The organism is Ancylobacter terrae, from assembly GCF_045108345.1.
In the GTDB taxonomy this organism is placed as follows: Bacteria; Pseudomonadota; Alphaproteobacteria; order Rhizobiales; family Xanthobacteraceae; genus Ancylobacter.
This window is the reverse complement of the sequence record NZ_JBJGXH010000004.1, coordinates 276,716-331,753: the sequence shown is the minus strand read 5'-3', so window position 1 is coordinate 331,753 and position 55,038 is coordinate 276,716. Positions and strand designations below refer to the sequence as shown.

Annotated in this window: 55 protein-coding genes (2 of these 55 only partly in view); 22 read left to right on the top strand and 33 right to left on the bottom strand. The window is 69.0% G+C overall.

Annotation, left to right across the window (positions count from 1 at the left end; translation table 11 throughout):
- Positions 1-1,710, bottom strand: partial view of an extracellular solute-binding protein gene (locus ACEUEL_RS20100; RefSeq protein WP_405709304.1) — the 5' portion only. 177 nt of this gene lie to the left of the window's left edge; 1,710 of the gene's 1,887 nt are visible here — the first part of the coding sequence; its start codon is at positions 1,708-1,710; its stop codon lies off the left edge, out of view.
- A gap of 185 nt (positions 1,711-1,895) precedes the next feature.
- Complete coding sequence (locus tag ACEUEL_RS20095; protein WP_405709301.1) at positions 1,896-2,528, bottom strand: c-type cytochrome; 633 nt, start codon at positions 2,526-2,528, stop codon at positions 1,896-1,898.
- A 242-nt stretch (positions 2,529-2,770) separates the two neighbouring features.
- Here ACEUEL_RS20095 and ACEUEL_RS20090 point away from each other — a divergent pair, with 242 nt between their 5' ends.
- Both ACEUEL_RS20090 and ACEUEL_RS20085 read left to right on the top strand, forming a co-directional pair.
- Complete coding sequence (locus tag ACEUEL_RS20090; protein ID WP_405709299.1) at positions 2,771-3,514, top strand: 3-deoxy-manno-octulosonate cytidylyltransferase; 744 nt, start codon at positions 2,771-2,773, stop codon at positions 3,512-3,514.
- 26 nt (positions 3,515-3,540) lie between these two features.
- Positions 3,541-4,398 carry a prephenate dehydratase gene (locus tag ACEUEL_RS20085; protein WP_405709297.1) on the top strand — a complete coding sequence of 286 codons (858 nt, stop codon included), beginning with the start codon at positions 3,541-3,543 and terminating at the stop codon, positions 4,396-4,398.
- Positions 4,399-5,114: 716 nt separating this feature from the next.
- Here the strand turns inward: ACEUEL_RS20085 and fabI are convergent.
- The 3 genes from fabI to fabA form a co-directional block, all read right to left on the bottom strand.
- A complete protein-coding gene (gene fabI / locus ACEUEL_RS20080; protein ID WP_405709294.1) occupies positions 5,115-5,954 on the bottom strand; it encodes an enoyl-ACP reductase FabI in 840 nt (279 codons plus the stop codon).
- A gap of 44 nt (positions 5,955-5,998) precedes the next feature.
- On the bottom strand, positions 5,999-7,219 hold the full coding sequence (gene fabB, locus ACEUEL_RS20075) for a beta-ketoacyl-ACP synthase I (RefSeq protein ID WP_405709291.1): 1,221 nt from the start codon (positions 7,217-7,219) through the stop codon (positions 5,999-6,001).
- A gap of 65 nt (positions 7,220-7,284) precedes the next feature.
- Entirely contained in the window at positions 7,285-7,809 is a 525-nt protein-coding gene (gene fabA, locus ACEUEL_RS20070) for a 3-hydroxyacyl-[acyl-carrier-protein] dehydratase FabA (protein ID WP_405709288.1), read from the bottom strand.
- A gap of 358 nt (positions 7,810-8,167) precedes the next feature.
- Between fabA and irrA the strand changes: the two genes are divergently transcribed.
- A complete protein-coding gene (gene irrA, locus ACEUEL_RS20065) occupies positions 8,168-8,665 on the top strand; it encodes an iron response transcriptional regulator IrrA (RefSeq protein WP_405709553.1) in 498 nt (165 codons plus the stop codon).
- A gap of 112 nt (positions 8,666-8,777) precedes the next feature.
- On the opposite strand, the gene ACEUEL_RS20060 is transcribed toward irrA, so the two are convergent.
- On the bottom strand, positions 8,778-9,299 hold the full coding sequence (locus tag ACEUEL_RS20060; protein WP_405709285.1) for an SH3 domain-containing protein: 522 nt from the start codon (positions 9,297-9,299) through the stop codon (positions 8,778-8,780).
- A 216-nt stretch (positions 9,300-9,515) separates the two neighbouring features.
- On the opposite strand from ACEUEL_RS20060, the gene ACEUEL_RS20055 reads away from it, so the two are divergent.
- The gene (locus tag ACEUEL_RS20055; protein WP_405709282.1) at positions 9,516-10,517 is read left to right on the top strand and encodes a 2-hydroxyacid dehydrogenase; all 1,002 of its coding nucleotides are present in this window, start codon (positions 9,516-9,518) and stop codon (positions 10,515-10,517) included.
- Between the two features lie 175 nt (positions 10,518-10,692).
- Positions 10,693-11,883 carry a patatin-like phospholipase family protein gene (locus ACEUEL_RS20050; protein ID WP_405709279.1) on the top strand — a complete coding sequence of 397 codons (1,191 nt, stop codon included), beginning with the start codon at positions 10,693-10,695 and terminating at the stop codon, positions 11,881-11,883.
- 71 nt (positions 11,884-11,954) lie between these two features.
- Here ACEUEL_RS20050 and ACEUEL_RS20045 read toward each other — a convergent pair whose 3' ends face one another.
- From ACEUEL_RS20045 to ACEUEL_RS19980, 14 genes are all read right to left on the bottom strand, one after another.
- Complete coding sequence (locus ACEUEL_RS20045; protein WP_405709277.1) at positions 11,955-12,794, bottom strand: HesA/MoeB/ThiF family protein; 840 nt, start codon at positions 12,792-12,794, stop codon at positions 11,955-11,957.
- A gap of 103 nt (positions 12,795-12,897) precedes the next feature.
- Positions 12,898-14,727, bottom strand: coding sequence for a monovalent cation:proton antiporter-2 (CPA2) family protein (locus tag ACEUEL_RS20040; protein WP_405709274.1), 1,830 nt, complete (start codon positions 14,725-14,727; stop codon positions 12,898-12,900).
- A gap of 230 nt (positions 14,728-14,957) precedes the next feature.
- Positions 14,958-15,233, bottom strand: a complete 276-nt coding sequence (locus ACEUEL_RS20035) for a formate dehydrogenase subunit delta (RefSeq protein WP_405709271.1) — start codon at positions 15,231-15,233, stop codon at positions 14,958-14,960.
- Positions 15,223-16,074 (bottom strand): formate dehydrogenase accessory sulfurtransferase FdhD, encoded by an 852-nt coding sequence (gene fdhD / locus ACEUEL_RS20030; protein ID WP_405709268.1) that lies wholly within the window; start codon positions 16,072-16,074, stop codon positions 15,223-15,225. Before fdhD ends, ACEUEL_RS20035 begins: the two co-directional genes overlap by 11 nt.
- Positions 16,075-16,086: 12 nt before the next feature.
- Entirely contained in the window at positions 16,087-18,942 is a 2,856-nt protein-coding gene (gene fdhF, locus ACEUEL_RS20025) for a formate dehydrogenase subunit alpha (protein WP_405709265.1), read from the bottom strand.
- Between the two features lie 14 nt (positions 18,943-18,956).
- The gene (locus tag ACEUEL_RS20020; protein ID WP_405709262.1) at positions 18,957-20,516 is read right to left on the bottom strand and encodes a formate dehydrogenase beta subunit; all 1,560 of its coding nucleotides are present in this window, start codon (positions 20,514-20,516) and stop codon (positions 18,957-18,959) included.
- Positions 20,513-20,986: a formate dehydrogenase subunit gamma gene (locus ACEUEL_RS20015; RefSeq protein ID WP_405709260.1), complete on the bottom strand. Its 474-nt coding sequence runs from the start codon at positions 20,984-20,986 to the stop codon at positions 20,513-20,515. Before ACEUEL_RS20015 ends, ACEUEL_RS20020 begins: the two co-directional genes overlap by 4 nt.
- Positions 20,987-21,163: 177 nt before the next feature.
- Positions 21,164-21,748 (bottom strand): DUF924 family protein, encoded by a 585-nt coding sequence (locus ACEUEL_RS20010; RefSeq protein ID WP_405709257.1) that lies wholly within the window; start codon positions 21,746-21,748, stop codon positions 21,164-21,166.
- Between the two features lie 107 nt (positions 21,749-21,855).
- Positions 21,856-22,581: an ABC transporter ATP-binding protein gene (locus tag ACEUEL_RS20005; RefSeq protein WP_405709255.1), complete on the bottom strand. Its 726-nt coding sequence runs from the start codon at positions 22,579-22,581 to the stop codon at positions 21,856-21,858.
- Positions 22,578-23,333, bottom strand: a complete 756-nt coding sequence (locus ACEUEL_RS20000; RefSeq protein ID WP_405709252.1) for an ABC transporter ATP-binding protein — start codon at positions 23,331-23,333, stop codon at positions 22,578-22,580. The genes ACEUEL_RS20005 and ACEUEL_RS20000 overlap by 4 nt, the downstream gene beginning before the upstream one ends.
- Positions 23,330-25,204, bottom strand: coding sequence for an ABC transporter permease (locus ACEUEL_RS19995; RefSeq protein ID WP_405709249.1), 1,875 nt, complete (start codon positions 25,202-25,204; stop codon positions 23,330-23,332). The genes ACEUEL_RS20000 and ACEUEL_RS19995 overlap by 4 nt, the downstream gene beginning before the upstream one ends.
- A 3-nt stretch (positions 25,205-25,207) precedes the next feature.
- Complete coding sequence (locus ACEUEL_RS19990) at positions 25,208-26,413, bottom strand: ABC transporter substrate-binding protein (RefSeq protein ID WP_405709550.1); 1,206 nt, start codon at positions 26,411-26,413, stop codon at positions 25,208-25,210.
- 89 nt (positions 26,414-26,502) lie between these two features.
- Complete coding sequence (locus ACEUEL_RS19985) at positions 26,503-27,393, bottom strand: DMT family transporter (protein WP_405709246.1); 891 nt, start codon at positions 27,391-27,393, stop codon at positions 26,503-26,505.
- Positions 27,394-27,396: 3 nt separating this feature from the next.
- Entirely contained in the window at positions 27,397-27,891 is a 495-nt protein-coding gene (locus tag ACEUEL_RS19980; RefSeq protein WP_405709243.1) for a GNAT family N-acetyltransferase, read from the bottom strand.
- A gap of 183 nt (positions 27,892-28,074) precedes the next feature.
- On the opposite strand from ACEUEL_RS19980, the gene ACEUEL_RS19975 reads away from it, so the two are divergent.
- Together ACEUEL_RS19975 and ACEUEL_RS19970 are read left to right on the top strand one after the other, a co-directional pair.
- On the top strand, positions 28,075-28,572 hold the full coding sequence (locus tag ACEUEL_RS19975) for a hypothetical protein (protein WP_405709240.1): 498 nt from the start codon (positions 28,075-28,077) through the stop codon (positions 28,570-28,572).
- A 162-nt stretch (positions 28,573-28,734) separates the two neighbouring features.
- Positions 28,735-29,523, top strand: a complete 789-nt coding sequence (locus ACEUEL_RS19970) for a L,D-transpeptidase (RefSeq protein WP_405709237.1) — start codon at positions 28,735-28,737, stop codon at positions 29,521-29,523.
- Positions 29,524-29,533: 10 nt separating this feature from the next.
- Here ACEUEL_RS19970 and ACEUEL_RS19965 read toward each other — a convergent pair whose 3' ends face one another.
- Entirely contained in the window at positions 29,534-31,018 is a 1,485-nt protein-coding gene (locus ACEUEL_RS19965; RefSeq protein WP_405709234.1) for a GGDEF domain-containing protein, read from the bottom strand.
- A 269-nt stretch (positions 31,019-31,287) separates the two neighbouring features.
- Here ACEUEL_RS19965 and ACEUEL_RS19960 point away from each other — a divergent pair, with 269 nt between their 5' ends.
- From ACEUEL_RS19960 to ACEUEL_RS19950, 3 genes are read left to right on the top strand one after another with little or no spacing between them, the layout of a single operon-like run.
- The gene (locus ACEUEL_RS19960; RefSeq protein WP_405709232.1) at positions 31,288-31,923 is read left to right on the top strand and encodes a LemA family protein; all 636 of its coding nucleotides are present in this window, start codon (positions 31,288-31,290) and stop codon (positions 31,921-31,923) included.
- A 4-nt stretch (positions 31,924-31,927) separates the two neighbouring features.
- Positions 31,928-32,716, top strand: coding sequence for a TPM domain-containing protein (locus ACEUEL_RS19955; protein WP_405709230.1), 789 nt, complete (start codon positions 31,928-31,930; stop codon positions 32,714-32,716).
- A gap of 1 nt (position 32,717) precedes the next feature.
- Positions 32,718-33,350, top strand: coding sequence for a TPM domain-containing protein (locus ACEUEL_RS19950; RefSeq protein ID WP_405709227.1), 633 nt, complete (start codon positions 32,718-32,720; stop codon positions 33,348-33,350).
- 10 nt (positions 33,351-33,360) lie between these two features.
- Here the strand turns inward: ACEUEL_RS19950 and ACEUEL_RS19945 are convergent, their stop codons facing one another.
- On the bottom strand, positions 33,361-34,644 hold the full coding sequence (locus tag ACEUEL_RS19945) for an Hsp70 family protein (protein WP_405709224.1): 1,284 nt from the start codon (positions 34,642-34,644) through the stop codon (positions 33,361-33,363).
- Positions 34,645-35,031: 387 nt separating this feature from the next.
- Here ACEUEL_RS19945 and ACEUEL_RS19940 point away from each other — a divergent pair, with 387 nt between their 5' ends.
- Positions 35,032-35,274, top strand: coding sequence for a hypothetical protein (locus tag ACEUEL_RS19940; protein WP_405709221.1), 243 nt, complete (start codon positions 35,032-35,034; stop codon positions 35,272-35,274).
- Between the two features lie 7 nt (positions 35,275-35,281).
- Here ACEUEL_RS19940 and ACEUEL_RS19935 read toward each other — a convergent pair whose 3' ends face one another.
- A complete protein-coding gene (locus ACEUEL_RS19935; protein WP_405709218.1) occupies positions 35,282-35,701 on the bottom strand; it encodes a VOC family protein in 420 nt (139 codons plus the stop codon).
- A 350-nt stretch (positions 35,702-36,051) separates the two neighbouring features.
- Between ACEUEL_RS19935 and rpmH the strand changes: the two genes are divergently transcribed.
- The 5 genes from rpmH (at position 36,052) to ACEUEL_RS19910 (ending at position 40,318) form a co-directional block, all read left to right on the top strand.
- Positions 36,052-36,186, top strand: a complete 135-nt coding sequence (gene rpmH / locus ACEUEL_RS19930; RefSeq protein ID WP_405709216.1) for a 50S ribosomal protein L34 — start codon at positions 36,052-36,054, stop codon at positions 36,184-36,186.
- A gap of 53 nt (positions 36,187-36,239) precedes the next feature.
- Positions 36,240-36,650, top strand: a complete 411-nt coding sequence (gene rnpA / locus ACEUEL_RS19925; protein WP_405709213.1) for a ribonuclease P protein component — start codon at positions 36,240-36,242, stop codon at positions 36,648-36,650.
- The gene (gene yidC, locus ACEUEL_RS19920) at positions 36,640-38,457 is read left to right on the top strand and encodes a membrane protein insertase YidC (protein WP_405709210.1); all 1,818 of its coding nucleotides are present in this window, start codon (positions 36,640-36,642) and stop codon (positions 38,455-38,457) included. Before rnpA ends, yidC begins: the two co-directional genes overlap by 11 nt.
- Entirely contained in the window at positions 38,457-39,149 is a 693-nt protein-coding gene (gene yihA / locus ACEUEL_RS19915) for a ribosome biogenesis GTP-binding protein YihA/YsxC (RefSeq protein ID WP_405709547.1), read from the top strand. Before yidC ends, yihA begins: the two co-directional genes overlap by 1 nt.
- A gap of 95 nt (positions 39,150-39,244) precedes the next feature.
- Positions 39,245-40,318, top strand: a complete 1,074-nt coding sequence (locus ACEUEL_RS19910; protein ID WP_405709208.1) for an NAD(P)-dependent alcohol dehydrogenase — start codon at positions 39,245-39,247, stop codon at positions 40,316-40,318.
- Here the strand turns inward: ACEUEL_RS19910 and lpxK are convergent.
- The 5 genes from lpxK to ACEUEL_RS19885 all read right to left on the bottom strand — a co-directional run bounded on the left by lpxK (position 40,308) and on the right by ACEUEL_RS19885 (position 44,567).
- Positions 40,308-41,336 carry a tetraacyldisaccharide 4'-kinase gene (gene lpxK / locus ACEUEL_RS19905; protein WP_405709205.1) on the bottom strand — a complete coding sequence of 343 codons (1,029 nt, stop codon included), beginning with the start codon at positions 41,334-41,336 and terminating at the stop codon, positions 40,308-40,310. The two genes, ACEUEL_RS19910 and lpxK, sit on opposite strands and share 11 nt — an antisense overlap.
- 152 nt (positions 41,337-41,488) lie before the next feature.
- Positions 41,489-42,784 carry a 3-deoxy-D-manno-octulosonic acid transferase gene (locus ACEUEL_RS19900; protein ID WP_405709202.1) on the bottom strand — a complete coding sequence of 432 codons (1,296 nt, stop codon included), beginning with the start codon at positions 42,782-42,784 and terminating at the stop codon, positions 41,489-41,491.
- Positions 42,777-43,523 carry a lysophospholipid acyltransferase family protein gene (locus ACEUEL_RS19895; RefSeq protein WP_405709200.1) on the bottom strand — a complete coding sequence of 249 codons (747 nt, stop codon included), beginning with the start codon at positions 43,521-43,523 and terminating at the stop codon, positions 42,777-42,779. Before ACEUEL_RS19895 ends, ACEUEL_RS19900 begins: the two co-directional genes overlap by 8 nt.
- 11 nt (positions 43,524-43,534) lie before the next feature.
- Positions 43,535-43,780: a DUF4170 domain-containing protein gene (locus ACEUEL_RS19890; protein WP_405709197.1), complete on the bottom strand. Its 246-nt coding sequence runs from the start codon at positions 43,778-43,780 to the stop codon at positions 43,535-43,537.
- Between the two features lie 37 nt (positions 43,781-43,817).
- Positions 43,818-44,567 carry a 3'(2'),5'-bisphosphate nucleotidase CysQ gene (locus ACEUEL_RS19885; protein ID WP_405709544.1) on the bottom strand — a complete coding sequence of 250 codons (750 nt, stop codon included), beginning with the start codon at positions 44,565-44,567 and terminating at the stop codon, positions 43,818-43,820.
- Between the two features lie 276 nt (positions 44,568-44,843).
- Between ACEUEL_RS19885 and ACEUEL_RS19880 the strand changes: the two genes are divergently transcribed.
- On the top strand, positions 44,844-45,425 hold the full coding sequence (locus tag ACEUEL_RS19880; RefSeq protein WP_405709194.1) for a DUF6101 family protein: 582 nt from the start codon (positions 44,844-44,846) through the stop codon (positions 45,423-45,425).
- Here ACEUEL_RS19880 and ubiA read toward each other — a convergent pair.
- Positions 45,409-46,383 carry a 4-hydroxybenzoate octaprenyltransferase gene (ubiA, locus tag ACEUEL_RS19875; protein WP_405709192.1) on the bottom strand — a complete coding sequence of 325 codons (975 nt, stop codon included), beginning with the start codon at positions 46,381-46,383 and terminating at the stop codon, positions 45,409-45,411. The genes ACEUEL_RS19880 and ubiA overlap by 17 nt on opposite strands.
- 103 nt (positions 46,384-46,486) lie before the next feature.
- A complete protein-coding gene (locus tag ACEUEL_RS19870) occupies positions 46,487-47,065 on the bottom strand; it encodes a hypothetical protein (protein ID WP_405709189.1) in 579 nt (192 codons plus the stop codon).
- 197 nt (positions 47,066-47,262) lie between these two features.
- Between ACEUEL_RS19870 and ACEUEL_RS19865 the strand changes: the two genes are divergently transcribed.
- From ACEUEL_RS19865 to ACEUEL_RS19855, 3 genes are all read left to right on the top strand, one after another.
- Positions 47,263-47,997 (top strand): 16S rRNA (uracil(1498)-N(3))-methyltransferase, encoded by a 735-nt coding sequence (locus tag ACEUEL_RS19865; protein WP_405709186.1) that lies wholly within the window; start codon positions 47,263-47,265, stop codon positions 47,995-47,997.
- Positions 47,998-48,252: 255 nt separating this feature from the next.
- Positions 48,253-49,395: a carboxylate-amine ligase gene (locus ACEUEL_RS19860; protein WP_405709183.1), complete on the top strand. Its 1,143-nt coding sequence runs from the start codon at positions 48,253-48,255 to the stop codon at positions 49,393-49,395.
- Between the two features lie 86 nt (positions 49,396-49,481).
- The gene (locus tag ACEUEL_RS19855; RefSeq protein WP_405709180.1) at positions 49,482-50,852 is read left to right on the top strand and encodes a glutamate--cysteine ligase; all 1,371 of its coding nucleotides are present in this window, start codon (positions 49,482-49,484) and stop codon (positions 50,850-50,852) included.
- A 3-nt stretch (positions 50,853-50,855) separates the two neighbouring features.
- Here ACEUEL_RS19855 and ACEUEL_RS19850 read toward each other — a convergent pair whose 3' ends face one another.
- Both ACEUEL_RS19850 and ACEUEL_RS19845 read right to left on the bottom strand, forming a co-directional pair.
- Entirely contained in the window at positions 50,856-51,275 is a 420-nt protein-coding gene (locus tag ACEUEL_RS19850) for a VOC family protein (RefSeq protein WP_405709177.1), read from the bottom strand.
- A gap of 53 nt (positions 51,276-51,328) precedes the next feature.
- Positions 51,329-52,213, bottom strand: a complete 885-nt coding sequence (locus ACEUEL_RS19845) for a LysR substrate-binding domain-containing protein (protein ID WP_405709175.1) — start codon at positions 52,211-52,213, stop codon at positions 51,329-51,331.
- Positions 52,214-52,414: 201 nt separating this feature from the next.
- Between ACEUEL_RS19845 and ACEUEL_RS19840 the strand changes: the two genes are divergently transcribed.
- The gene (locus ACEUEL_RS19840) at positions 52,415-52,747 is read left to right on the top strand and encodes a DUF1127 domain-containing protein (protein WP_405709172.1); all 333 of its coding nucleotides are present in this window, start codon (positions 52,415-52,417) and stop codon (positions 52,745-52,747) included.
- Between the two features lie 127 nt (positions 52,748-52,874).
- On the opposite strand, the gene ACEUEL_RS19835 is transcribed toward ACEUEL_RS19840, so the two are convergent.
- Positions 52,875-54,278 carry a glutamine synthetase family protein gene (locus ACEUEL_RS19835; protein ID WP_405709169.1) on the bottom strand — a complete coding sequence of 468 codons (1,404 nt, stop codon included), beginning with the start codon at positions 54,276-54,278 and terminating at the stop codon, positions 52,875-52,877.
- A gap of 216 nt (positions 54,279-54,494) precedes the next feature.
- On the opposite strand from ACEUEL_RS19835, the gene ACEUEL_RS19830 reads away from it, so the two are divergent.
- On the top strand, positions 54,495-55,038 hold the beginning of the coding sequence (locus ACEUEL_RS19830; protein WP_405709166.1) for an ABC transporter ATP-binding protein. It continues 647 nt past the right edge of the window; 544 of the gene's 1,191 nt are visible here — the first part of the coding sequence; it begins with the start codon at positions 54,495-54,497; its stop codon lies beyond the right edge, outside the window.

Here is a 55,038-nt window from a genome sequence, read left to right as displayed (position 1 = left end):
GAGCGCGTGGGTGGCGGCGACGAGTTCGGCGCGGTCCTTCGCGTAGATCACCTTCTCGATCAGCGCGTCGATGCCGGGATCCTTGATGCCGGCGTAGTTGCCCGACCCCTCGCGGTCGGCCGCCTCCGTGCTCCAGAAGTCGCGCTGCTCGTTGCCCGGCGAGAGCGACTGGCCCCAGCCGGAGATGATCATGTCGAAATCGCGGGCGCGCAGGCGGTTGATGTATTGCGAGGTATCCACCACGCGGATGTTCACGGTCATGCCCAGCCGCTCCAGCGTCGGCTTGTAGAACAGCGCGACGCGTTCGAACGCCGGGTTCGCGAGCAGGATCTCGAAGGTGAAGGGCTCGCCCCTGGCGTTCAGCAGCTTGCCGTTCTTCACCTCGTAGCCGGCCTCCTTCAGCAGCTTCGCCGCCTCGCGCAGATTGGCGCGGCGCACGTCCTCGCCGCCCTCGGGCGGGTTGGCGTAAGGCGTGGTGAAGACGCTGTCCGGGATCTTGTCCTTCACGCTTTCGAGGATCGCGAGCTCGGCGCCCTGCGGCAGGCCGGAGGAGGCGAGTTCGGTGTTCTGGAAGTAGCTCGAGGTGCGCTTGTACTGGCCGAAGAACAGGGTTCGGTTCATGCCGTCGAAGTCGAGCGCATAGTTCAGCGCCCGGCGCACCCGCTGGTCCTGGAATTTCTCGCGACGCAGATTGGGAATGAAGGCCTGCATCGAGCCGGAGGCGCGGTTGGGGAATTCCTCGATGATGACCTTGCCGGCCTTCACGGCGGGAAAATCATACGCCGTCGCCCAGTTCTTGGCGGAGGTCTCGATGCGGAAATCGAACTGGTCGCCCTTGAAGGCCTCGAGCTCGACTGTGTCGTCGCGGAAATACTCGTAGCGCTGCTCGGCGAAATTATTGGTGCCGATGTTCACCGGCAGGTCCTTGCCCCAATAGTCCGGCACGCGCTCGAACGCGATCGAGCGGCCGGGCACCACCTTCGCCACCTTGTAGGGGCCGGAGCCGAGCGGCACTTCCAGCGTGGTCTGGCTCACGTCGCGCGGCTTGCCGCTGGCGTCGGTGCCGGTCCACCAGTGCTTCGGCATCACCTTGAGCTGGCCGACGATCTGCGGCAGCTCGCGATTGCCGGCCTGGTCGAAGGTGAAGGTCACCTCGCGCTCGCCGCTCGCCTCGGCCTTGGTGACATGGCTGTAATAGTAGCCGAGCCGGGGGTTGTTCTTGGTCTGCGTCTCGAAGGACCACACCACGTCCTCGGCGGTCACCGGCCGGCCGTCATGCCACTTCGCCTCGGGGCGCAGCCGGAAGGTGACGGAGGAGAAGTCGGCCGGATAGCGTACCGCTTCCGCGAGCAGCCCGTATTCGCTGGACGGCTCGTCGGACGAGGAGGCCATCAGGTTGTCGTAGATGAGCGACAGCCCGGCGGCGGGCGTGCCGCGGGTGATGGTGTCGTTCAGCGAATCGAAGGTGCCGTCGACCGAGAGCCGCACCAGCCCGCCCTTGGGCGCGTCCGGGTTCACATAGTCGAACCGCTTGAAGTCGGCCGGGTATTTCAAGTCGCCCAGCAGCGAGAGCCCGTGCCGCCAGTCGCCGGCAGCGGTCGTTGCGGCGGCGGGGGCCGGCGCCTCCTGTGCTCGCGCGGCGGCGCCCAGCAGCAGGAGGCCGGCTAGGACGAGCCCGGAGGCGGCGGAACGGGCGCGGAAACGGGTCATCAGGGGCAATCCTCCGGGCAGACACCAGGCATGCGGCTACCGGAGCCGCCATCGTGCAATATGCAGCGTGACCTTCGGGAAATAATAAGGCCGGGGCGCAGATGCGCCGCCGGCCTGACGTGATCGTGAAAAATAAAGCGCGCGGCCCGCACGGTGGCGGCGGGACGCGCGGGAGCCGGTGACGCTCAGGGCGTCGCGGGCGCCGGTGCCGGGGCGCTGCCGGCCGGCTCGCCGGAGGCGGGCGCCGGGGTGGCCGGAGCGGGCGCGGCGGCCGGCGCATCGGCCGCCGGCAGCGGCTGCGGGCTGTGCGAGAGCGAGTTGAGATAGACCAGCAGGTCGGCGCGCTCGGTTTCCTTGGCGATGCCGGCGAAGCCCATCGCCGTGCCGGGAATGTCGGCCTTGGGGTTCTTGATGAAGTCGGAGAGGTCCTGGAAGGTCCAGGTGCCGCCATGGCCCTTCATCGCCGCCGAATAGGCGAAGCCCTCGGCGCTGGCCACCGGGCGGCCGACGATGCCGTAGAGATCGGGGCCGACCTTGGCGCCCGCGCCTTCGACGAAGTTGTGGCAGGCCGCGCACTTCTTGGCCACCGCCGCGCCGCGTTCGGCGTTGGCCGCGCCGAGCAGCTGGGCGATCGGCACGTCGGCCGGGGCGGCCGCCTGCGCCGCGCCGCCGCCGCTCTCGACGACGGCGATCTCGAAGCCGGGCTTTTCGGGCGCGTGCTGGGAGAACAGGATGTCGGCGAAGACGTTCAGACCCAGCGTGAAGGTCAGCACGCCCAGTACGCCACCGGCGATCTTGTTCAGCTCGAAGCTGTCCATCGAAATTCGGCTCCCTCGTCCCCGAACGCCGGGGCTCCCGGCGCCCCCCGTCCCGCGCAATGCATGCTAGCAGCGCCGCTGCGGCCCCGCCAACGGGGGCGCGCCACGGCCCTGTGATCGCGCGGGAACTAAACATTTTGACGGGTGGCGCGCAACCCGTATATGCCGGCCGCGGTTGCTACGTTTCGCCACCCGTCCGGGCGGCGGCGGGGAGCCCGGAAGCCGTTCAGAAGTCACCCGAAATGTCCCTGCCGCCCACGCTCGTCCTGATCCCGGCCCGCATGGCCTCCACCCGCCTGCCGGGCAAGCCGCTGGCCGATGTCGGCGGCCGGCCCATGATCGTCGAGGTAGCGCGGCGTTCCGTCGCGGCAGCAATCGGCCGCGTCGTGGTGGCGACCGACGACGCCCGCGTCCACGACGCCGTGCGCGCCGCGGGTTACGAGGCGGTGATGACCCGCGCCGACCATGCCTCCGGCTCCGACCGCATCTTCGAGGCGCTGGAGCGGCTGGACCCGGCCGGCGCGGTCGCGCGCATCGTCAATGTGCAGGGCGACCTGCCCACGATCGATCCGGCGCTGATCCGCGCCGCCGTGGCGCTGCTCGACGACCCCGCCGTCGACATCGGCACGCTCGCCGCCGAGATCGTGAACGCGGAAGAGCGCACCAACCCGAACGTGGTGAAGGCGGTGGGCAGCCCGATCGCCCCCGCCCGCCAGCGCGCGCTTTATTTCACCCGCGCCACCGCGCCCTCGGGCGAGGGGCCGCACTACCATCACATCGGGCTCTATGCCTATCGCCGCGCGGCGCTGGAGCGCTTCGTCGCGCTGCCGCCCTCGCCGCTGGAGACCCGCGAGCGGCTGGAGCAGCTGCGCGCGCTCGAGGCCGGCATGCGCATCGACGTCGCCATCGTCGATACGGTGCCGCTCGGCGTCGATACGCCCGCCGATCTCGTCAGGGCGCGGGCGCTGCTCGCCGCCGAAGGCTGAAGGCCGATACCGAAGGAACGCTTGAGATGAGCCTGCGCCGTACCATCGTCTTCCAGGGCGAGCCGGGGGCCAATTCCCACATCGCCTGCCGCGAGGCCTATCCCGACCATGTGCCGGTGCCCTGCGCCACCTTCGAGGATGCCTTCGCGGCGCTCCAGAACGGCGAGGCCGATCTCGGCATGATCCCGATCGAGAACTCGGTCGCCGGCCGAGTCGCCGACATCCACCACCTGATGCCGACCTCCGGGCTCAACATCATCGCCGAGTTCTTCCTGCCGCTCAGCCACCAGCTGATGGCCACGCCCGGCGCCAGCCTCGCCACGGTGAAGAGCGCGCAGAGCCACGTGATGGCGCTCGGCCAGTGCCGCAACATCATCCGCAAGCTGGGGCTGACCGCGGTGGTCGGCGCCGACACCGCCGGCTCGGCCCGCGAGATCGCGGAAGCCGCCGATCCCGCCCGTGCCGCCATCGCCTCCCGCCTCGCCGCGGAGATCTACGGGCTCGACATCCTCGCCGAGAACATCGAGGACGAGGCGCACAACACCACCCGCTTCATCGTGCTGTCGCGCGAGGCGGACTGGGCGCCGTCCGGCAACGGCCCCACCGTGACAACCTTCGTGTTCCGGGTGCGCAACGTGCCGGCCGCGCTCTACAAGGGTCTCGGCGGCTTCGCGACGAACGGCGTGAACATGACCAAGCTGGAATCCTACCAGCTCGACGGCGAGTTCTTCGCGACGCAGTTCTACGCCGATGTCGAGGGCCACCCCGACGACCGCCCGCTGGCGCTGGCGCTGGAGGAACTCGCCTTCTTCTCCAAGGAGCTGCGCATCCTCGGCGTCTACCCGGCGCACGCCTACCGGCTGGCGCTCTCGGCGAAGGGGTGAGTGGCGTCACCGGTCTGGCAAGCGACACTCAAGGGCGATGTTAGCTGAGCTTCCGTAAACTGGGTGTGGGAGTTGCAGTCCACATCCAGAGGTGGGAGGCTTACGTTAGCAGCAGTACCGTGACCGGCATGTCGCGATTCGCCTGAAAGACAATGACCATGTCATTTCATTATCCTCCCGCGTTTTGCCCCAAGCACGGCTTGTTTGAATTCAGGGCCGTACCGATTTTTCCCGGACTGACGTTGTCTGTTTCTTCGTCTTCCACGAGTTGTCCGCGTTGTGGAATTCAGAGCGAAATCATACCTGGGACATACAATGCGGATGATGACCGCCTTAATGTATTAATAGACTACTCGATCTCACCGGGGGGTTGAGGGCGATCCAATTGTTGGTCGGGCAGCTTCAGAGCGGTGAGATCACTCCTGATGTTGCTAAGGCGCAAATCGAAAAGATTGCACCAAAAGCTGGGCGACTGTTTGATATTGCAAACTGGTCGGACCAGGCCAAAGCAACCCTCTATGCTGCAATAATCGGAGCCGTTGCTGTAATTACAGCTGCTAGAGTCAGCCAATCCTCTTCCACTTCCGTCACCGTTCAGCCTGTTATTGAACGTTTGGTCGAGTGCGATAGACGCAGCCTTATGTCGTCCAGCGGACTTACGTCGGGCATCCCTTTGCCGCTGCCCCGGCCAAGCGATATCCCTCCCGAGCGGCGCCCTACTTCCCCGCCGGTTCGCCGGTGAGCTTTTCCTCGGCGTCTTCCATGATCTTCAGCGCGTCCGGGTGCGGCATCGACAGGATGTTGTAGCCGGAATCGACGAAGTGGATCTCGCCGGTGACGCCGCTGGAGAGGTCCGAGAGCAGATAGAGGCCGGCCCCGCCGACCTCTTCCGTCGAGACGGTGCGGCGCAGCGGCGCGTGGCGCTTCTGGAAGTTGAACATGAGGCGCGCATCGGCGATGCCGGCACCCGCCAGCGTGCGCACCGGGCCGGCGGAGATGGCGTTCACGCGGATGCCCTGCGGGCCGTAATCGGCGGCGAGATAGCGCACGCTCGCCTCCAGCGCCGCCTTGGCGACGCCCATCACGTTGTAGTTCGGCATTACCCGGGTCGAGCCGCCATAGGTCAGCGTCAGCAGCGAGCCGCCATTCGGCATCAGCGCGGCGGCGCGCTTGGCGATCTCGGTGAAGGAGAAGCAGGAGATCACCATGGTGCGGGTGAAGTTCGCCCTCGATGTGTCGGCGTAGCGGCCCTTCAGCTCGTTCTTGTCGGAGAAACCGATGGCGTGCACGACGAAGTCGAGGCTGCCCCAGGCCTTGCCGAGTTCGGCGAACAGCGCGTCGACCGAGCCGATGTCCTCGACGTCGCAGGGCAGCATGAGGTCGCTGCCGACGCTCTGCGCCAGCGGCTTCACCCGCCGCCCGAGCGCCTCGCCCTGATAGGTGAAGGCGAGCTGCGCCCCCTGCGCCGCCAGCACGCGGGCGATGCCCCAGGCGATGGAGTGATCGTTCGCGACGCCCATGATGAGCCCGCGCTTGCCCTGCATGAGGCCCTGCATGGGATATTCCTTGCGGTGAGAGGCGCCGCGCGGGACCGGGAGGGTCAGGCGTCGACGTTCTTGAAGATCAGCGTGGCGTTGGTGCCGCCGAAGCCGAAGCCGTTGGAGAGCACGTGGCCCAGCGTGACATTGTCGATGCGCTCGCGCGCGATCGGCATGTCGGCGAAGGCCGGGTCGATCTCGTCGATATGGGCGCTGGCGGCGACGAAGCCGTTCTGCATCATCAGGATCGAGTAGATCGCCTCGTGCACGCCGGTGGCGCCCTGCGAATGGCCGGTCAGCGCCTTGGTCGCCGAGATCGGCGGGCACTTGTCACCGAACACCGCGCGGATCGCCTCGATCTCCTTGAGATCGCCGATCGGCGTCGAGGTGGCGTGCGGGTTGATGTAGTCGATCGGCGCCTTCACCTGCGATAGCGCCAGCTTCATCGCCCGCTCGGCACCCTCGCCGGAGGGGGCGACCATGTCGGCGCCGTCCGAGGAGGCGCCGTAGCCGGCGACCTCGGCATAGATGCGCGCGCCGCGGGCCTTCGCGTGCTCCAGCTCCTCGAGCACCAGCACGCCGGCGCCGCCGGAGATGACGAAGCCGTCGCGGTTCTTGTCATAGGGGCGGGAGGCGACGGCGGGGCGGTCGTTATAGTCCGAGGACATGGCGCCCATGGCGTCGAACAGGCAGGACAGCGTCCAGTCGAGATCCTCGCAGCCGCCGGCGAACATGATGTCCTGCTTGCCCCACTGGATCTGCTCGGCGGCGTTGCCGATGCAGATGTTGGTGGTGGCGCAGGCGGCCGAGATCGAATAGCTCGGGCCCTTGATCTTGAACCAGGTGGACAGCGTCGCCGAGGCGGTCGAGCCCATCGCCTTCGGCACCGCGAACGGGCCGACGCGCTTGGGGCTCTCGTTCTTGCGGGTGATGTCGGCGGCCTCGACGATGGTGCGGGTGGAGGAGCCGCCCGAGCCCATCACCATGCCGGTGCGCTCATGGCTGACCTCGCCGGCCTCGAGCCCGGCATCGCGGATCGCCTGGTCCATCGCGACGTGGTTCCAGGCGGTGCCGCCGCCGTGGAAGCGCATGGCGCGACGGTCGACGATCGCGCTCGCATCGAGCTGCGGGGCGCCGTGGACCTGGCTGCGGAAGCCGAGCTTCACATAGTCCTCGGCCCGCGAGATGCCGCTCTTCGATTCGCGCAGCGAGGCGAGCACCTCCTGCGTGGAGTTGCCGATGGACGAGACGATGCCCATTCCGGTGACGACGACGCGGCGCATGAAATTCCTTTCTCCCCGTCGGGACGCGTTCGACCGACCGGCGCGCGGCGTCCGCGCGCCCGCCATCAGCCGGCCGGGGCGGTCTCCGCCCGGAACAGCCCGACCTTCAGGTCGCTCGCCCGATATATGATCTCGCCATCGGCTTCCAGCCAGCCATCGGCGATGCCGAGCACGAGCTTGGAGCGCATCACCCGCTTGAAGTCGATGCCGTAGACCACCTTCTTCACGCTCGGCAGCACCTGGCCCGAGAACTTGATCTCACCGGCGCCGAGCGCCCGGCCGCGCCCCGGCGAGCCGAGCCAGCCGAGATGGAAGCCGACCAGCTGCCACAGCGCATCGAGCCCGAGGCAGCCCGGCATGACGGGATCGCCGATGAAGTGGCAGGCGAAGAACCAGAGGTCCGGCTTGATGTCGAGCTCGGCGCGCACATGGCCCTTGCCGTTCGGCCCGCCATCTTCCGAAATCTCGGTGATGCGGTCGAACATCAGCATGGGCGGCGCGGGAAGCTGCGCGTTGCCTGCTCCGAAAAGCTCCCCCCGCCCACATGCGAGGAGGTCCTCATAGCTGAAGCTCGTCTGCCGTTCCGCCATAATACCGGTATCACCATGCTGCCTGACAGGGCGCCCCGGTCCGTCCCGCGGCGCCGCGACCGTCGCCGATCGTTGCCGCTTCCTAACACAGCACCCCCGGCGCTTAAAGCCGTCCGGCGCGTCTGCGTCCCGCCGCCGCGCCGGAGCTTCCCCTCCGGCGGGTCCGGCTTGCCCGGAGGGGGCCGCTCCGGCTAGAATGGCCGGGAATTCGCGGTGCGATGGGCGATGGCCTTCCGCGCCGGCGTGTATTATATGGAATGACGACGTCGGCGCGGCCTGTCCGCCCGAGACGCGTCGTTGCCGTCTGCTTCTCCGGGTCACTGAGATGAGCGAAACCGTTCGGACCGTACATATGGCCATGCCCCGCGTGGTGGCCGATGACGACGATATTGCCCTGCCGGTCGCGCGGCTGCGCGATCCCGCGGGGGCAACCCGGACGGGCTGCCCGTTCCACGACGTGCGCCACATGCTGCGCGACGTCGGCCTGCGCCCCACCCGCCAGCGCCTCGCGCTGGGCTGGCTGCTCTTCGCCAAGGGCGACCGCCACGTCTCGGCGGAAATCCTGCACGAGGAGGCGATCAAGGCGCGCTTCCCGGTGTCGCTGGCGACCGTCTACAACACGCTGCACCAGTTCACCGAAGCCGGCCTCCTGCGCGAGCTCGCGATCGACGGCTCCAAGACCTATTTCGACACCAACCCCTCCGATCACCACCACTTCTTCCTCGAGGGGGAGAACAACCTCCTGGACATCCCGAGCGCCGAGGTCGAGGTGGAGCGCATCCCGCAGCCGCCGGAAGGCTACGAGGTGGCGCGGATCGACGTGGTGGTGCGCCTGCGTCCCAAGACCCGGGCCTGAGCCGGGTTTCCCGCTCCCGGCCGATGCGGGCGGGGCCGGCAAGCGGAACCGATGACGGAAGGGCCGGTCGATGGACCGGCCTTTGTCGTCTGGAGGCCGGCCCGAGGGGCCGCTACTCGACCTTCTCGTTGGGATAGACCCCCCACAGCTTCACCTGCTCGATGAAGCCGTCGAAGCCGTCGCCGGAAAAGCGGCACCAGTTGCCGTCGCAATCCTTCACCGTGCCCAGCACGCCCGGCTCGACGCGCGCGCGCAGCGCCGATTCGGCATCGGCCTTGGCGTGCAGGGCGACGGGGCCGTCCTTGATCCAGGGCCCGACCACGGCGGTGCGCCGGCCGGACAGCATGGAGTGGTAGACCCATCCCTCGGCGCCCTCGGAATCCCGGATACGGCGCCATTTCTCGAATTCGGCGGTGATCTCGACCGGCAGCCCGGCGCGGGTGAACACCCAGGCGACGTCGTGGTCGCGGGTCGGTCCCTGCCGGACATTCACCTTGTCGGCCTTGAGGCTCACGAAGCGCGGCACCGGCAGCCCGCTGTCGCTGCCGACCGCGCCGGTATCGGCCCCCGCCGGCCGTCCGCCCGCCAGCAGGGCCGCCGCCAGCAGCAGCACCGCGGTGGCGCGTCCTGCCATTTTCCGAAATTGCCAAGGCCGCATCGTCTCGTCACCATCCATCGGTCCGCACGGCTCGCGAAAGGACCCGCCTCGCGCGGCGGCGTCAAGCCATGACGCAACCGCCTTTCGGACTTTTGTGTTTCGCGAATCCGTCTGCTAGGAACGAGCCATTCCGTCGCCCGCCGAGTGTCGGCTGAGAGCGTTAACGGGACCTTGATCGGCACGGGGAAAGAGATGGCCCGCAAGAAGCCGCTGGTGGTGGTCACGCGCAAGCTGCCCGACAAGATCGAGACGCGCATGCGCGAATTGTTCGATGCGCGGCTCAATGTCGAGGACAAGCCGCTGACCCACGCCCAACTCGTCGAGGCCATCGCCGGCGCCGACGTGCTGGTGCCGACCGTGACCGACCGCATCGATTCGGCGGTTTTGTCGCAGGCGGGACCGAACCTGAAGCTGATCGCCAATTTCGGCAACGGCGTCGATCACATCGACGTGGCGACGGCGACCCAGCGCGGCATCACCGTCACCAACACGCCGGGCGTCCTCACCGAGGACACCGCCGACATGACCATGGCGCTGCTGCTCGCCGTGCCGCGCCGCCTCACCGAGGGCGCGGCGCTGCTCACCAACGAGGGCGGCGAGTGGCCCGGCTGGTCGCCGACCTGGATGCTCGGCCACCGCATCTGGGGCCGCCGGCTCGGCATCATCGGCATGGGCCGCATCGGCCAGGCGGTGGCGCGGCGCGCCAAGGCCTTCGGCCTGCAGATCCACTACCACAACCGCCGCCCGCTGCCCCCGCGCATCGAGGAGGAGCTCGAGGCCACCTACTGGGACAGCCTCGACCAGATGCTGGCGCGGATGGACATCCTCTCGGTCAACTGCCCGCATACGCCGGCAACCTATCACCTGCTCTCGGCCCGCCGGCTCAAGCTGGTGCGGCCGGACGCCTATATCGTCAACACCGCGCGCGGCGAGGTGATCGACGAGAACGCGCTCGCCCGGATGATCGAGGCCGGCGAGATCGCCGGCGCCGGGCTCGACGTGTTCGAACAGGAGCCGGCGGTGAGCCCGAAGCTGCTCAAGCTCGCCAAGCAGGGCAAGGTGGTGCTGCTGCCGCATATGGGCTCGGCCACCGTCGAGGCCCGCATCGACATGGGCGAGAAGGTCATCGTCAACATCAAGACCTTCATGGACGGCCATCGCCCGCCGGACCGCGTGCTGCCCTCGATGCTGTGAGGGCGCGCCTGCCGTTCCGGCAGGCGTTAGCCGATCGTCAAGGATGCCTCGAGGCCGGCCGACACTGTGGCCGCGCCGCCACAGCGGCGCTCCGGGCTTTGCGCTAGCGTGCGGGCATCGTGGTCCGGCGGCCCAGCCGGATCCGCCGCTCCAGGCCCGCCGCGAGTGCCGCCCGATGGCTCAGTTCCTTCCGACCTGTTCGCGCCGCCTGCTGCGCCTTGCCGGCGCGCTCCTCGTCGGCGCCGCGCTCGCCGCCTGCGCCGGCAGCATGCCGCGCACGCCCTACACCCAGAACGATTCGACGCTGGGTGCGCCGATGGGCATTCCCGACGTGCGGATCTGGGCGGATGGCTCGCTCGCCGAACTCGCCCCGGTGCTGGCGCGCTTCCGGGCCGAACGGGCCAAGGTGCATTTCGACCACTATTCGATCCTCGCCATTTCCGGCGGCGGTTCCGACGGCGCCTATGGCGCGGGGCTGCTGAACGGCTGGAGCACGACCGGCAAGCGGCCGGAATTCTCCGTCGTCACCGGCGTGTCCACCGGCGCGCTGACCTCGCCCTTCGCCTTTCTCGGCCCGGCCTATGACGCGAAGCTGAAGGACGTCTACACCACCACCGACACCAACGACATTCTGGGCGGCGCGCCCGTGCTCGGCCTCGTCAGCGGCGACGGCGCCTTCAACACCGGCCCGCTGCAGCAGATGGTCGCGAAATATTGCGACGCGCAGATGCTGGCGGAGATCGCCGCCCAGCACCGCGCCGGCCGCCGGCTGTTCGTGCTGACTACCGATCTCGACGCCCAGCGTCCGGTGATGTGGGACATGGGCGCCATCGCCAACAGCGGCAATCCCCGCGCGCTCGACCTGTTCCGCCGGGTGCTGGTCGCCTCGGCCAGCATCCCGGTCGCGTTCCAGCCGATGATGATCGAGGTCATCCGCGACAATTTCAGCTTCAAGGAAATGCATGTCGATGGCGGCACCACCATGCAGGTGCTGACCGTGCCGACCAAGATCGCCGCCGTCGGCGGCGGCGAGGTCGCCAAGGCGAAGACGCGCAGCTTCTACGTGCTGCTGAACAAGAAGTTCGAGCCGTCCTTCGACGTCACCAAGGCGAGCACCTTCGCCATCGCCGCGCGCTCCTTCGACACGCTGATGAAGAGCGCCACCTTCGGCACCGTCTACGACACCTACACCTATGCCATGCGCTACAAGTACAAGTTCCAGCTCGGCTTCATCCCCTCCAGCTTCGCGCTGAAGAGCAAGAGCCCGTTCGACAAGCCCTACATGAACGCGCTGTTCCAGGTCGGCTACGAGGCGGGCCTGCGCGGGGGCGACTGGTACGACATACCTCCGGGCCTCGAGCGCTGAGGCGGCTGCCGGCCTCACCCGGCCGCGGGTGAACGCACCATCGGCGGCGCGCCGACCGTCCGCCGCCGGCTCTATCGCGCGTGATGCGACAGATCGGTGATGCTCGGCTCGGTGCCGGTCAGCGGGTTGTCCGGGTCCCAGCCATAGCTCAGCGTCTCGAACCGCATGGCGCGGGCGTCGATCATCAGCAGGCGCCCGACCAGCCCTTCGCCGAAGCGGACGATCTCGCGGATCGCCTCCAGCGCGACGAGCGAGCCCGCGACACCGGCGAGGGCGCCGAGGATGCCCGCTTCCGCGCAGGCCGGCACCGTGCCGGGCGGCGGCGGTTCCGGGAACAGGCAGCGATAGGTCGGGTTCGGCGTGCCGTCGGGGGCGCGCTCATGCGCGCGGATGGTGGTCACGGTGGCGTCGAAGCGGCCCAGCGCGGCGGTCACCAGCGGGCGCTTCGCCAGCACGCAGGCATCCGCCACGAGGTAGCGGGTGGCGAAATTGTCCGAGCCGTCGATGACCACATCCGCACTTGCGACGAGGTCGAGCGCATTGGCCGCATCGATCCGCGCATCGACGCCGGTCACCTCGACATGGGCATTGAGCGCCGCGATCGCCTCCGCCGCGCTCGCCGTCTTCGGCCGGCCGATGGCGGCGGTGGTGTGGATCACCTGGCGCTGGAGATTGGACAGCGAGACCGTGTCGTCGTCGACGATGGTGAGGCGGCCGACGCCGGCGGCGGCGAGGTAGAGCAGCGCCGGCGCGCCGAGCCCGCCCGCCCCGACCACCAGCACATGCGCGCGCTTCAGCTTCTGCTGGCCGGGGCCGCCGACCTCGCTCAGCACGATGTGGCGGGCATAGCGCTCGATCTCGTCTGCGGAGAAGGCGGGCGCCGCCGGGCGGCTGGTCGTGTCGGTGCTCATCGAACGTCCTTCGCGGCAACGGGCGCGGCGCGCCCGGCGGAGCGGCGGGAAATACCTCGTCCAGATGGCGTGCGGCACGCCCGCGCGAAAGGGGTGGGCCGGCTCACGAGGAGAACTCCGTCTCGTGGTTCAGCACGTCCTCGGCTTCCGGGTTGAGCGGGCGGGCGGTCTTGGCGGGCGCGGTGAGCGGCTCGGGGGCGAGCCGTCCCGGAACCGCGTCGATGCCCTCCACCTCCTGCCGCAGCAGGCGGTCGAGGTCGCGCGCGCGCACATGGTCGACGACGTCTCGGGCGCGCTCCGCCTCGTAGCCGAGCGCCCGCAGCGAGGCGCCGCCGAAGGTGAGCGCCGATTCCAGCGTCTCGCGGATCTGGTAGTCGACACCCTTGGCGCGCAGCGATAGCGCGTGGATGCGGTCATAGGCCCGCACATGCAGGCGCGCGCCGGGAATGTTCGCCCGCACCATGTCGACGATGCGGTCGGCATTCTCGCGCTGGTCGACGCAGATCGCGATCAGCCGCACGCGTTCCGCCCCCGCCGCGCGCAGCACGTCGAGCCGGGTGCCGTCGCCGTAATAGATGCGGAAGCCGAAGCGGGCGGCGTTCTGGATCATCTCGACGTCATTGTCGATGATGGTCACCTCGAAGCCTTCCGCCAGCAGGCATTGCGAGACGATCTGGCCGAAGCGGCCGAAGCCCACCACCAGCACGGCGCCGTGGGCGTCGGAGAAATCGTCGGGCGCGCGAAGCTCGGGCGGCGGATCGCGGCGGCGGGCGAGACGTTCGGCGACGATGGAGACCGGCGGGCCGAGCAGCATGGTCATGGCCGCGCAGGCCGCCAGCATGTCCGCCTGCCGTGTCGAGATGAGGCCGAGCGAGAGCGCGATCGGGAACAGCACGAAGGAGAATTCGCCCGCCGAGGTGAGCACGGAGGCGGAGCGGACCGCATCCGCCGGGCTGTCGGACGAGGCGCGGAACACACCCCAGATGGTCACCGCCTTGACCAGCGTGACGAGCAGCGTGCCGGCGATGAGCCGCGGCGCGTCGCCCAGGACGACGCCGACGTCGATCGACATGCCGACGCCCATGAAGAACAGCGCCAGCAGCAGGCCGCGAAAGGCGTCGACATTGGCCTCGAGCTCGTGGCGGAAGCTCGATTCGGACAGCAGCAGGCCGGCGAGGAAGGCGCCGAGCGCCATCGACATGCCCACCGCCGCCATCAGCGCGCCGGCGCCGAGCACGACCAGCAGCGCCGCCGCCGTCATCGCCTCCGGCGCGCCGCTGCGGGCGAGCGCCTGGAACAGCGGGGTGAGCAGGTAGCGCCCGGCGCCGACCACGACGGCCACCGCCGCCAGCACCAGCGCCACATGGCCGAGCGCGGCAAGCAGGGATTCGTTCTCGTGCATGCCGGGCGCCAGCAGCGGCATCAGCGCGATCAGCGGCACCACCGCCATGTCCTGGAACAGCAGCACCGCGAAGGAGCGCTGGCCGTAAGGCTGGGCGAGCCCGTTGCGCTCGTTCAGCAGCTGCAGCGCGATCGAGGTCGCCGACAAAGCGAGCGCGAGGCCCGCGACCAACGCGGCCCGCCAGTCGAAGCCGGCGCCGCCGAAGCGGACCAGAATGGCGATGGCGAGGCCCGAGAGCAGAAGCTGCGCCGTGCCGAGGCCGAAAATGGCGCGGCGCAGCGCGAACAGCCGCGAGAGCTGCAGCTCCAGCCCGATGACGAACAGCAGCAGCACCACGCCGATCTCGGCGACGGTGAGGATGCGCTCGGGTTGGTGGAAGACGGCGATGCCGGACGGGCCGATCGCCACGCCGGCGAGCAGATAGCCGACGATCGGCGAGAGGCCGAGCCGCCGGCTGACCGGCGCCGCGATGACGGCGGCGACCAGGAACACCAGCGCGCCGATCAGGAATCCGTTCTCGTCGCCGTGCATGCGGACGCTCCGACACCACGAACCCCGCCGGGCCGTCAGGACCGGCCGGGTTACGCGCGCATCCCCGGAAGGGCCCGGCCGCACAAGCGCGGCGGGGTCGGGGAACTATAGCGGGCGGAGATGAAAGATCGACATGGCGGAACGATGGTCCGCGTGTCCCGCGGGGCCGTGGCCGTGCGTTCGTGGCAAACCGGGCGGGGTCGTGGCCGCCCGGGCGCCGGCCGGGCCGCTCAGTGGTGCTCGAGCGTCGGGTGGGCGACCGGGATATCGGCGCGCGAGACCGGCGGCAGCGTCTTCAGCGCCTCCAGCACGATGGGATCGAGGCCGGCGCCGCCTTCGGCGATGTGGTCCTCCATCTGCGCCCGCATGCGCGGATCCCAGAAGTCCCGGATGTGCTTGGCGATCCCGGGCATGGCATGGCCGCGCGGCTGCGAGACGAAGAACTTGCCGATCTGGTTCGCCATGTAGACGAGCTTGTTCATCGTGGCGTGGGGATCATGCGACATCGGAAACGCTCTCCTGCCGACCGGTCCCGGTGGCGATGCGGTGCGGGTGGGTGAAGACTTCGAAGCCGTCGTCGCGGGCGATGGCGACGAGGGTGAGGCCGGCCGCCTCGGCGGTGCGGACGGCGAGCGCGGTGGGCGCCGAGACCGCGACGATCACCGAGGCGCCGGCGACGGCGGCCTTCTGGACCATTTCGATCGAGACGCGGCTGGTGAGCAGCACCAGCCCCTGCGCCGCATCCTCGCCGCGGCGGGCGAGATGGCCGACCAGCTTGTCGAGCGCATTGTGGCGGCCGACATCCTCCCGCACGGCGAGGAGGCCGCCTTCGGGGCGCCAGAAGGCCGCGGCATGGACGGCGCGCGTCTCGTGGTTGAGCGCCTGCGCCGGGCGCAGGGCGGCGATGGCGTGTTCGATGTCCGCGGTGGCGAAGACGCGGCCCTCGCCGACCAGCCGGGCCGGCTTCACCGCGAGGTCGAGGCTCTCGACGCCGCACAGGCCGCAGCCGGTGGGGCCGGCGATCTGGCGCCGCCGCGCCACCATCGCCCCCGCCCGCGCCTCGTCGAGCCACATGCGGATCTCGATGCCGGAGTCGAATTCCAGCACCTCCAGCGCCTTGACGTCGTCGGGGCTGCCGATCACGCCCTCGGTCAGGCTGAAGCCGACGCCGAAATCCTCGAAATCGGCCGGCGTCGCCATCATCACCGCATAGGTCGAGCCGTTATGGACCAGCGCGACCGGCGTTTCCTCGGGAATCGTCCGCTCGCCACGGCGCACCGCCCCCCTGGCGCAGGCAAGGCGCGTGACGCGCCGCGCCTGCGGTATGTCGGGGAGCCGCGTGTCCATGGCGCCGGGCCTTCACTCCGCCGCTTCGGCGATGCGACGGCTCTGGCGGGAGAAGGCGTCGTATTCCTCCTGCCACTGGCTCGGACCGTTGGAGCGCGAGATCTGCACCGCGGTGACCTTGAACTCGGGGCAGTTGGTCGCCCAGTCCGAGAAGTCCGTGGTGACGACGTTCGCCTGCGTGCCCGGGTGGTGGAAGGTGGTGTAGACGACGCCCGGCGCCACGCGGTCGGTGATGTCCGCGCGCAGCGTGGTCGAGCCGGCGCGGCTGTCGATCCGCACCCAGTCGCCGTCGCGCACGCCGCGCTGCTCGGCATCGTGCGGGTGGATCTCGAGGAGATCCTCCGGGTGCCAGGCGACATTGGCGGTGCGGCGGGTCTGCGCGCCGACATTGTAGTGGCTGAGGATGCGGCCGGTGGTCAGCAGCAGCGGGAAGCGCCCGCCGGTGCGCTCGTCGGTCGCCACATATTCGGTGACGACGAACTTGCCCTTGCCGCGCGCGAAGCCGTTGATGTGCATGATCGGCACACCCTCGGGGTTCTTGTCGTTGCAGGGCCACTGCACCGAGCCGAGCTCGTCGAGCCGCTTGAACGACACGCCCGCGAAGGTCGGGGTGAGCGCGGCGATCTCGTCCATGATCTGCGAGGGGTGGGTGTAGTTCCAGTCGAGCCCGATGGCGCGGGCGAGCAGCTGAGTGACCTCCCAGTCGCCATAGCCGTTCTTCGGGCTCATCACCTTGCGCACGAGCTGGATGCGGCGCTCGGCATTGGTGAAGGTGCCGTCCTTCTCGAGGAAGGTGCAGCCGGGCAGGAACACCGTCGCATAGTTGGCGGTCTCGTTCAGGAACAGGTCCTGCACGATGACCAGCTCCATCGCCGCGAGGCCGGCCGAGACGTGCTTGGTGTCCGGGTCGGACTGGAGGATGTCCTCGCCCTGGATGTAGATCGCCTTGAAGGTGCCGTCGACGGCGGCGTCCAGCATGTTGGGGATGCGCAGGCCCGGCTCAGCGTCGAGCGGACGGCCCCACATCGCCTCGAAGGTGGCGCGGGTGGCGTCGTCGGAGATGTGGCGGTAGCCCGGCAGCTCATGGGGGAACGAGCCCATGTCGCACGAGCCCTGCACGTTGTTCTGGCCGCGCAACGGGTTCACGCCGACGCCGCGGCGGCCGATATTGCCGGTCGCCATGGCGAGGTTGGCGATCGCCATGACGGTCGTCGAGCCCTGCGAGTGCTCGGTGACGCCGAGGCCGTAATAGATCGCCGCATTGCCGCCGGTGGCATAGAGGCGGGCGGCGCCGCGGATCAGCTCGGCCGGCACGCCGGAGATCTTCTCGACCTCCTCCGGCGAATGGCGCTTGTCGGCGACGAACTCGGCCCAGTCCTGGAACTCGTCCCAGTCGCAGTACTGGCGGACATACTCCTCGTTCACCAGACCCTCGGTCACCACGACATGGGCCAGCGCCGTGACGATGGCGACGTTGGTGCCGGGCTGCAGCGGCAGGTGGAAATCCGCCGTGATGTGCGGCGAGCGCACGAGATCGATGCGGCGCGGATCGACCACGATGAGCTTGGCGCCCTGGCGCAGCCGCTTCTTCATGCGCGAGCCGAACACCGGGTGGCCGTCGGTCGGGTTGGCGCCGATGACGAGGATGACGTCGCTGTCCTCGACCGAATCGAAGTCCTGCGTGCCCGCCGAGGTGCCGAAGGCCTGGTTGAGGCCGTAGCCGGTCGGCGAGTGGCAGACGCGGGCGCAGGTGTCGACATTGTTGGTGCCGAAGCCGGCGCGGATGATCTTCTGGACGAGATAGGCTTCCTCGTTGGTGCAGCGCGAGGAGGTGATGCCGCCGACCGCGCGGCGGCCATAGGTGTCTTGGATGCGCTTCAGCTCGGAGGCGGTGTGGGAGATCGCCTCCTCCCACGAGACCTCGCGCCACGGCTCATGGATCGAGCCGCGGATCATCGGGTTGAGGATGCGGTCCTGATGGGTGGCGTAGCCCCAGGCGAAGCGACCCTTGACGCAGGAATGGCCGCGATTGGCCTTGCCGTCCTTCCACGGCACCATGCGCACGACTTCCTCGCCGCGCATCTCGGCCTTGAAGGTGCAGCCGACGCCGCAATAGGCGCAGGTGGTGACGACCGAATGCTCGGGCGTGCCGATCTCGATCAGCTTCTTCTCGGAGAGCGTCGCGGTCGGGCAGGCCTGCACGCAGGCGCCGCAGGAGACGCATTCGGAGGTGAGGAAGGCTTCCGACTGGCCGGGCGAGACGCGGCTGTCGAAGCCGCGGCCGGAAATGGTCAGCGCGAAGGTGCCCTGCACTTCCTCGCAGGCGCGCACGCAGCGATTGCAGACGATGCACTTGCCGGGGTCATAGGTGAAATAGGGGTTGGATTCGTCCTTGGGCAGGGTGAGTTCGGAGGCCGGCGCGAAGTGGTTCGCGCCCTCCATGCCGTAGCGCACCTCGCGCAGGCCGACCGCGCCCGCCATGTCCTGCAGCTCGCAATCGCCGTTCGCCGCGCAGGTGAGGCAGTCGAGCGGGTGATCGGAGATGTAGAGCTCCATCACGCCCTTGCGCAGCTGCGCGAGGCGCTGGGTCTGGGTGTGCACCTTCATGCCCGGTCCCACCGGCGTGGTGCAGGAGGCGGGCGTGCCCGGCCGGCCCTCGATCTCGACGAGGCAGAGGCGGCAGGAGCCGAACGCGTCCAGCATGTCGGTGGCGCAGAGCTTGGGGATCTGCGTCCCCATCTCCATCGCCGCGCGCATGATGGACGTGCCTTCGGCGACGGTGATCTCGACGCCGTCGATGGTCAGCGTGACCGTCTTGTCGGTCTTCGGGGCAGGCGTTCCGTAATCGATCTCGTGCACGAGGGACATGGCGGTGTCCTCCTCTATTCGGCGGCTTCGAGGCGGCGCGGAGTATCGCCGAAATCTTCGGGGAAGTGGTTGAGGGCGCTGGAGACCGGGTAGGGCGTGAACCCGCCGAGCGCGCACAGCGAACCGAGCTTCATCGTGTTGCAGAGGTCCTTGAGGATGGCGAGGTTCTTCTCGCGCTGCTCGCCGGCGATGATGCGGTCGATCACCTCGACGCCACGGGTCGAGCCGATGCGGCAGGGCGTGCACTTGCCGCAGCTCTCGACCGAGCAGAACTCCATCGCGAAGCGGGCCATCTTCGCCATGTCGGCGGTCTCGTCGAACACGACGATGCCGCCATGGCCGATCAGCGCGTCCTTGGCCGCGAAGGCCTCGTAATCGAACGGCAGGTCGAACTGCCAGGTCGGCAAATAGGCGCCGAGCGGGCCGCCGACCTGCGCCGCCTTGACCGGGCGGCCGGAGGCGGTGCCGCCGCCGACGTCGTTGATCAGCTCGCCGAGCGAGATGCCGAAGGCGGTCTCGAACAGGCCGCCATGCTTGACGTTGCCGGCGATCTGGATCGGCATCGTGCCGCGCGAGCGGCCCATGCCGAAATCGGCGTATTTTTGGGCGCCGTCGGCGAGGATGTGCGGGATGGCGACCAGCGACAGCACGTTGTTGATAACGGTCGGCTTCTGGAACAGGCCCTTATGCGCCGGCAGCGGCGGCTTGGCGCGGACCACGCCGCGCTTGCCCTCGAGGCTGTCGAGCAGCGCCGTCTCCTCGCCGCACACATAGGCGCCGGCGCCCATGCGCACTTCCATGTCGAAGGAATGGTGCGAGCCGGCGATGTTCACGCCGAGCATGCCATGCGCGCGGGCGGAATTGATCGCCTTTTCCATCGCCGCGATGGCGTGAGGATATTCCGAGCGGGTGTAGACATAGCCCTTGGTGGCGCCCACCGCGAGGCCGGCGATGGTCATGCCCTCGATCAGCTGGAAGGGGTCGCCCTCCATGATCATGCGGTCGGCGAAAGTGCCGGAATCGCCCTCGTCGGCGTTGCAGACGATGTATTTGCGGTCGTCCTTGGCGTCCGCCACCGTCTTCCACTTGATGGCGGTGGGGAAGCCGGCGCCGCCGCGGCCGCGCAGGCCCGACTTCTTGACTTCCTCGATGATCTCGACCGGGCCGAGCGCCAGCGCGCGCTCGAGGCCGCGATAGCCGCCATGGGCGCGGTAATCGGCGTAGGAGGCCGGGTCGATGATGCCGCAGCGGGCGAAGGTCAGGCGCGTCTGCCGGGCGAGGAAGGGGTGCTCTTCCGGCTTGCCGATGCGCAACGCGTGCGCCCCGCCTTCGAGGAAGCCGGCGTCGAACAGGCCTTCAACATCCTCTTCCGACACCGGGCCATAGCCGATGCGGCCCGCCGGGGTCTCGACCTCGACGAGTGGCTCGAGCCAGAGCATGCCGCGCGAGCCGTTGCGGACGATCTCCACCGGCTGGCGGCGCGCGGTGGCGAGCGCGGCGATGGCGGCCGCGACTTCCTCGGCGCCGCAGGCGACGGCGGCGGCATCGATGGGAACGAAGATCCGGATGGTCACGACTGGGCCTCCGAGATGAGAGCATCGAGCCGCCGCTCGGTCAGGCGCCCGACGATGCGCCCGTCCAGCATGGCGGAGGGGGCCGTGGCGCACAGGCCGAGGCAGTAGATCGGCTCGACCGTCACCCGGCCGTCGGCGGTGGTCTCGCCGAGCTTGCAGCCGAGCCGATGCTCGGCATGCTCGGCCAGCGCGTCGCCGCCGGCGGCCTGGCAGGCCTCGGCGCGGCACAGCTTCAGCACATGGCGCCCGGCCGGCTCATGGCGGAAATCGTGATAGAAGGTCACCACACCGTGCACTTCGGCCCGGGAGACGTTGAGCGTCTCGGCCAGGATCGGCACCGCCGCATCCGGCACATGCCCGAAGGTTTCCTGCAGCGCGTGCAGCATCGGCATGAGCGGACCTTCGAGATGCAGGTGCTCGTCGATCACGCCGCGGGCGCGGACTTCGCTCCATGGCTCGTAGTGCGGCATTCCATCCCGACCTTGTTTTTGAAATGTTCCAGATCAACATGGGCCTCGCGGCAGCCGGAATCAATTCCCGTGTTTCGTTCATCGATAGAACGCTTCTATCGAATGCGCCGTCACACATGCGTGGCGACGCGGCCGGATGCCCCAACGGCACATGGTTCCGGGCGGCGCTCGCGGCACTCAGCCCGCGAAACCGCCCGCCGCGAGGAAGTCCGCCTCGTCCGGTGTCGTCGCGCGCCCGAGCAGGTGGTTGCGGTGGGGAAACCGGCCGAAGCGCCGGATGATGTCGCGATGGCCTTCGGCATGCTCCAGCCACGGGTCGCCGAGCCGGCGGTTCAGTTCGACCGAGAGGTGCTGGTCGGCCATGTCCTCGGAATGGGCGAAGGGCAGGCAGAGGAACACGCGCAGGTCGGTCTCGAAGGACGGCATGTAGCCGGCCTCATGGGCCTGCCGGGCATAGAGCCGGGCCAGCGGGTCGGTCGCGTACATGTGACCGGTGCCGCGGAAGGCGTTGCGGGGGAACTGGTCGGTAAGGAGGATGAGCGCCAGCGCGCCTTTCGGCGCTGCGATCCAGCCGTCGTGATGCCGCGCGGCGACCGCCATGTGACGGTGGAGGAACCGGTCGCGGAACGCCGCGTCGAAAGCGGGGTCCTTGTCGAACCACGCATCGGGCGCGCCGCGCCAGAAAGCGACGATGTCGTCGATCCCGCGCTCGTCGTCGGCTGAGAGCGGCGGCGGCGCGAAGCCGTCGGGAACGGGGTGCATGCGGGCGTTCCGGTGGTTGTCGAGCGGCCTGGCAAGTCGGTGCCGCGGCATATCACGCCGCGATCGGGGCAAAGGAAATCGCGCAAACCCGTTCAGCGGGAGCGATATCATACCGCGAGCAGCCCCTCGAGCCGGACCGGATCGGCGCGCAGCGCGTGGAAGCCGCCGGTCCATGTCACCTCGCCGCTCTCCAGCACGACGGCACGGTCGGCGACGCGGCCGCAGAAATCGAGATTCTGCTCCGACAGCAGCAGGGCCACGCCGGCCTGCTTCAGCCGGACGACGGCCTGCGCCATCTGTTCGACCACGAGCGGGGCGACGCCCTCGGACGGCTCGTCCAGCAGGAGGAGGCGCGGATTGCCCATCAGCGTGCGCGCCACCGTCAGCATCTGCTGCTCGCCGCCGGACATCCGCCCGCCCGGACGGTCCTTCATGACGGCGAGGCTCGGGAACAGCTCGAAGACGCGCTCCACCGTCCATTCCGGCGGTCCGCCCCGGGTGAAGGCGCTCGCGCGTCGGCGCCCGACATCGAGATTCTCGGCGACGGTCAGGTCGGTGAAGATGCGCCGGTCCTCCGGCACATAGCCGAGGCCGAGCCGGACGATGGCGTGGGTCGGCAGCGCGCGCAGGTCATGGCCGTCGAAGTTCAGCCGCGCGGCGCGACGGCCGACGAGGCCGATCAGCGCCTTCATGGTGGTCGACTTGCCCGCACCGTTGCGGCCGAGCAGCGCGACGACCTCCCCGGCGTTCACGCTCAGCCCGACGCCTCGCAGCACCGGCGCGGCGCCGTACCACGCGTCGAGCCCCTCGACCTGCAGCAGCGGCGCGCTCATGCCGGCGCATCCTCGCGGGTGCCGAGATAGACGGCGCGCACCTGCGGGTCGGCGCGGATGCTCGCCACATCGCCATCGGCGATCACCCGTCCGCGCGCCAGAACCACCACCCGGTCGGCATGGGCGAACACCACGTCCATCGAATGCTCGGTGAACAGCACGGCGAGGCCGCGCTGGTCCACCAGCCGGCGGACGAGGGCGATGAGGTCGCGGCGCTCGCGCGGGCCCATGCCGGCGGTCGGCTCGTCCATCAGCAGCAGGGTGGGCGTGCCGGCCAGCGCGATGGCGAGTTCGAGCCGCTTGACATCGCCATAGGCGAGGGCGCCCGCCGGGCTGTCGGCCCGGTCCGCCAGCCCGACCAGATCGAGCAGCGCCATCGCCTCCGCGTGGAAGAGCGGCCGGGCCTCGCGCCACAGGTGAAAGCTCCGGCCGGCCAGCGCGAGGCAGGCGGTGCGGACGTTCTCCAGCACCGTCATCGAGCCGAACACGGCGGCGATCTGGAAGGTGCGCCCGACGCCGAGCCGGGCGATGCGCCGCGGGCCGAGGCCGGTCACGTCGCGCCCGCCGATCCGCACGCTGCCGCTGTCCGGCCGGATCTGGCCGTTGATGATGTTGAAGCAGGTCGACTTGCCGGCGCCGTTGGGACCGATCAGCGCCAGCAATTCGCCGCGGGCGACGCTGAAGCTCACCGCGTCGAGCGCCTGCACGCCGCCATAGGCCATGGAGAGGGCGCGCACTTCGAGCGCCGTCATACGCGCCTCCACAGCCGGCCGATGCCGCCCGCCAGGCCCGCCGGGAAGGCGAAGACGATGAGGAGTATCAGCCCGCCCAGCGCCGCGCGCCAGTAATCGGTCTCGCGCATCACCGTATCCTGCAGCACGGTGAAGCCGGCCGCGCCGAGCAGGGGCCCGAACAGGCTCTGCACGCCGCCGAGCATCACCATGACCAGCCCGTCGATCGAGCGGCCGACCGAGATCGCCTCCGGCGAGATCGAGCCCTTGGCGAGCGCGAACAGCCCGCCGGCGAGCCCTCCGAGCGTGCCGGCGAGGATGAAGGCGAACCAGCGCACGCGCACGACCGGAATGCCGCTCGCCTCGGCGCGTCGTTCGGAATCCCGCGCGGCCCGCAGCGCATAGCCGAACGGGGCGAACAGCACGCGGCGCAGCAGCAGCGTGGCTCCCGCGCACAGCGCGAGCACGGCGAGATAGAGACCGGTGCGGCTGTCGAGGGGCGGATCGGGCCAGACGCCGATCAGCCCGTTCGATCCGCCGGTCACATCCTCCCACTGGTGGACCACCGACCAGACGATCTGCGCGAAGGCCAGCGTCAGCATGGCGAAATAAACGCCGCTGAGGCGCGCGCAGAACCAGCCGAAGACCGCGGCGCCGAGCGCGGCCGCGGCCATGCCGGCGATCAGCGCGAGCGGCGTCGGCACGGCAAGCGCGGTGACCGCCAGCGCGACGCCATAGGCGCCGAGGCCGAAATAGGCGGCATGGCCGAAGGAATCGAGCCCGCCGGGGCCGACGATGAAATGCAGCGAGGCGGCGAACAGCGCGGCGATCAGCACATCGGTCATCAGCACCGGCGCATAGGGGAAGGCATCGGCGGCCAGCGGCAGCAGGGCAAGGATCGCGAGCCCCCCGGCAAGCGCCAGCGCTCCCGCCCGACCCGGCGGCCGCAGCGGGGCCGGCGGTGGCGCGCCGGTCCGCGCCGCCTCCTGCGGGCGCCCGAACAGGCCGTGCGGGCGCATGATGAGCACCCCGGCCATCACCAGGAACTCGGCGACCAGCGTGAGCTTCGACATGTTCACGCTCCAGCCGGCGAACTCGACCGTGCCCAGCGCGATGCACAGCGCCTTCACCTCCGCCACCAGCACGGCGGCGACATAGGCGCCGGGGATCGAGCCCATGCCGCCCACGACGACGATGACGAAGGCGTCGCCCAGCACGGAGAGATCGAGCGCGAGGCTGGCGGGTTCGCGGGCGAGCTGAAGGGCGCCCCCGAGGCCGGCAAGGCCGGCGCCGAGCGCGAACACCGCGGTGAAGAGAGGCGCCTCGTTGACCCCGAGCGCGGCCACCATGGCGCGATCCTGCGTCGCCGCCCGCACCAGACGCCCGAAGCGCGAGCGGCGCAGCAGCAGGTGCAGGGCGAGCAGCACCAGCGGGCCGACCAGCGCCAGAAAGAGGTCGTAGGTCGGCAGGTTGCGCCCGAGCAGGGGCAGGGTGCCGGACAGGCCCGGCGCGCGCGGGCCCAGCCGGTCCTCCGGCCCCCACAGCCAGAGCGCGGCATCGCCGATCACCAGCATCAGCGCGAAGGTCGCGAGCAGCTGGTAGAGCGGTGCGGAGGCATAGACCCGGCGCATCAAGCCCATCTCGACCAGCGCCCCGAGAGCGCCGACCAGAAGCGCCGCGCCGATGATGCCGCCCCAGAAGCCGAGCGCGCCGCCCCACCAGCCGGCGAGCGTGCCGGCGAGGTAGAGCCCGAGCATGTAGAAGGAGCCGTGGGCGAGGTTGACGATGCGCGTCACCCCGAAGATCACGGACAGCCCGGCCGCCACCAGAAACAGGCCGGACGCCGAGGCGAGCCCGTTGACCGACTGGAACAGCAGGCCCTCGTGCGTCACGGTTCAGTCCGCCGCCGGGCGCAGCGCCTTCACCGCCGCGTCGGACGGCAGCACGCTGGCACCGTCGACATAGCGCGCATCGAGCATGACTCCGGTGCCGTCCTTCACCCCGATGGTGCCGACGAAGGCGCCCATCGTCGCCTGATGATCGCTGGCGCGGTATTCGAAGAGGCCGAACGGGCCGTCCACCTTCAGCCCCTTGAAGGCCTCCACCATCTTTTCGGTGTCGGTACCCCCCGCCTTGGCAAAACCGGCCGCCAGCGACTTGATGGTCGTATAGCCGACGATCGATCCGAGGCGGGGATAGTCGCCATATTTCTGCTGGTAGGCGGCGAGGAACGCCTTGTGCTCGGGCGTATCGATCGATTGCCAGGGATAGCCGGTGACGATCCAGCCGACGGGCGCCTCGTCCTTGAGCGGGTCGAGATATTCCGGCTCGCCGGAGAGCAGGCTGAGCACCGGGATGCCCTGGAGCACGCCGCGGGTGCCCGCCTCGCGCACGAACTTGGCGAGGTCCGGCCCGAACAGCACGTTGAACACCGCATCGGGCTTCGCGTCGGCCAGCGCCTGCACCACCGGCCCGGCGTCGAGCTTGCCGAGCGGGGTGGCCTGCTCGGCGACGAATTCGACGTCCGGCTGCGCCGCCTTCAGCAGTTCCTTGAAGGTCGCCGCGGCCGACTGGCCGTACTCGTAGTTGGGATAGACGATCGCCCAGCGCTTCGCCTTGGCCGCCACGGCGGCCGGCATCAGCATGGCGACCTGCATGTAGGTCGAGGCGCGCAGGCGGAAGGTGTAGCGGTTGCCGTCGGCCCAGGTGATCTTGTCGGTGAGCGGCTCGGCGGCGAGGAAGAACACCTTGCGCTTGCCGGCATAGCCCGCGACCGCCAGACCGACATGCGAGAGGAAGGTGCCGGTGAGGGCGTCGACGCGCTCGCGCGTCACCAGTTCCTCCGCGACGCGCACCGCATCGCCCGGATTGCCGCCGTCGTCGCGCGAGATCAGCTCGAGCGGGCGCCCGCCGATGCCCCCCGCGGCATTGATCTCGGCGACCGCGAGGTCCATGCCCTTGCGGTAGGGGTCGAGGAAGGCGGGCTGTGCCTTGTAGCTGTTGAGCTCGCCGATGCGGATGGGATCCGCCGCCCCGGCGGGCGTCAGGGTTCCCGCCAGAAGCGACACGGCCAGCGCGGCGTGCAACACGCGTGCGATCATCATCTGCTACCTCGTCCCTGTCGTGCCGCCCGGCGCCTGCCGCGGAAGCTATCGCCTTGCCGGTCGCTGTCCAGCCGTTTCGCGTAGGCTCAAGGCCCGATCTCCGCTTCGGGTTCCGACGGATGCGCGCGCGACACCAGGGCGGCCCCGCAGATGATCAGGCCGGCACCGCCGACGGTGCCGAGCGAGGGCACCTCGCCGAACACGAACAGCCCGATCAGCGCCGCCCAGACGAAGGAGGTGTATTCCATCACCGCGAGCCGGTTGGCCTCGGCGCGTCCGTAGGCCCAGGCGAGGCACAGGTGGCCGCCCGCCCCGATCAGGCCGATCACGGCGAAGAAGGCGAGGCTGGCGATCTCGGGCGTGCGCCAGTCGACGGCCGCGAGGGGCGCGGCGAGCGCCATCGCGAGCACGTTCTGCAACATGACGATGGTCGTTATCGGGTCGTGCGCGGTGCGGTGCTTGAGCGCCACCATCGACAGGGCATAGGCGATCGCCGAGACCAGCGAGGCGCCGATGCCGAGCGCCGATCCGCCGCCGACGCGCTGCAACTCGTCCCACAGCACGACGACGACGCCCAGGAGACCCAGCGTCAACGCCGCCGCGACATGGCCGGACGGGCGCTCGCCGAGGCCGATCCGGGCGAACAGGGCGATGAAGATCGGCGAGGTGAAGGACAGCGCCAGCGCCACCGCGAGCGGCAGCGTGGCGAGCGCGTAGAAGAACGAGACGGCGGTGATGACCACCACCACCGCGCGCCAGCCATGCGCCCGGATGGTGGCCGGCGACGGCCATGGGGTGCCCGCGAAGCGGAACACCGCAAAGGCGACCAGCGCGCCGAAGGCGTAGCGCAGCACGACGACCTGGCCGGTGCCGTAGCTGAAGGTGGCGTGCTTGATCATGCCGTCCATGATCGACAGCAGGCCGATGCCGCCGATCGCCACCGCGAGCGGGCCGAGGCGCAGGAAGACGCGTTGCATGGTTCAGTGGTCCGCCGCGAGCCGCAGGCAATAGGGATATTCGCGCGAATCAGACAGGTCGTGCAGCGCCCGCTCGCCCGGCTGCCGCACGAAGCCGTGGCGCTCGTAGAACCGGTGCGCATCGAGGAAGCGGGTGTCGGTCCACAGCCGCACGCGGCGGGCCTGCCGCCCGCGGGCGAAGGCGATGGCCCGGGCCAGCAGCGCGCTCGCGAGGCCGCCCCGGCGGGCGGGCCGGGCGACGTACATCTTGAAGAGCTCGATCGTCCCCGGCACCTCGGTCGGTGCCGCCGCGAGCGATCCGACCACCGGTTCATCACCGTCGGCGACCCAGATCGCCCCGCCGCGCGCGGCGAAATGGGTCGCGATGGCGTCGAGTTCGGGAAATTCGGCGGCACGCTCGAAGACGCAGCCGGGATATTCGGCGAAGCAGGCGGAAATCAGCGCCGCGATCCGATCGCCATCGGCGTCGGTCGCGGGTCGGATGACGATGTGGGTCACGGGACTCAATTCTCCGGCCCGCCGGGGGCGGGCCAATGTCGACGCGGCAGCGGGAGCGGACTATGTTCGCGAATGAACTATGCGTAAAGCTCGTGCGTCCTATAGTGCGTCGTTGCCTGTCGCCGACGAGAATCGTCCGTGCTCGTGTCCCGTCCCCGGCGCCCGTCCGCCTCGGAGTTATCGATGACGTTGCCGTTCCGCTACCGTGTTTCGTCCGTCCCGCTGGCGCGTCTTGCCGGTATCGGAATGCTTGGCGCCCTGCTGGCCGGCTGCGCCGCGAACCAGGCGCCCGCGCCCCATGTGCCGGCGGCGCCGAGCTACACCTCGCCGATCTCGGCCGACCAGGTCGTCGGCAAGTGGGGACTGGCCGCCTATCACCGTCCCGAGGACGCGGCGCGCACCGAGGCGCAGGCCCGGCAGGGCTGCAACCAGCCCTATGTCATCAACCGCGGCCCTAATGGCGGCTTCATGATGTACCTCGCCGACCAGTCGCAGCTCTCCGAACTGGTGTCGAAGGCGAGCGGCGGTCCGACCTTCATCGGCCTTCCCGACGAGCCGGCCGGCGCCCAGGGCGATCGCGAGGTGCTGCGGTTCGACGGGCAGGTCATGGTGCTGAAGTGGGTCGATCCCGAAGTTGCCGGCCGCTACGGCACGATGGTGTTCGTGCGCTGCAAGGTGTGATCGACGCGCGCAGGCACGTTCGGGAAACCGGCGGTTAACCACCCGATGAAGTCGCGCGGTGCGGGCCGGCGGTGTTTACCGCCTCCTTAGCCGGACATGCGCAACTGACGGAAAGAGGTGGCGGAGGGTCCGCCGCCGTTCCATTGGTCGCGGGTCCGCACCATGCGCACGATCCTCATCTGCTTCTTTGCCGTCCTGATGCCGCTGTCGGCTTCCGCCCAAGGGCGCCCCGACTTCGCCTATGCCGCGCCGGCCGCCAATGGCCCGGGGCGCGCGGTCCCCTCCAATCTGGGCGGCGGCTTCATCGAGTTCCTGGTGACGGGCGGCAACCAGCGCGGCGCCTATGGCACCTTGCCGCGCGCCTCGACGCAGCGGCCCTGGCAGCCGACGGCGCCGAACGCCTATCCGCCGGGCTTGGCCTACGGCGTCTCGCGGGACACGGCGGCGCCGCGCGGCGAGCCGCAGGGCGGGCGCACCCGCGTCGCCGCCCGCGCCACGCCGGAGCCGAATCCCTATCTCGAGCGCGTCGTGGTCGACTATCCCACCGCCGAGGCGCCGGGCACGATCGTCATCGATACGGGGCAGCGATTCCTCTATCTGGTGCAGGGCGACGGCAAGGCGTTGCGCTACGGCGTCGGCGTCGGTCGCGAGGGCTTCGAGTGGAGCGGCGTCGAGAAGATCTCCCGCAAGGCGGAGTGGCCGGACTGGCGCCCGCCGGCGGAAATGCTGGCGCGCCGCCCCGATCTGCCCCGCCACATGCCGGGCGGCCCCGACAACCCGCTCGGTGCGCGCGCGCTCTATCTCGGCGGCACGCTCTACCGCATCCATGGCTCGAACGAGCCGCAGACCATCGGCATGGCGGTGTCATCCGGCTGCATCCGCATGCGCAACGACGACGTCATCGACCTTTACGACCGGGTCGGTGTCGGCACGACGGTGCGGGTGCTCTGAACCCGGACGGTCAGCCGGCCGCGGGTGCGGCCGGCGGGCTGCCCTCGCCGAACGCGCGCTTGGCGGCATACATGCGCAGATCGGCGCGCTTCACCACCGCCTCGAGCCGCTCGCCGGGCCGGCTGGTGGCGACGCCGATGGCGAGGCTCAGCTGGGTCGCCGAATAGAACTGGTTGTTGAGCTCGACCAGCTTCTCGATCTGCTCGATCATCGCGAGGCCCGCGGCCTCTTCGGTCCCCGGCAGCAGCAGGGCGAATTCGTCGCCACCGATGCGCGCGGCGCAGTTCGGCTTGTCGACCACCTTGCCGAGCACCTCGCCGGCCCGGCGCAGCAGCGCGTCGCCGGCGGCATGGCCGAGATGATCGTTGATCGACTTCAGGCTGTTGAGGTCGGCGACGATCACCGTGACCGGGAAGGGGCCGCGCCGCTCGAGCCGGTTCAACTCGTCGGCATAGTAGGAGCGATTGTGCAGCTTGGTCAGCACGTCGTGCTTGCCGAGGAATTCGAGATAGGCCTCCGCCTTCTTGCGCGCCGTGATGTCGGTGAGCGCGACCTGCACGAGGGACCAGTCGTGTTCGTGCCCCGGCAGCACGGAGAGCTGCAGGTGAACGTGCAGTTCGTCGCCGTTGAGCGCGTAGTTCAGCACCTCGCGCTGCTGGAACAGCTTGCCGTTCCACAGGTCGACGAGCTGCTCGCGGAAATGCCGCTGCATGTCGTCGCGGAACACGTCGCCGAGCCGGCGCAGCAGCGCGTGCCGGTCGGGGGCGCCGAACATCTCCAGCGTGTGGCGGTTGACGTCGAGCACGCGGATCTCGCTCATGCAGCGCTCGACGAATTCGGGATGCACGTCGGTAAAGACCCGGAAATCGGTGATCCCGCGCATCCGCACGTCGTCCATCAACAGCTTGATGCTGCTGAAGTCCTCCACCCAGAGCGAGACCGGCGAGTGCTCGAACAGGCCGCGCGCGTAGGCTTCCGCCCCGGCCGCCTGCCGGCGTGCCGTTTCACGCTCGGTGACGTTCTCGATCGAGATGAGGATCTTGGCCCAGCTGTCCTCGTAGCCCGGCAAGATGGTGCCCTTGAGCTGGATGTCGAGCCGCTGGCCGGAGAGGGTGTAGTTGACGGCGAGGCTCGCGAACTCGCGGTAGCCGTCCCAGAGCTGGCTCAGCTCCTCGATATGGGTCTTCAGCATGTCCGGCCCGAACACGCGGTCGAGATTGGCCACCAGATGGTCGAGGTCGTCCGCGCCGAACAGCGAGAGGGTGCGCCGGTTTACCTTGAGGATGCGGATGCGCTGGGCGCAGGCGCGCACGCGCTCCACGTCCTCGCGCAGGAAATCGCGCAGCGACGTGACGCCGGCCGCCCGCCAGAGGTCGAGCTGGGTCTTGACGCTGCTGAAATCCTCGACCCACAGCGAGACGGGCGCGAGATCGAACATTTCGGCGTCGTCCTGCCGCTCCTCGAGCTGCATCAGCAGGGAAGTGTCCTGATTCATGTCCAGCATCGCGAACCTGCGATCATTTCGGGCGGAGCCCGGCTCCGTTCTTTCCGCTGCCGGCACCACTGGGGCGGTCGCTCTGGGCACTGGCACGCGATCAGTCTCTCCTTCTTGGCCTAAGGTTGCGTTAGCGCGCAAGTCCGCCTTCCGTCGCGCCGGACCATCCACCGGCCGCGCGCAGCCGGTGGATGGTCCGGCGCGAGGACTAGGCTTATAAGAATCGCGTCCCCGGGGCGCTGCCCCGGGGCTCGGCACGCGAGGGAACCATGACCGATCGCCCGACTGCCTCTGCCCATTCCCGACCCGGCCCGCTCGCGCGTCTGCGTGCGCCGGTGCTGGCGGCGCTGATGGCGCTGTCGCTCGCCGGCTGCGGCGTGAACAACATCCCGACCGAGGAGGAGCGCGCCAAGGCGGCCTGGAGCGAGGTGCTGAGCCAGTACCAGCGTCGCGCCGAGCTGATCCCCAACCTGGTCGAGACGGTGAAGGGCTACGCCCAGCAGGAGAAGGACGTGCTCACCCAGGTGACGCAGGCGCGCGCCAACGCCACCTCCGTGAAGGTCGATGCCTCCACCATCACCGACCCGGAGGCGTTCAAGAAATTCCAGGACGCGCAGGCGCAGCTTTCCGGCGCGCTGGGTCGCCTGATCGCGGTGTCGGAAGCCTATCCCGACCTCAAGTCGAACCAGAATTTCCTCGCCCTTCAGGCGCAGATCGAAGGCACGGAGAACCGCATCGCCGTGGCGCGGCGCGACTACATCGATGCGGTGCGGGTCTACAATACCGAGCTGCGCACCTTCCCGGGCGTGGTGTGGGCGGCGACGCTGTACCGCTCCAGCCAGCCGATGCAGACCTTCACCATCCCCGAAGAGCAGATGAAGGTGCCGCAGGTGAAGTTCAACTGAGCCGATGGCCATGCGGGCACGTCTCGCTTCCCTCGCAATCGTCCTCCTCCTGGCCGTCACCGCGCGGCCGGCCCTCGCCGAACTGAGCTTTCCCCCGCTCACGGGCCGTGTGGTCGACGCCGCCGGCGTGCTCGATCCGGCGACGCGCGCCGCGCTCGAGGCGAAGCTCGCGGGGCAGGAGACGCGCACTACCGACCAGCTGGTCGTCGCCACCGTCCCCTCGCTGCAGGGCACGTCGGTGGAGGACTACGCCAACCGGTTGTTCCGCGCCTGGAAGCTCGGCCAGACGGACAAGGACAATGGCGTGCTGCTGCTGGTCGCGCCTACCGAGCGGCGGGTGCGCATCGAGGTCGGCTACGGTCTCGAGGGCGTGCTGCCCGATGCGGTGGCCAGCACCATCGTGCAGACGGCGATCCTCCCCGAGTTCCGCAAAGGCGATTTCGCCGGCGGCGTGGTGAAGGGCGCGGATGCGGTGATGGAGATCCTCAACCTCGATCCGGAGGAAGCCAAGCTGCGCGCCCGGCGCGCGGCCGAACCGGAAGGGCCGCCGGACGACTGGATCCTCTTCATCATATTCGTCGTGATGATCCTCTACTTCATCCATGCCATCTATCGGAGCGCCCGCTTCGGCAGCACGCCGGCCGGGCGGCGCGGGCGGGTGGCGCAGGGAGGCATCTCGACCTGGGGAGGCTCGCGCAGCAGCTCGTCCGGCGGCTCGTGGTCCTCGGGCGGGGGCGGCTTTTCCGGCGGGGGTGGCTCGTCGGGCGGCGGTGGCGCCTCGGGGAGCTGGTAGGATGGCGTCGACACCCGCCCCCTTGTTCGACCGCGAGGATCTCGATCGCGTCGCCGCCGCCATCGCCGAGGCGGAACGCACCACCGCGGGCGAGATCCGCGTGGTGATACAGACGCGGCCGCTGGTGCGGCACGGCTTCTACTCCCTGCTGTGGGCGGCCCTTGCCGCGCTGGTAGCCCCCTGGGCGCTGGTGATGGTCATCTCACTCCGGCCGATCGAGATGCTGGCGATCCAGGCGGTCGTCTTCGTGATCGTGGGGGCCCTGCTGTCGCTGCCGCCTCTGGTGCCGCGCGTGGTGCCGCCGATTGCCCGGCGGGCGGCCGCGCGGGCGGCGGCCCTCGACCAGTTCCTTGCCCACGGCGTTCACCAGACCCGCGCCCGCACCGGCATCCTGATCTTCGTCGCCGTTCCCGATCACCGCGTCGAGGTGGTCGCCGACGAGGGCATCCATGCGCATGTCGGCGAAGCGGCGTGGGGGGCGGTGTGCGAGACGGTGCTGGCGGGGGCGCGCGCCGGCCGGCTCGGCGACGGGCTCTGCGACGGCGTGGCGGCGGCGGGCGCCGTGCTCGCCGCGCACGTGCCGCGCCATCCCGACGACACCAACGAGCTGAGCGACCGGCTGGTGGTGATGTGAGGGCCGCCGTTCAGCCGAGAGCCGGGGCGCGGGGCCTCGCCGTCGAGGCGCCGTACCGGTTCGCCGCCTCGACGGCGAGGCCGGTGCCGACCGAGCCGAAAGTGTCGCCCTCGACCACATGGGCGCCGGGCAGGGCGGCAAGGATCGCGCTGCGCACATGGGCAAGCCGGGTGGAGCCGCCGGTGAGGAACAACGCGTCGACATCGCCCGCCGCCAGTCCTGCCTGCTGCAGGCAATTGGTGATCCTCCGTGCGATCCGGGTGGCGAGTTCGCCGGTATGGGCGATGAGGCCGTCCCGGTCGGCGCGCGCCTCGAGCCCCGTCTCCAGCCACCCGAGCGTCAGCATCGCGGTCTCATGGCTCGCGAGCTCGATCTTCGCCTCCTCCGCCTGCATGGCGAGGGAGTGGCCACGCTGCTCCTCGATCACCCGGGCGAGCCGGTCGATCAGTTCGGGCCGCGCCGCCTCCCGGCGAACCTCCTTCAGCTCCCGCAACGTCTGCGCCGTATAGAGATTGTTGATGCTCGACCATGTCGCGAGCTCGTGGAAATAGCCGCTCGGGACGTCGCGGCCCGGCCGGATCATCGGCGAGCGGTAGCCGAGCAGGGGCATCACCACGCCGAGGCTGAGGCGCCGGTCGAAATCGGTGCCGCCGATGCGCACGCCGTCATTGGCGAGGATGTCGGCCGATCGGTCGGGGCGGTGCCGCCGCTCCGGCCCGAGGCGGACGATGGAGAAGTCGGAGGTGCCGCCGCCGATGTCGGCGATGAGGGCGATTTCCTCCCGGACGACCTGCTGCTCGTAATCGAGCGCCGCCGCGATCGGCTCGAACTGGCAGGAGACGTCCGCAAACCCGATCGACCGGGCGATCGCGCACAGTGCCTCCTCCGCCCGGGCATTGGCGGCATCGTCGTCATCGACGAAGAAGACCGGCCGGCCGAGCACGACGGCGTCGAGGGCGGCGCCCTGCGCCGTCTCCGCGCGCTGACGCACGACCTTCAGGAAATCGCCGATGATCTCGGCAAAGCCGATGCTGCGACGGCCGAGTTGGGTACGCTCCGCGATCAGCGGGCTGCCGAGCACGGATTTCAGGCTGCGCATGAGCCGCCCGTCCTCGCCGGCGACATAGCGCGCCATCGCCGCCCGGCCGATGGCGAGCCCGCCCTGGCGCCCGTAGAATACCGCGCTCGGCACCGTCGTGCGGGCATCTTCGAGCGGCGCGAGCCGCGGCCCGTTCGCAGTCGCGAGGCCGAGCGTGGTGTTCGAGGTGCCGAAATCGAGGCCGCAACTGGCCATCACAAGCGCTCCGGGAAAAGGAGCGCCTCGTTAGAGCAAGTCGGGTGGCCTGACCAGACCGCCCCCGCGGCGGCGACAGGCCGGGGGCTGGCATCGCGTTCACAAAGCGGCGAAGATGGCGCGCCGGCCGCCCGACGCCCGCGCGCGGCCCTTCGGCCCAGCACAGAGAGAGTCCTTTCCCGATGATGATGCATGATTTTACCGCGAAGCACTGGATCGCCGCGACGATCATTCTTCTGGTCGCCGTCGCTGCGTTCCTCGGGAGCTGGAGCTGAGGCGGGGGGCTCGGAGGTATTGCGACGATTCGATGTAAGGAGCTGTTTCTTTCCGGGCGGTTTCGGCTAAGAGAGGCGGCAGGCGCCGCTGTGGCACCGCAGGCTCGCGGCGGTGGCAGCGGGCACCGCCGATCCCCGGGCGCTCCATCAGGTACACCAAATGCTCTCCGATCTGGAAGAATTGCGCGACCGCCTCAAGCATGCGCAGACCGAGCTTCTGCTGCTGACGGCGAAAGCGAAGGTGCTGCCGTCCGACGGCACGCTCCGCAAGATTGCCGACCTCGAGATTTCGCTGGGCGCGATCGAGGCGCTGATCGACGAGCGTCGCTCCGCGCGGCCCGCCTCCGCCCGCTAGCTCGCTTTCAGGCGGCGTCCGTGTCCGGTGCGAAGGCCGGCATGTGCACGATGCAGAGCTTGTTGCCCTCCGGATCCCGGCAATAGGCGCCGAAGTAGCCGGCGCCGTAATGAGCCCGCGGTCCCGGCGCGCCTTCGTCCGTGCCACCTGCGGCGATGGCCGCCTGCCATGCGGCGGTCACCGCATCGCGGCTGGGTGCGGCGAAGCTGACCTGCGTGCCGTTCCCCCAGGTGGCGGGAAGGCCATTGAACGGCATCTGCACATAGAACTGCGGCCATTCCCGCCCCGGCCGGTGCCAAAGCAGCCCGGGCGGCCCGCCGTCATCCTCCGCCTCACCCCTCGCCAGCCCGAGCGGCGCAAGCACCGCATCGTAGAAGCGCCCCATGCGGTCGAGGTCGCGGGCACCGAGAATGATGTGACTGAACATGGGGTATCTCATCGATGGTTCGGTTAAGGCTGCCAAACCGTCGGGGCGGCCTGATCGAGGATGGTACGCGGACCGATGACGGGCGTGTGGTCGTCCTGCAGAGACGGGTTCGCGCGGCGCGGCCGGATTTGAACGGCCCCGGTGGGGCGGCTTTCGTCCCGATGGTGCCGCCCGAATTGATGCCGCGCGAATTGACTCGGGCATCCGCCCCCCCTATAAGCCGCGCCGAACCCTGGCTGTCGCCCGACCGGGTCTCCTCCGCTTTTCGCATGTGTCACGCGATCGCCTCGCGGCCGGCGGTTCGGAGGCGGGCTTGTCGCGTCGACCTATGTAACTGCGGAGAACGACCCGTGAAGCGCACTTATCAACCGAGCAAGCTCGTGCGCAAGCGTCGCCACGGCTTTCGTGCGCGCATGGCGACCATGAACGGCCGCAAGGTGATTGCCGCCCGCCGGGCCCACGGTCGCAAGCGCCTGTCGGCCTGACGATGCGGGAGGCGCCGGCCTCTTCGACAAGGGGCGGGACACCCGGGCATCGAATGGACCGGCTGCTGAAGCGTAAGGACTTTCTGGCGGCTGCGGCCGCCGCGAGGGCGAATTCCGGCTCTCTGCTCCTGCAGGCGCGCGAACGTCGCGACGACGCACCCCCGCGCATCGGCCTCACCGTCACCAAGAAGCACGGCAACGCGGTGGAGCGTAATCGCATCCGCCGCCGTTTGCGTGCCGCCGTCCGCGACGCGGTGCCGCGCGCGGCTAAGGCGGGATTCGACTATGTCATCGTCGCGCGGCGGATCGCGATCAGCGCCCGCTACGACGAGCTTGTCCGCGAGATCGAGCGGGCCATGAACCGCGTTCACACGGCCCGCCCCGCATCGGGCGGCAGTCGCGTAGCCAAGCCCGGCCGGGCCGCGCCGCCCCGCGCCGACGGAGATCCCGCCCATGACCACTGAAAACCGCAACATGATCCTGGCGATCGTGCTGTCCATGGCGGTTCTCGTCGCCTGGCAGTACTTCTCCGGGATTCCGCAGATGGAAGCTCAGCGGCAGGCCGCGCAGCAGGCGCAGCAGCAGGCCGCGCAGGCGCCGGCCGCCGATGGTTCGGCGCCGCCCGCTCCGTCGACGAGCGCCCCGCCGCAGACCGCTCCCGCCGTTCCGAAGGCGCTGACGCGCGCCGAGGCCCTGGCGCTGGCGCCGCGCGTCCCCATCGACACGCCGCGGGTGGTCGGCTCAATCGCGCTGAAGGGCGGCCGGATCGACGATCTTTCGCTGAAGGATTATCGCGAGACCGTCAGCCCCGACAGCCCGATCATCGTGCTGCTCTCGCCCTCGGGCGGTCCCAATCCGTTCTACGCCGAGTTCGGCTGGGTGGGTGCCGCCGGCGCGAACCTGAAGCTGCCCAATTCGGAGACGGTCTGGACAGCGCCCGCCGGCGCTACGCTGACGCCGCAGGCCCCGCTCGTCCTCACCTACGATAATGGCGAGGGCCTGTTGTTCAAGCGCACGGTCTCGATCGACACGAACTACATGTTCCATGTCGTCGACGACGTGGAGAACACCGGCGCCAACCCGGTGAGCCTGCACCCCTTCGCGCTGGTCTCGCGCCACGGCACCCCGCACACGCTCGGCTACTACATCCTGCATGAGGGTCTGATCGGTGTCACCAGCGAGGGCGGCCTGCACGAGATCAAGTACAAGGCGATCACCGAGGCCAAGTCGGAGACCTTCCCCTCCGTCGGCGGCTGGCTCGGCATTACCGACAAGTACTGGGCGGCGACGGTCATTCCGGGCACGGCCGAAAAGGTGCAGGCGCGCTTCTCGGCCTCGGCGCAGGGCAATGATTTCGCCTACCAGACCGATTTCCTCGGCGACGCGCTCACCGTGGCGCCCGGCGGCAAGGCGACGACCGACGGCCGTCTGTTCGCCGGCGCCAAGGAAGTGCGCATCGTCGACGGCTATCAGGAGACCTACAAGATCGATCGCTTCGATCTGCTGATCGACTGGGGCTGGTTCTATTTCATCACCAAGCCGCTCTTCCTGGTGATCGACTGGATCTACAAGTTCGTCGGCAATTTCGGCGTGGCGATCCTGATCGTGACGGTGCTGCTCAAGGGCATCTTCTTCCCGCTCGCCAACAAGAGCTACGCCTCGATGGCGAAGATGAAGGCGGTGCAGCCGGAGATCCAGGCCCTGAAGGAGCGCTACGGCGACGACCGTATGAAGCTCCAGCAGGAAATGATGGAGATCTACAAGAAGGAGAAGATCAATCCGGTCGCCGGCTGCCTGCCGATCCTGATCCAGATTCCGGTCTTCTTCGCGCTCTACAAGGTGCTGTTCGTCACCATCGAAATGCGCCATGCGCCGTTCTTCGGCTGGATCAAGGACCTGTCGGCGCCCGACCCGACCACCATCTTCAACCTGTTCGGCCTCATCCCGTGGGATCCGGGCGCGGTGCCGGTGATCGGTCACTTCCTCATGCTCGGCGTCTGGCCGATCATCATGGGCATCACGATGTGGGCCCAGATGAAGCTGAACCCGGCCCCGCCGGATCCGACGCAGAAGGCGATCTTCGACTGGATGCCGCTGATCTTCACCTTCATGCTCGCCAGCTTCGCCGCGGGTCTGGTGATCTACTGGGCCTGGAACAACACGCTCTCGGTGATCCAGCAGTCTATCATCATGCGCCGCAACGGCGTGAAGGTGGAGCTGTGGGACAACGTCAAGTCGCTGTTCACCCGCAAGAAGCCGCAGGCCTCGTGATGGAGGCGGCGGCGCCGGGCGCCGAGGATGCGGGTGCAGGCGGAACCTACACGGCCGAGGAGATCGAGGCCGGGCGGCGGCTCTTCGCCGGCGCCTGGGAATTTCTCACGGCGGCGCCCACCATCGACGTGCTGCCGGCGATGCGCGGGATCGAGATCGCGCTGGCCGGCCGGTCCAATGTCGGCAAGTCGAGCCTCGTCAACGCCCTGACCGGCCGCAAGGCGCTCGCACGCACCTCGGTGACCCCGGGTCGGACCCAGGAACTGATCTTCTTCGGCCTCGGTCCGCAACTCACCCTGGTCGACATGCCGGGCTACGGCTTCGCGCAGGCTCCCAAGGAGAAGGTGGACGCCTGGACCGCCACGATCCACGCCTATCTGCGCGGCCGCGCCAATCTGGCCCGCGTCTTCGTGCTGATCGATTCCCGGCACGGCCTCAAGCCGATCGACCGCGAGGTGCTGGACGGGCTCGACAAGGCGGCGGTGTCCTATGCCATCGTGCTGACCAAGGCCGACCAACTCAAGAAAGCCGAGCTGGCGACCCGCATCGCCGAGACCGAGGCCGCGCTGGCGCGCCGCCCGGCCGCTTTTCCGGTGGTTTTCCCGACCTCGAGCCGTGAGGGCTCGGGTATGGCGGAACTGCGCGCCGCCGTCGTGCGGCTGATGCACGAGCGCGGTATTCCCGCCGCTTGACCCCCGATCGTGGGGCGCTTGATCGAAGTCATGGCATTTTCGTCCGCTTGAGGCACACTTCACCGCGAATGTGCCGTTAGGGAAGGAAGCCAGCCATGCCGAAGATGAAGGCCGCGATTTTCGTCGAACCCGGGCGCATCGTGCTCGACGAGAAGCCGGTCCCGGAGATCGGGCCGCTCGACGCGCTGGTGCGCATCACCACCACCACCATCTGCGGCACCGACGTGCACATCCTGAAGGGCGAGTACCCCGTCGCCCGAGGGCTCACCATCGGCCATGAGCCGGTCGGCATCATCGAGAAGCTCGGCTCGGCGGTGGAAGGCTATCGCGAGGGCCAGCGAGTCATCGCCGGCGCCATCACCCCGAGCGGGCATTCCTATGCGTGCCTGTGCGGCTGCGGCTCGCAGGACGGCGCCGGCACCCGCCACGGCTTCAAGGCCATGGGCGGCTGGAAGTTCGGCAACACCATCGACGGCACCCAGGCGGAATATGTGCGCGTGCCCGATGCGCTCGCCAACCTCTCCCCCGTGCCCGACCACCTCACCGACGAGGAGGTGCTGATGTGCCCGGACATCATGTCGACGGGCTTTTCCGGCGCCGAAAGCGGCGCGGTGCAGATCGGCGATGCCGTGGCGGTGTTCGCACTCGGTCCCATCGGCCTGTGTGCGGTCGCCGGCGCCAAGCTCAAGGGCGCGACCACGATCATCGGGGTCGACACCGTTCCCGAGCGCCTTGCCATCGCCCGCACGCTCGGCTGCAGCCATGTCGTCGACTTCCGGCAGGGTGATCCGGTCGAGCAGATCATGGCACTGACCGATGGCCGCGGCGTCGATGTCGCGATCGAGGCGCTGGGGACGCAGGGCACCTTCGAATCAGCCCTGAAGGTTCTGCGGCCCGGCGGAACGCTCTCCTCGCTCGGTGTCTATTCCAGCGATCTCACCATCCCGCTGGGCGCCTTCTCGGCGGGGCTGGGCGACAACAAGATCGTGACCACGCTCTGTCCCGGCGGCAAGGAGCGCATGCGCCGGCTGATGGAGGTGATCGCGTCCGGCCGGGTCGATCTCAAGCCGCTCGTCACGCACCGCTTCAAGCTCGACGACATCGAGGCGGCCTACGACCTCTTCGCGCATCAGCGCGACGGGGTGCTGAAGGTGGCCATCACCGCCTGAGCGCCGGATCCGGCGTCGGCAGCGCGCGCGCCAGCAGGGCGTCGAGGGTCCGTGCGCTGGCAGGCTCCAGCACGAGGCGCACGGGCAGCACCTCGCTCACCGCCAGCAGGCGCCGCCCCGGCTCATGGGCGGTGAGGCGGACGGCGTCCTTCTCCGTGGTCACCGGCACGAGGTCCTGGCTTTCGGCTTCGGCGAGCAGTTTGGTCGCCTCCGACGGCGTGAAATAATGGTGATCGGGGAAGGTGCGGCAGGCCACCGGCGACACGCCGCTCGCCCGCAGCGTTGCAAAGAATTTCTCGGGACGGCCGATACCCGCGAAGGCGAGCGCACGCTGGCCGAACAGCCGCGCGGCGACCTCCGCGGCGGGGGCGAGCCGTCCGCGCAGCACCGCGCAGCCCGCGCTGGTCGCCATGCGCGCGACCGGTTCGGCGGCGCCTCCCTCGCCGATGAGCAGGACCGCCTGCGCCCGCGCCAGTTGCGGCGCCAGCGGCGCCCGTAACGGACCGGCAGGGACGCACAGTCCGTTGCCGATTCCCACCTGCGTGTCGATCACCAGCAGCGACAGCGTCTTGGCGAGCGCCGGGTTCTGGAAGCCGTCGTCCATCACCACGACATCCGCCCCGATCCGACGCGCGATGAGACCACCGGCAAGCCGGTCGCGGGCAACCACCGTCGGTGCGGTGCGGGCGAGCAGCAGCGCCTCGTCGCCGACCATGCGGGCGTCGTGGCGAGGCAGGTCGACCACGACCGGGCCGCCGATCGCGCCGCCATAGCCGCGGGTGAGGAATACCGGGCGCCGGCGGGCGCCAATGAGCCGCTGGGCGAGATGAAGGGCCGCCGGCGTCTTGCCGGCGCCGCCGACGGTCGGATTGCCGACGCAGAGGATGGGAAGGCCGATCTCGTCGCCGTGGCGGCGCATGCGGGCGGTGGCGATGGCCCCCAGTGCCGCGCCGAGCGGCGACAGGAGGCGGGCGGAGAGCGTCGTCTCCGGTTGCCACCAGAAGGCCGGCGCCCGCATCGTCACGACCTCGCCGGCCGCCGCGCGCGCGGCGGACGGTGCGACCGGACAGCGGCCGTAGCGAGGATGGAGAAGGCGACGTTCATGGATCGGCCCGCGTGTCCGGCGGACGGCGGCGAGGCCACCCGCATTGTAGCCAGCGTCGAGGCAGACTAGCGCTTCTCGAGCCGTATCTGAACAAGATAGGGATCGATCGCCGAAAGCGTATGCCCGAGCGCCCCGCCGAAACCGTCGAGGACAGCCTGCGCCGCGGCCACCATCGATTGGCGGCGGCCGACGTCGCCGAGCAGAATGCCTGCCTGTTCCGCCAGTTCCGCCGCATCGGCGACCGGCATCGCCCCTCCCGCCTCGTCGAGCCTCGCGTAGATCTCGGCGAAATTGGACACGTACGGGCCGTGAAGGATGCAGGCATCGAGTCGCACCGGCTCGATCGGGTTCTGTCCGCCGTGCCGGATCAGCGAGCCGCCCAAGAACGCGACCGGCCCGAGCCGGTAGCACAGGCCGAGCTCGCCGATGGTGTCCATCACATAGAGGGCGGTGTCGGGGTCGGGCAACTGGTCCTGGCTGCGGCGCACAGAGGTCAACCCCCGTTCGGCAGCGAGCGCCTCGACCTGCTCGCCGCGCTCGGGATGACGCGGAGCGATGATGGTGAGCAGGCTCGGCAGCTTGGCCGAAAGGCGGCGATGCGCTTCCAGCACGGCATCCTCCTCGCCGGGATGGGTCGACGCGGCGATGAGGATGGGGCGGTTCAAGGTCGCCGTGCGCAGGGCATCGAAGGCGACGATGTCGGCTGGCGGTGGCGGGGTGTCGAATTTGAGGTTCCCCGTCACCATCACGCGCGGAGCCCCCAGCGTACGCAGATGCTCGCCATCCGGCTCGCCCTGGGCGAGGCAGAGGTCGACGCGTGAAAGCAGAGCCGCGGCGCTGCGCGGAATCCGCCGCCAGCGCTCGAAGGAGCGGCGGGACATGCGTGCATTGACGAGGACCAGCGGCGTCCGCCGTGCGTTCACGTCAGCCAGGATGTTGGGCCAGAGCTCGGATTCGGCCAGCAGCACCAGGTCGGGACGCCAGTGACGCAGGAAGCGCCGCACGAAGACGGGCGAATCGAGCGGCACGAACTGGTGGATCACGTCCGGCGGCAGGCGGCTCTGCGCGAGGCGGGCGGAGGTGACGGTGCCGGAGGTGAGCAGCACGCGAAAGCCGCGTGCGCGCAGCTGATCGATGAGGGTGGTGACCGACAGCACCTCGCCCACGCTGGCACCGTGGAGCCAGACGAGGGGCCCCGCCGGGCGGGCCACGGAGGCGATCCCCCGGCGCTCCGCAAGGCGCTCGCCATCCTCCTTGCCGCGCCGGAGGCGGTGCGCCAGCAGAAGGCTCGCAAGCGGCGTCGCCAGCCACGTCGCCGCCCGGTAGGCGTGCATGATGAGGGTGGTGCGCAGCCTAGCCATGGGGCGTCCCGGCGGCGCCCGCCGCCGTACGGGGCCGCAGACCGACCAGTTCCTCCGCGCGTTCCGTCGCGGCTTCGAGCTGCCGCTGGACCTCCAGCCGCGCGGCTTCCAGCGCCGCCGCGTCGGCATCGGCGGGCACCCGCACGCCGTCACCCGCGACCAGCGCGACCGGACCGAAGGGCAGATTGATCGACGCCTTGTCCCAGCTGCGGGCGACGATGCGGTGCCGGCTGGCGATGGCGACGGGATAGATCGGTCGTCCGGAATGCCGGGCGATGGTGACGACTCCCAGCCCCGCCACGCGGGCGATCTTGGGCACGTCCGCCGTCATGGCGACGCTGACGCCCTCGTTGAGCGATTCGATCATCTGGCGCGTGGCGTCGACCCCGCCCTTGAGGTTGAAATCGCGCGCCCGTGCCCGGCGGCCACCCATGTTGGCGCCGGAACCGCGGATCGTGCCGATGCCGAGGGCCTCGGCGGCGATGGCATTGATGTCGGCATCCTCGCTGCGCGAGATCATCACGCGTCCGCGATGGTGCGGCTTGGTGACGAACGGCGTAAGGAAATGCTGCCCGTGCCAGAAGGTGACGATCATCGGCAGTTCGCGCTCGGCGCGATCATACAGATCCGCCGGCTCGAGGGTCACGCGCGAGGTTCGCCAGACGAAACGCAGATAGGCCGCCATGCTGCGGCCGAGCATGCGCCGGACGTGCGGATAGGAACGCAGCTTGCGCCACATCGGCGGCGGCCTCAGCGCGCCGCAGCGGCGTCCGGATCGAGCAGCCGGTGCAGGTGGACGACGAAGTAGCGCATGTGCGCGTTGTCGACCGTCTGCTGCGCCTTGGCCTTCCAGGCCGCATGGGCGCTCGCATAGTTCGGATAGATGCCGACGATGTCGAGACCGGCGAGATCCTTGAACCGGACCCCCTCCAGGCTTTCGAGCTCGCCGCCGAACACGAGGTGCAGGAGCTGCGGGTTCGTCGATGTGTCAGTCATTCCCGTCTCGTTTCGTGATCCAGCCAGAACCGCCCGATTAACGCGCCGCCTCGAGAATGAGCGAATGCAGCGCAGCGCCAGCGCACACCAGTGCGCCGTGGCGCGGAATCGCTGCATTGTAGACGAGCGAGCCGCCATCGAGTGTCGTAAGACGACCCTGCGCTTCGTGCACCAAAAGGTCCGCCGCGGCAAGGTCCCAGTCGCAGCCATTGGGCGATGCCAGCGCCGCATCGAGCCCGCCGTCGGCGACGCGCGCCAGGCGCAGCGCCAAGGATCGTATGCGGGGCATGCGCTGGATGGGCGCGCGATGGTCAAGGTGATCGAGCCATGGCCCGGGACCGGCGATGCGTGCCTCCACCAGTGCCGGCGGCCCGGAAATGGCGAGTGGCGCACCGTTGCGCGTCGCCCCGCCACCCGCGACGGCGAGGAACAACTCCTCGGTGACCGGCGCGAAAAGCGCGGCCGCGACCGGGCGCCCCTCGTCGACCAGAGCCGCCGAGACCGTCCAGTCGGCCCCTCCCGCCATGAAGGCGCGCGTGCCGTCGATCGGATCGACCACCCACACTCGCCGGCGAGCGAGCCGGGACGGGTCATCCGCCGTCTCCTCGGACAGCCAGCCGAAGGCCGGGGCGAAAGCCGTCAGGCGCCGGCGCAGCATGTCGTCGACGGCGATGTCGGCCTCTGTGACCGGGGAGTCATTGTGCTTCGACCAGGACCGGATCCCCTGCCGGTACATCGCGCGCGCCAGTTCGCCGCCCGCCACGACGGCCGCCGCCAGTTCGTGCATGGCATCGGTGTCGCTCGGAGAAAAGTCGGGTGCCGCGGGCGGGATCGGAGGCGCATCGTTCATGGCACAGCGGCTTAGGCGCGATGACGCAGCCATGCAAGTCGCCTTGCGGAAGCGACGGCATTTCAAGGTTTCGTCAAGCATGAGAGCGCTTCGCGGTCTCCAGAAGCCCACCAACGAACGGTCAACCATTTCCCTTAAGCCGATCGCCACGGACGGCGCCTAATCTCACCTCACGACCGGGGCCGAGAGCCAAAATACCGGCGGGGGAGTGTCATGAGGCGTCATTTCGGAGCGGGCGGGAGCCATTCCGTCCCACAGGAAAACTGCGCGCCGGCGGCGGCCGGAACGGCGATCCGCTATGTCGAGCGGGACGGCGGGGCCGATGGCGGCCTGCGGCAGGTCGAGTTGCACGACGACCACGTCGTGATCCGCCGCCGCCGGGCCGGCATCCCGATGAAGTTCACTCTGCGCCATGCCGCGTTCCGGGGCGTGGCGGTCCGGCTCGCCGATCCGGAGGGAGACGGCGAGGGAATCGAGATCGTCCTGGTTCATCCCGATGCGGCGCTGACGGTCGTCCTGCAGGTCGAGCCCGATGCCGACGACGTGGTGGCGCATTGGCGCCGCTGGACGGCGCATCTCGGCCTGCCGATGCTGCGCACCGAGCCGGACGGCTCCTATGCCGAGGCCCAGGAAATGCTGGGGCGCCTGGTGATCGCCGCGCCGCTTGCGCGCCGTCGCCTGCGCGGCGCGCTGAAATGCCGCCGCCCGCTGGTGTTCAAGCGCCGTCCGGTCTCGGCCAGCGCGACGGCGAGCGCCGTTCACCGCGGCGAATGCGAGATCATTGCGCGAGACTGACGAGGCCGGCATCAAGCGCGAGGCCGGCAAACAGGATCAGCCCCGCGTCGCGGTTGGATCGGAACAGGCGCAGGCACAGATCGGGGCGGTCGATGTCGAGCCGTCCGACCTGCCAGCCGAGATGTCCGGCAAAGCCGGCCAGCCCCAGCCAGGAGGCGGGGCCGGCTCCCGCGGCCGCAAGCGCCGCGCCGATCAGGAGGACCGTGCCGGCATACAGCGCCATCAGCCACGGCCCGGTCGCCGCGCCCATCCAGAGGGCCGACGATTTCAGGCCGATCATGGCATCGTCGTCCCGATCCTGGTGGGCGTAGATGGTGTCGTAGCCGATCACCCACAGCACCGAGCCGGCGTAGAGCAGCAGCGCCGCAGGTGGCAGCGCCTCGTCGAGCGCGGCAAATCCCATGAGCGCGCCCCAGGAGAAGGCGAGGCCCAGCACGAGCTGGGGGATCCAGATCACCCGCTTCATCAACGGATAGATGGCCACCACGCCCAGCGAGGCGAGCGCGACCATGATCGCGAAGGACGGCAGGGCGAGCAGCACGGCCAGTCCGACGAGGGCCTGTGCGACCAGGAAGACCAGCGCAGCCCGCACGCTGATCTGCCCCGACGGGAGGGGCCGGCCGCGCGTGCGTTCGACGCGACCGTCGATGTCGCGGTCGAGGATGTCGTTCCACGCACATCCGGCGCCACGCATGGCGATCGAACCGATGGCGAAGAGGGCGACGAGGGCAAGGCTCCACCCGGTCCAGCCACGCCCCGGCTGACCTGCGCTCGCCGCCAGCGCGGTCGACCACAGGCACGGAATCAGCAGGAGCCAACTGCCGATCGGCCGGTCGGCACGGGCAAGCCGCAGATAGGGACGCACAGCGTCCGGCGCCCAGCGCTCGACCCAATTGAGCGTGGAATCCGCGGTGGGCGGGGCAAGGCGATCGGCCGAGGGGGCGATGTCGGGGTGCATGTCAGTTTCTCATCCGCCACCATGCGAGCGCGGATCGGCTCCCGACGGGGTGAGCGATTCGAGGCTCCACGCAAGCGCCGCCGCCCGCGGCACCGTTCCCCGGTCAGCGCAGGGCGCTGCCGCCGAGGGTGTCGAACACGCCCCCGCTCTTGCCGCTGCCCACGCCGGGCAGGCTGTTCTGGAGACCGAGACCCGAGGAGAGCTGGCCCTGACGGGGAGCCTCGCCACCTCCGGCACCCTTCTCCTGCTGCTGCGCGGCGATCTGGCAGACCTTGTCGCGCGTGGCCGCGGCCTTGCCGTTGTTGGTCTTCAGCGACTTGATGGCTTCGCCCGGCACGCCGCACGCCTCCTGGTTCTTCTCCAGATAGGCGACGAACTTCTGCTCGGCCGTCACGTAGCGGCGGAATATGGGGCACACCTCGATGGGCGTCGCCTTGCGCTTGGAGGCGGCCTGGATCGCCTTGCCGTTGGTTTCGATGTCGGCGCGCAACTTGTCGACATCGCCCTGACAGTCGACGGAGGCGCGCTGCGGTGCCGCGGCCGGCGCAGCGAAAGTCGGGGCCGGCATGGCGGGAGCCATCGGCTCCACCGATTCCATCGGGGCCGGTGCGGGCGCAGCGCTCGTCGCGCCATCGCCGGCCGGCGTTCCGATCCACTGAGCCTGTGCGGAACCCGCGCTCATCGCAATTCCGGCGGCCAGGAAAATGGCCAGGCGGACATGTCCGCCGGGAATCAAACCTGCCATATCAGCTTCCATCCCGTATAGTCGCGGCAACGCGTGATACACAGGCACCAAAGATTGGGCAACATCACGGCGCTGGCCGCAGAATATCAGCGCATCACGTCAATGTCGCCCCTTGCTGTAGCGGACATTCCCTAATGGAAGCCTATGATTTTCGCGCCCAGCGACTTTTCGTGCCCGATCCGCTCGTCGGCGGCGGCGAGATCGTGCTCGATCGCGCCCGCGCCCACTACGTCGCGGATGTCATTCGGCTGGGGCTCGGCGATGCGCTTCATCTCTTCAACGGGCGCGATGGCGAATGGCGCGCGCGCCGCATCGCCGGCGCGCGCCGCGAGGTCGTTCTCGCGTGCGAAGCGCAGCTTCGGCCCCAGACCGCTCCGGCCGACCTCGACTATGTCTTCGCACCGCTGAAGCACGCCCGGCTGGACTACATGGTCCAGAAGGCGGTCGAGATGGGAGCGGGGCGGCTGGTGCCGGTGATCACGCGTCACACCCAGGCGAGCCGGGTGAACACCGAGCGCATGGTGGCCAATGCCGTCGAGGCGGCCGAGCAGTGCGGCATCCTGTCGGTCCCGGAGGTGCTGGAGCCCGCCCCGTTCGACCGGTGGCTCGCGGCCCTGCCGGCGGAACGCGTGCTCATCTTCTGCGACGAACATGCCGGCCGCGCGGAAGGGCGCGCCGCACTGGCAGCGCTCGGGTCGGCGCCGGCCTGCGTGCTGATCGGGCCGGAGGGCGGCTTCGCCGAGCCGGAACGGCGCCAGTTGCGCACGCGCGTCGGTTGCATTCCGCTGTCGCTCGGCCCGCGCATCCTGCGCGCCGACACCGCCGCCGTTGCCGCCCTGGCGTTGGTTCAGGCCGCTCGCGAGGGCTGAGGCGGCGCGGCGGAACCGGTGGCCGGCCCGCGCGTTTGACGAGCGTGTCCGCTGATTTTGGACGCGTTCTATAATTCTATCATGACAACATTCGCGTGCATCAGGAATAATTCAAATATTACAATAATAAATTCTCCCGCTGTGCAGCCAAATTCTAAGTCATATTTCGACCGTGATTGACGCCGATCTCCGCCGCTGCCAAGGGACGCATTCCGATGACGTCGGATGCGTCTGGGTCGACACGATAAGGTCGACATGATTTGCGAGGATGACGCCATGCTGAGCGAATACCGGATCGGAATCGAGGAGGAGTATTTCGTCGTCGACGCGACCTCCAAGAGCGTGCTGCGTCGCATGCCGCCGGCCTTCATGGAGGGTGCCCGACAGGCGCTCGGCGGCTCGGTGACAGGCGAGATGCTCCAGCCGCAGATCGAGCTGATGACCCGACCGCACGAGGCGATCGACGCCGCGCGGACCGAGCTGCGGGGCCTGCGCCGGGCGCTCGGGCAGGTCGCCGCCGATTTCGACCTCGCCTTCCTTGCCGCCGGGACGCACCCGACCGCCAGCTGGCAGGGCAGCAAGCGCACACGGGCGCAGCGCTATGACGGGCTGATGCACGATCTGCAGATGCTCGGCGAACGCAATCTCCTGTGTGGTCTGCACGTGCATGTGGAGCTGGCGGACCCGGATCTGCGCATCGATGTGATGCGGCGCATCCTGCCCTTCCTGCCCGTTTTCGTGGCGCTGGCCACCTCCTCGCCGTTCTGGGAATCCAAGCGCACGGGCCTGATGGGGTACCGCCTCGCCGCCTATGACGAACTGCCGCGCACCGGTTTGCCGGAGCTGTTCGAGAGCGCCAAGGATTACGACGACTATGTCGAGGCGCTGATCGCGGCGCGCGCGGTGCGTGATTCGAGCTACATCTGGTGGGCCATCCGCCCCTCGCAGAAGCACCCCACGCTGGAGCTGCGCGCGCCCGACAGCTGCACGCGACTTGAGGATTCCATCGCCATCGCCGGCCTGTACCGGTCGCTGGTCCGCCATCTGGTGGGCGACCGGAAGCTGAATGCGGGCATCGATGCGGTGGATCGGGCCATCGCGGTCGAGAACAAGTGGCGCGCCCAGCGCTACGGCATCCACGGCAGCTTCGTCGATCGCGCCACGCGACAGGCTGTACCGGTCGCCGAGGTGGTGACATCCTTGCTCGACCGCGTGGGCGAGGACGCCGCCGCGCTCGGCTGTGGGGAGTGCCTCGACCAGATCCGCGCCATTCTCGACGGAGGCACCAGTGCGGATGCGCAGATCGCCATCTATCAGGAAGCCGCGCACCGCACCGGCAATCGTGATGAAGCGCTGCACGCCGTCACGAACTGGCTGACCCACGCCTCCGCACCGTGAGTTGACGGCGGCTGTTTGCGTCCCCGTTTCGCCTGTGTATGGTCGCGCGCCCAGCACGCCGGATACCTCCGGCCGGAGTTCGACGTATGGCGCGAGACCTGATCGACACGCAGCCGATAGAGAGCCGCGACGACCTCGTGGCGTGGATCGCCCAAGGCTGCAAACCCGCCGAGCGGTTCCGGATCGGCACGGAACACGAGAAGTTCCCCTTCCTGCTCGAAGGGCATCGCCCGATTCCCTACGCGGGCGAGGCGGGCATCCGGGCGCTGCTCGAGGGGATGCAGAAGCTGAACTGCTGGGAACCGATCATGGAGGGGTCGACCATCATCGGCCTCGTCGACACGGTCGGGGGCGGTGCCATCTCGCTGGAGCCCGGCGGCCAGTTCGAACTGTCCGGCGCCCCGCTCGCCACCATCCACGAGACCTGCGCCGAGGTGAATGCGCATCTCGAGCAGGTGCGGCAGGTGGCGACGCCGTTGGGCATCGGCTTTCTCGGTCTCGGCATGAGCCCGAAATGGACGCTGGCAGAGACGCCGGTGATGCCCAAGGGCCGCTACCGGATTATGGCCGACTACATGCCGAAGGTCGGCAGCCGCGGCCTCGACATGATGTTCCGCACCTGCACCGTGCAGGTGAACCTCGATTTCGCCAGCGAGGCCGACATGGTGGCGAAGCTCCGCGTGGGGCTGGCGCTGCAGCCGATCGCGACCGCGCTGTTCGCCAATTCGCCTTTCACCGAAGGTCGGCCGAACGGTTTCCTCTCCTACCGGTCGGAAATCTGGCGCGATACCGACAACGCCCGCGCCGGCATGCTGCCCTTCGCCTTCGAGGACGGCATGGGGTTTGAGCGCTATGTCGATTACGCGCTCGACGTGCCGATGTATTTCATCAAGCGCGGCGATCATTACATCGACGTCGCCGGCTCCTCGTTCCGCGACCTGCTGGCCGGTCGCCACCCGGCCGTGCCGGGCGAAACCGCGACCGTCTCTGACTGGGCCAACCATCTCACCACCATCTTCCCCGAGGTTCGCCTGAAGCGTTATCTCGAGATGCGCGGCGCCGATGGCGGTCCCTGGGCGAAGCTGTGCGCCCTGCCGGCGCTGTGGACGGGGCTGCTGTACGACCCGCAAAGCCTTGACGACGCCTGGCAGCTGGCGCGCGGCTGGAGCGCGGCGGAGCGGCAGAAACTGCGCGACGACGTGCCGAAGCTGGGCTTCGCCGCGCAGATCGGTGGGCGCACCGTGCTCGACATCGCCCGCGATGTCGTGGCGCTGGCCCGCGCGGGGCTCGCTCGCCGCAGCCGCCGCGACAGCCAGGGGCGCGACGAGACGCGCTTCCTTGTCACCCTCGAGGAAAGCCTCGCGCGCGGCAAGACCCCGGCGGAAGGCCTGCTGGAGCGCTATCGGGGCGCGTGGCGGCAGTCCGTCGAGCCGGTTTTCGTCGAGGACGCCTACTGATCCTCAGTCGTCCCAGGAGCCGGCCCGATAGGTGCCGAGGCTCCACAGATGGCCTTCAGGGTCGCGCACGGCGAACTCGCGCGAGCCATAGGGGGTGTCGTAGATCGGCATGACCACCTCGGCACCGGCGGCCGTCGCCTTCGCCCACAGCGCATCGGCGTCCGCGATCACGACGTAGATGCCCTGCGTTGCCCCTCCGGCTTCGGTGGGGCTGACCATGCCGAGCCCATCCTTCTTTGCGCCGCCGATCATGATGGCGCCGCTGCCGAGGCGAAGCTCGGCATGCGCGATGGTGCCATTATCGCCGTCGACAACCAGGATGGGCTCGAACCCGAACGCCTGACCGAGCCAGGCGATCGCGGCGCGAGGGTCGGCATAGCGCAGGAAAGGTATGATATCGCCGGGAACGGGACCGGTCGCCATGGCGTGACCTCCTGAGATGCGGCTTCAGGATAGCATGCAGGCCGGACGGGCGTTCACTCCGCCGCTATCGCTGCCTCCGAGATGTTGTCGAGGCCCTGCACAACGTGCGTGGCGAGCGCCTCGGCCAGCGCGGACGGTTCATGGCGGTTCCGAACGATGCCGATCCGGCAGGGGGCCAGAGCCGGAAAACCTTCCGACGGGCCGAGCACCCGCATGCCGGGACGCAGTCCCGATTCGGGCAAGACCGACACGGCGAGCCCCGCGAGGACCGCCGCCGAAACCGCCGTGCTGTTCGAACTGGTGTAGAGGATGCGGAACGGCCGGCCGACCGCCTGCAACTGCGCCATGGCCTCCTGCCGCCAGTTGCAGGTCTGCCGCCCCAGCGCGAGCGGCAGCGGTTCCTCCAGATGGACGGAATGCCGGCTGGAGCCGACCCACATCAGGGATTCGCGACGGATGATCTCGATTTCCCGATTGATCATCTCGCAGTCGGTGATGATGGCGAGGTCGAGATCGCCGGTATCGATGCGATCGATCAAATCCGTCGATGGGTCGCAGACGACGGTGAGTTCGACATTGGGGTGGGTTCGGGAGAACCTCGCCATGATCTCCGGCAGGTAGCGATCGGCATAGTCATCGGGGACGCCGAGTCGCACGCGCCCGGAAAGCTCGGCATTGGCGAGGCTGGCGATGGCCTCCATGTTCAGCTTGACGATACGGCGGGCATAATCCAGCAGCCGCTCGCCTTCCTCGGTGAGCTTGGAAGCGCGCCCGTCGCGGGCGAAGATCGGTTTGCCGACCCGTTCCTCCAGCCGCTTCATCTGCATGGAGACGGCCGACTGGGTCTTGTGGACCACCTCGGAGGCTTTCGTGAAACTCCCTGTTTCAGCGATAGCCATGAAGGTTCTTAATTGATCAATGTCGAGGAGCACGCTCATCCGCTCATCCTCATGCCCTGAATATCACTGACAATGATAATTCGGATCATAAACATTCGCTAGTGTGATTATTTGTGATCGATCATAACGGGCCTGTCGCGAAGCGCGGCGCCGGTTTCGGGTGGGCGGATGGGCCGCCGCGCAGGAAAACGGGGCATGGCGGATGGAGCCACCCATCCCGCCGACACGATGGAGAGGACGATGTCTTACATTGGCGAAACCCGTAGAACCGCGTTCGAGGCGTTCGGCGCTGCGGCGGGCGGCATTCTGCTCGCCGGCGCCCTCCGCGTGATCAACATTCTCAAGGCCGTGGCGCGTCGCCGCGTGATCGCCGATCTCGGCGAATTCGACGACCGCATGCTGCGCGACATCGGGCTGACGCGCGCCGACGTCGCGGACGCGGCGTCGGGGCCGGTCTGGCAGGACCCGACCTCGCTGCTGGTGGTGCGCTCGGTGGAGCGTCGCGCCGCGCGGCGCCTCGCCGCCCGTGAATATGCCGCGGCGCGCAAGGAACTCGATACGTGCGGGGGCTGACCGCTCGCGATTGCTTTCGCGGCGGCTACCCCCCTCTTGCCGCCGCACCTGCGCCCGCCGGCCCGCACCGGCGGGCGTTTTCTTTGGATGGCGCGAAAGCCCGCCCTCGCCGAACGCTGCAGTTGATTCACACGTTCAGCAGCAGATATTCCCGCTCCCACGGCGAGATCACCCGCATGAAGGTCTCGAACTCGGCCTGCTTCACCGCCGAATAGGTCTTCACGAAGGAGGGGCCGAGCACGGTCGCGATCTCGTCGGAATACTGCATGGCCGCGACGGCGCCGAGCAGGTCGCGCGGCAGCTCGAAATCGAGCCCCTTGGCGTCCGCTTCCAGCGGATCGGTCGGGCGCAGGCCCTCGACCATGCCCAGATAGCCGCACGCCAGCGAGGCGGCGATGGCCAGATAGGGGTTGGCGTCCGACGAGGGCACCCGGTTCTCCACCCGTCGCGCCGCCGGCGAGGAGGGGGGGACGCGCAGCCCCGCCGTGCGGTTGTCGTAGCCCCACTGCACGTTGATCGGCGCCATCGAATCGCGCGTCAGTCGGCGGTAGGAGTTCACGTAGGGCGCGAGGATCGACATCACCGCCGGCAGATAGCGCTGCTGGCCGGCAATGAAGGAGAAGAACTCGGGCGTCGGGTCGCCGTCCCGGTCGGAGAAGATGTTCTTGCCGCTCTCCGCCGAGACGATCGACTGGTGGATGTGCATTGCCGAGCCGGGCTCCTCGGCGATCGGCTTGGCCATGAAGGTGGCGTAGATCTTGTGATTCAGCGCCACCTCGCGGATGGTGCGCTTGAACATGAAGACCTGGTCGGCAAGCACGAGCGGGTCGCCGTGCAGCAGGTTGATTTCCATCTGCGCCGCGCCGTCCTCGTGGATCAGCGTGTCGATCTCCAGCCCCTGCGCCTCGCAGAAGTCGTACATGTCCTCGAACAGCGCGTCGAACTCGTTGACCGCCTGGATCGAATAGGACTGGCGGCCGATCTCGGGCCGCCCCGAGCGCCCCACCGGCGGCTTGAGCGGGTAGTCGGGATCGGTGTTGGTCTCGACCAGATAGAATTCGATCTCCGGGGCGACCACCGCCTTCCAGCCCTTGTGGGCATAGAGGTCCATCACGTTCTTGAGGACCTGGCGGGGCGAGAGTTCGACCGGCCGTCCGTCGCGATGATAGGCGTCGTGGATCACCTGCGCGGTCGGATCCTGCGCCCAGGGCACGGCGGTCAGCGTGGAGAAATCGGGTTCCATCACCAGGTCGCTGTCCACCACCACGGAATCGACCAGGCCGTCATAGGGGGGGTATTCGCCCGAGATGGTCTGGAAGAAGACCGAGAGCGGCAGGTTCATGGTCGGGCCGGACAGGAACTTCGAGGCCGGCATGATCTTGCCGCGCGCGACACCGGCGAGGTCGGGAACCACGCATTCGATCTCGGTGATCCCGCGCGCCGCCATCCAGGCCTTGGCCTCTTCCAGCGAGACCACGCCACGCGCTGCACTGATGGCCTCGTCGCTGCCCGAGCGCTTCTTCTTTGCCATGTCACCCGACCTCGAAAATGAACCGTAGGCGGCAGCCCGCTGGCACCGCATACCGCTGTCAGGGGATCACGCCGCCGCGCGAGCCGTCAAGGCAAGCCGGCTCCGCGGTCCGGGGCGAGACTGGAAAATGTTTCCGAACGGGCAGTTGACGGCGGGTGAAACCCCGTTAGCGTCTGCACAAGAGCCGGAAACCGGTCGGGGACAGCGGGGCAAGGCATGAATACGGGCGCCACGGCGACATCCGGTGCGAAGTCGGCCGGATCCAAGACGATCGGCGGCATCCGCCGCAAGTTCGCTCCCTGGACCGACCCCGCCGCCGTGCCGCTCATCCGCTACGTGAACGTCACCAAGCGCTTCGGCGAGTTCACCGCCGTCGACAATCTTTCGCTCGACATCTACGAGCGCGAGTTCTTCGCCCTGTTGGGCCCATCCGGCTGCGGCAAGACCACGCTGATGCGCATGCTCGCCGGCTTCGAGGAGCCGACCTCCGGCCAGATCATGCTCGCCGGCGAGGATCTCGTGGGCACGCCGCCTTACCGGCGCCCGGTCAACATGATGTTCCAGTCCTATGCGCTGTTCCCGCATATGAGCGTGTGGGACAACATCGCCTTCGGCCTGAAGCAGGACGGGATGGAGCGGGCGCTCATCGCCGAACGGGTCGAGGAGATGCTGAAGCTCGTCAAGCTCGGCTCCTTCGCCAAGCGCAAGCCGCACCAGCTGTCCGGCGGTCAGCGCCAGCGCGTCGCCCTGGCGCGCTCGC

Coding starts and splice junctions, on each gene's coding strand:
- ACEUEL_RS19885 (WP_405709544.1), bottom strand. CDS start 44,567: ATGCACGAACTGGCGGCGGCCGTCGTGGCGGGCGGCGAACTGGCGCGC.
- ACEUEL_RS20015 (WP_405709260.1), bottom strand. CDS start 20,986: ATGCCGCACTACGAGCCATGGAGCGAAGTCCGCGCCCGCGGCGTGATC.
- ACEUEL_RS19955 (WP_405709230.1), top strand. CDS start 31,928: ATGGCCATGCGGGCACGTCTCGCTTCCCTCGCAATCGTCCTCCTCCTG.
- fabI (WP_405709294.1), bottom strand. CDS start 5,954: ATGCAGGGCCTCATGCAGGGCAAGCGCGGGCTCATCATGGGCGTCGCG.
- ACEUEL_RS19860 (WP_405709183.1), top strand. CDS start 48,253: ATGATTTGCGAGGATGACGCCATGCTGAGCGAATACCGGATCGGAATC.
- ACEUEL_RS19900 (WP_405709202.1), bottom strand. CDS start 42,784: ATGGCTAGGCTGCGCACCACCCTCATCATGCACGCCTACCGGGCGGCG.
- ACEUEL_RS19945 (WP_405709224.1), bottom strand. CDS start 34,644: ATGGCCAGTTGCGGCCTCGATTTCGGCACCTCGAACACCACGCTCGGC.
- ACEUEL_RS19960 (WP_405709232.1), top strand. CDS start 31,288: ATGACCGATCGCCCGACTGCCTCTGCCCATTCCCGACCCGGCCCGCTC.
- ACEUEL_RS20035 (WP_405709271.1), bottom strand. CDS start 15,233: ATGTCGCATGATCCCCACGCCACGATGAACAAGCTCGTCTACATGGCG.
- fabA (WP_405709288.1), bottom strand. CDS start 7,809: ATGGCGGAACGGCAGACGAGCTTCAGCTATGAGGACCTCCTCGCATGT.
- ACEUEL_RS20045 (WP_405709277.1), bottom strand. CDS start 12,794: ATGAGCACCGACACGACCAGCCGCCCGGCGGCGCCCGCCTTCTCCGCA.
- ACEUEL_RS20085 (WP_405709297.1), top strand. CDS start 3,541: ATGAGCCTGCGCCGTACCATCGTCTTCCAGGGCGAGCCGGGGGCCAAT.
- ACEUEL_RS19910 (WP_405709208.1), top strand. CDS start 39,245: ATGCCGAAGATGAAGGCCGCGATTTTCGTCGAACCCGGGCGCATCGTG.
- ACEUEL_RS19990 (WP_405709550.1), bottom strand. CDS start 26,413: ATGATCGCACGCGTGTTGCACGCCGCGCTGGCCGTGTCGCTTCTGGCG.
- ACEUEL_RS19855 (WP_405709180.1), top strand. CDS start 49,482: ATGGCGCGAGACCTGATCGACACGCAGCCGATAGAGAGCCGCGACGAC.
- ACEUEL_RS19895 (WP_405709200.1), bottom strand. CDS start 43,523: ATGTGGCGCAAGCTGCGTTCCTATCCGCACGTCCGGCGCATGCTCGGC.
- ACEUEL_RS19950 (WP_405709227.1), top strand. CDS start 32,718: ATGGCGTCGACACCCGCCCCCTTGTTCGACCGCGAGGATCTCGATCGC.
- ACEUEL_RS20005 (WP_405709255.1), bottom strand. CDS start 22,581: ATGAGCGCGCCGCTGCTGCAGGTCGAGGGGCTCGACGCGTGGTACGGC.
- ACEUEL_RS20040 (WP_405709274.1), bottom strand. CDS start 14,727: ATGCACGGCGACGAGAACGGATTCCTGATCGGCGCGCTGGTGTTCCTG.
- ACEUEL_RS19850 (WP_405709177.1), bottom strand. CDS start 51,275: ATGGCGACCGGTCCCGTTCCCGGCGATATCATACCTTTCCTGCGCTAT.
- fdhD (WP_405709268.1), bottom strand. CDS start 16,074: ATGGACACGCGGCTCCCCGACATACCGCAGGCGCGGCGCGTCACGCGC.
- ACEUEL_RS19870 (WP_405709189.1), bottom strand. CDS start 47,065: ATGAGCGCGGGTTCCGCACAGGCTCAGTGGATCGGAACGCCGGCCGGC.
- ACEUEL_RS19840 (WP_405709172.1), top strand. CDS start 52,415: ATGTCTTACATTGGCGAAACCCGTAGAACCGCGTTCGAGGCGTTCGGC.
- ACEUEL_RS19965 (WP_405709234.1), bottom strand. CDS start 31,018: ATGAATCAGGACACTTCCCTGCTGATGCAGCTCGAGGAGCGGCAGGAC.
- ACEUEL_RS19935 (WP_405709218.1), bottom strand. CDS start 35,701: ATGTTCAGTCACATCATTCTCGGTGCCCGCGACCTCGACCGCATGGGG.
- ubiA (WP_405709192.1), bottom strand. CDS start 46,383: ATGCACCCCGACATCGCCCCCTCGGCCGATCGCCTTGCCCCGCCCACC.
- ACEUEL_RS19845 (WP_405709175.1), bottom strand. CDS start 52,213: ATGAGCGTGCTCCTCGACATTGATCAATTAAGAACCTTCATGGCTATC.
- yihA (WP_405709547.1), top strand. CDS start 38,457: ATGGAGGCGGCGGCGCCGGGCGCCGAGGATGCGGGTGCAGGCGGAACC.
- lpxK (WP_405709205.1), bottom strand. CDS start 41,336: ATGCGGGCGCCGGCCTTCTGGTGGCAACCGGAGACGACGCTCTCCGCC.
- yidC (WP_405709210.1), top strand. CDS start 36,640: ATGACCACTGAAAACCGCAACATGATCCTGGCGATCGTGCTGTCCATG.
- ACEUEL_RS20010 (WP_405709257.1), bottom strand. CDS start 21,748: ATGCACCCCGTTCCCGACGGCTTCGCGCCGCCGCCGCTCTCAGCCGAC.
- fabB (WP_405709291.1), bottom strand. CDS start 7,219: ATGCGCCGCGTCGTCGTCACCGGAATGGGCATCGTCTCGTCCATCGGC.
- ACEUEL_RS19835 (WP_405709169.1), bottom strand. CDS start 54,278: ATGGCAAAGAAGAAGCGCTCGGGCAGCGACGAGGCCATCAGTGCAGCG.
- ACEUEL_RS20095 (WP_405709301.1), bottom strand. CDS start 2,528: ATGGACAGCTTCGAGCTGAACAAGATCGCCGGTGGCGTACTGGGCGTG.
- ACEUEL_RS19865 (WP_405709186.1), top strand. CDS start 47,263: ATGGAAGCCTATGATTTTCGCGCCCAGCGACTTTTCGTGCCCGATCCG.
- ACEUEL_RS19970 (WP_405709237.1), top strand. CDS start 28,735: ATGCGCACGATCCTCATCTGCTTCTTTGCCGTCCTGATGCCGCTGTCG.
- ACEUEL_RS20060 (WP_405709285.1), bottom strand. CDS start 9,299: ATGGCAGGACGCGCCACCGCGGTGCTGCTGCTGGCGGCGGCCCTGCTG.
- ACEUEL_RS20050 (WP_405709279.1), top strand. CDS start 10,693: ATGGCTCAGTTCCTTCCGACCTGTTCGCGCCGCCTGCTGCGCCTTGCC.
- irrA (WP_405709553.1), top strand. CDS start 8,168: ATGCCCCGCGTGGTGGCCGATGACGACGATATTGCCCTGCCGGTCGCG.
- ACEUEL_RS20055 (WP_405709282.1), top strand. CDS start 9,516: ATGGCCCGCAAGAAGCCGCTGGTGGTGGTCACGCGCAAGCTGCCCGAC.
- fdhF (WP_405709265.1), bottom strand. CDS start 18,942: ATGTCCCTCGTGCACGAGATCGATTACGGAACGCCTGCCCCGAAGACC.
- ACEUEL_RS19985 (WP_405709246.1), bottom strand. CDS start 27,393: ATGCAACGCGTCTTCCTGCGCCTCGGCCCGCTCGCGGTGGCGATCGGC.
- rnpA (WP_405709213.1), top strand. CDS start 36,240: ATGGACCGGCTGCTGAAGCGTAAGGACTTTCTGGCGGCTGCGGCCGCC.
- ACEUEL_RS19890 (WP_405709197.1), bottom strand. CDS start 43,780: ATGACTGACACATCGACGAACCCGCAGCTCCTGCACCTCGTGTTCGGC.
- ACEUEL_RS20000 (WP_405709252.1), bottom strand. CDS start 23,333: ATGACGGCGCTCGAAGTGCGCGCCCTCTCCATGGCCTATGGCGGCGTG.
- ACEUEL_RS19975 (WP_405709240.1), top strand. CDS start 28,075: ATGACGTTGCCGTTCCGCTACCGTGTTTCGTCCGTCCCGCTGGCGCGT.
- ACEUEL_RS20090 (WP_405709299.1), top strand. CDS start 2,771: ATGTCCCTGCCGCCCACGCTCGTCCTGATCCCGGCCCGCATGGCCTCC.
- ACEUEL_RS19880 (WP_405709194.1), top strand. CDS start 44,844: ATGAGGCGTCATTTCGGAGCGGGCGGGAGCCATTCCGTCCCACAGGAA.